Consider the following 56,570-nt stretch of genomic DNA (forward strand, 5'->3'; position numbering starts at 1 on the left):
CAGGGAACCGCCAAGAACTACGCCCTGGCAGGGCGGCAGGCCGCGGGCAAGACGGGCACCACGGAGGAGATGGACAACGCCTGGTTCGTGGGCTTCACCCCGCAGCTGTCCTCCGCCGTGTGGATGGGCCACTCCGAGGGCACCAAGCCGATGAACGGGCAGTACATCGGCGGGCGCTACTACGCCACCATGTACGGCTCCGACGCGCCCGCGCCGATGTGGAAGCAGTTCATGGACACCTCGCTGTCGGGGACGGGGGCGGAGCCCTTCACCCAGGTGAGCCTGGGCGCTGGACAGCCCGCGCAGCCCTCGGGCGGCAACGCCAAGAAGACGTCCGGCCAGCTCCCCGCCCCTGTGGGCGACGCCGCCGGCCAGGCGAGCGCCCAGGCGGCCCAGGCGGCGCCCGCGGATGAGTCCGGGGCGGCCGCACAGGTCGGCGCCGCCCTCCCCGCCGCGCCGGCCCCGGGCTCCGCGCCCACGGCGGCCGGCCGCAAGGAGTTCACGATCAGTCTGAGCCCCTCCGGCTCCGGAGGCGCCGTGGCGACCGGCCCCATCGGCGGCAACGGCTGATCACCGCGAGCACTCACGATCCCGGGCACCTCTGATATGACGACTGCTATGACCGCGTTCCCGCGCCCATCCTCCTCCCGTTCACGGCGCCTCGGCGCCGCTCGCGCGCTGGGCTCCCTCGCCGCTCTCGGCACCGGGGCCCTGGGCTACGCGCTCCTCGAGGCCCGCATGCCGGTGCTGCGGCGCTTCCCGGTGCCCGTCCTGGCCGACGGCGAGGAGCCGATCACGATCCTCCACCTGGCCGATCTGCACCTGACCGACCGCACCGAGGCGCGCGTCGCCTGGGTGCGGGGCCTGGCCGCCGAGCACCCCGACGTCGTCATCTCCACGGGCGACCACCTGTCCTTCGCCTCGGGCCTGGAGCCGCTGCAGCGGGCACTGGAGCCCTTCGTGGGACTGCCGGGGGCCTTCGTCCTGGGGGACCACGACTACTACTCCTCGGTGTTCAAGCTGCCGACCCGCTACTTGCGCCGCGACCCGCGCACGGCGGATGCCGAGGACGCTCGCGATCATCTCGTGGAGCTGCCCTGGCGGGAGGTCATCGAGCTGCAGGCCTCCGGCGGCTGGGCGGACCTGACGAACGCGCGGGGGACCCTCACGGTGCGCGGGCGGAGAGTGGACCTGGTCGGCGTCGATGATCCCCACGCCGAGCGCGACGCCTACCCCGCCCCGGACGACGGCTCCGACGGCGCGGCTTCAGCCGCCCTCCTCCCGCCGGTCCTCGACCGCTCGGGGCGGGCGCTGCGCCTGGGACTCGCCCACGCCCCCTACCGGAGGGTTCTGGACGCGATGGCGGGCGACGGCGTGGCCCTCGCCCTGGCCGGGCACACCCATGGCGGCCAGCTCTGCCTGCCCGGTTTCGGCGCCCTCGTGACGAACTGCGACCTGGACCGGCGGAGGGTGACGCAGCGCCTGTCCCAGTGGCCGGGGCGGATCGGGGATCCGAGCACGGCTGGAGACATGTACCTGCATGTCAGCGCCGGGCTGGGCACGAGCCCTTACACGCCTGTGCGCGTGGCCTGCCGACCGGAGGCGACGCTGCTCACCCTCGTCCCGGCGCGCTGAGGGCGCGCGGACGGCCGGAACGCGGCGGGGCGGAGGCAGCCAGGATCAGTTGGTCCCGGTCCCGGGGCGCGCGATCAGGCGCGCCAGCGGGCGAAGCCGCCCTCGGAGTTGATGACCTGACCGGTGATCCAGCGGGCGTCGTCGGCCAGCAGCCAGGTGATGAGTCGGGCGGCGTCATCGGGCGCCCCGAAGCGGCCGAAGGGGAACATACGGCCAACGGACTCCAGGGCCTCGGCGGTGAGGTACCCGGTGTCGACGGGACCGGGGTTGACGGTGTTGACGCGGATGCCGTGATCAGCGAGCTCATCGGCGATGGTCAGGGTGATGCCGGCGATGGCGGCCTTGGCCGCCCCGTAGGCGATCTCCCCGGGCAGGGGCCCCTGCGCCTGGCCGGAGGTGAGGAAGACGATGGCGCGGGTGGGGTCGCCGACCCGCTCATCGCCGGCTCCCCCGGCCCGCTCCCCAATGATGGCGCGGGCGAAGGCCTGGGCGAGGAGGATGGAGGCGCGGGCGTCGATGGCCCAGTGCCGGTCGAGGATGTCCTCGGCGACGTCGAGCAGGGCGGCGTCGGGCTCACTCATGGCCTGGTTGCACACCAGGGCGGTCAGCGGGTGACCGGCGTCGGCGGCGGCCTCGACCGCGGCGGCGACCACGCGGGCGGGCTGGCCGGAGGCGGAGAGGTCGGCGTCCACGGGGGTGAGGCGGGCGCCGTCGGCGAGGTGGGAGGCGATCGAGGCCATGACGGCGTCGATGTCGTCGGCACCCCAAGCCTGGGCGGCGTCGTGGGGCGAGTAGTGGTGCGCGACAACGCTGGCCCCCTGGGCGGCGGCGCGGCAGGCGATGGCGTGCCCGATGCCGGCGCGGCGGCTGACCCCGGTGATGAGGACCGTTCGGCCTGCGAGCGGGAGCGGGTCAGGGGCGAGGTCTGCGCTGGTCATGGGGCAAGTCAACCGCGCTGCGCGGGCACGGGCAAGGGGTGGGCGGCCCAGCGCCGCCCACCCCCGCACAACTCCCAGTGATGGACGGCACTGGGCGGGCGAGCGGCGGTGATTTCCCTCGACGCGGGCGGCCCGGCTATAGTTGCCGCTGCACACACACGGGGTGTGGCGCAGTTTGGTAGCGCGCTTCGTTCGGGACGAAGAGGTCGTGGGTTCAAATCCCGCCACCCCGACGACGAGGAGATCCGCGGGCCTGCTCGTGAGATCTCCGAGGAGGAAGGGGGGCAGGCCGTCAGGCCGAGCACCCCGACTTCATCATCGCTTCTCTTGACCTGGTCGTCGCTCCCTCTGACCTTGGCGGCGGTTCCGCGGCACTGCTCGTGAGGGGATGGTGAAGGAGAGGCCGGAGCCTTCATCGTTGGCGGCGAGCGGATGAGCCCCGCCGGGTGCGTTGCGAGCATCTCCAGACCGTTCAAAGCAGCGCCCGGCCATCCAGAGCAGCGCTCCCCGTGCTGCCCGCAACGGCCCACCGATGCCGCAGACGGCTAAGCGGTGCTGTCGACGGCGAAGCCTTCGGACCAGTGCTCCGATCCTCCGCCCTCATCGGACCTCATCGAAGTCGAGCTCGCCCCTGCCGCCCACGCGGCTCGCATCGCCTATGCCGCCGATACCGCAGTGGAGCGCATGCGCCGATCACTGGGGCCGGGTCTCAGCCGGCGTCGGTGTGCGCGCGGTCGGAGCCGAGCTGTCGGCCGCCGCCTTCGACTCGCACTTCGACAATCGCTGACCGTGAGCTCCAGGCGGCCCTGCCGACTGTCTGGGGATCCCCGACCCGCCGATGCGTCAATTCCGCTGCCATGCGCGCTCACCTCATCGATGCTCGCCGCCGCCGACCGCGTCATTCCAACGATCTGCGGAGGGCTTTGGAGCGCCATCGGCCTCCACGGCAGCAGGATTGACAGATTCGGCCCTCATCCCGCTGCGGAACGTCGCGCAGGGCTCCCCTCAACCAGCGTCGGCACCTTCCTGGGTCATCTGCGGCGAGTGCGCATCAACGCCGAGGCGCCCCACCGCGCAGAACCCTCGCCAAGGCGCTCCGATCACCCGATGCCATCCAGCTCGCGAGCGCTCTCATCCCGGATTCCCCGGCGACTCCGGTGATGGTGCTGACCCATGAACGCCGCATGTCCATCGCCACTGCGGCGCATGGGCTCACCGTTGTCGATCTCCTTGAGGATGACACCGGGACCCGATAGCCCTCATAACGCCGCACCGGCTAGTCTGGGCGGGCAAGTCCCTGGTACGCGAATCGCACGGCCCGGTAGGAAGTCCGGGCGGCGCGAGTCACCTTCGGCCCCGAGCCCACTGATGTGGAACTGCACGCCTCGCTCCTCGCCCACGGCACCGCGCTCATCGATCGCGCGGACAGCGCGCCCAGGATCCGACGGACGGGCTCCACCGAGGAGCGGCGGGTCAATCCGAAGCGGGCGATGCGCGGCGCGGCACCGGGAGAGCACGGCGGCCCAGGCGGCGATACAAGCGGACCTCGAGGCGCGAGCCGCGGCGTCCTCCTCGCAGCGCCGGGAGGATCGCGATACCGAGCGCGCGCGGAGCCGTGAGATCGCCCGGGCGAAGGCCAAGGCCCGTCACCACGGGCACTGAAAGGTCCCCGATTCCTCATCGGCTCCCCATCGACTATCCACCGCTCCCCGTGGAGTCCCCATGGTCCACGGGGAGCAGGAGATCCGTCCCCATCGCGGTGTTCTCCCGCTGCGGCTTACGGTTCCAGCAGCCGGTGAGAGCGGCGGCGGGTAGACGCAGTCACTACTCCTGGCCCGTCCGAATCCGCTCTCTCCCTGCGAGGACGATTCCAGGAGGCCCTGATATGCCGATTCTTCGACGCCGTACGCTCCTCACCCTGCCCATGCTCACCGCCGCAGGGGCGACCGCCCTGGCCGCGTGCTCTGGCAAGGACTCGCCGGACACCACCGGTCCCAGCGCTGATGCCTCGACCTCCCAGCAGCCCGGGACGCCGCCGCCGGCGGGCTGGCAGACCTTGGAGTCCTACACCGCCGGCCACCACATCAGTGTCGACATCGCACCCCTGGTCACCATGGATGACAAGACGACAATCCTCCCGCTGCGGATCACCCGCATGGCCGACGACACCGCCACCGACGACGGAGACGAGTACGACAGCGAGTGGAACTGGGGTCACCTCTGGTTGGCACCTGCTCTCCTGGACGATCGCCCCGTCGCGGGCATCCGGCTCATCGACACCGCCGGACGGCGAGTATGGAACTGCATCGACGGCACGATCCCCACCGAGGCGATATCCCTCGAGAAAGGGCGGTCTGGTATGGCCTACGCGGTCTTCGGGCCTGTTGACACCGATCGCGTCACCGCGTTCCTGCCCTTGACCGGCTTCCCCGAGATCGCCGTCATCAGCAAGGATCAAGCCGCCGGCATCCTCGGCTCGGACGTCGACCTCGACAAGGCCCACACCGAGGTTGACGTGGCCTCCTACGACTCCGAGCGGCAGGACGACGATCCCACCCTCGCCGAGCTCAGCGCCCCCGCCAGCATCGACACCTTCAGCCGCGCACTCGACGAGTCCAGCACCTCCCGCACCACCGACACCTCCATCACCACCACCTTGGCCAGTGATGTGACCTTCGAGTTCAGCAAGTACGACCTGACCGCCCAGGCCGACACCCAACTCCAGACGGTCGCAGCCCAGATCGCCTCCTACCCCGACGGCGGCGAGCTGTCCATCGTCGGACACACCGACGACCAGGCCGACGATGCCTTCAACCAAACCCTGTCCGAACAACGCGCCGCCGCCGTCCACAACCGCCTGGGCCAACTCACCGACCTGTCCGCCTGGAGCGTCACCGAACAGGGCAAGGGCGAGACCGAGCCCGCCGTCCAGGGCACCGACGACGCCGCCAGAGCCGCCAACCGCCGCGTCGTCATCACACTCACCCCCACCGGCGGAACCACCACGTCAACCATTGCGGCCTCCCCGTCGACCGCGCCCACCGCTGTCCCCGCCGGCGGCCTCCCCGACCCCCAGGGACCCGTCGGCTCAGGCGCGGGCAGCGCCCTCACCGTCCCCTCGGACGACGGCTCCGCGGCCCCCTCCATCACGGTGGACTCCATCACCCGCCGCGATGGGCTCCTCCTGGGCAGGCTCACCATCACCGGCAGCACCGGGGACAGTGTGGCGCGCGTCTGGTTCGAGGACGACACGGATGCCGGGGGCCTGTTCGCCAACTCCCGGGGCGAGGACGGGGATTCCTTCCCCTTCGCGGGCCTCGACGGTGTCACGCTCCTGGCCGGCGGACTGCGGTACATGCCCTGCGACTACATCCTGGGTGGCAAGGGCTACCACAGACCCCTCGCTGACACGCAGCTGCACTGGAGCCTCGAGGGAGGCGCCTCGACCGCCTTCGTCGTCTGGCCCGACGTCGGCCAGGACACGCTCATCGTCGATCACCAGGAAGGCCGATTCACCGGACTGGACCACCCCTGGCGGATCACGGACGTCCCCGTCACCGCTGGCTGAGCACGGCTCCCGGCCGTCTCGGGAGCGGGGCCAGGACGGCGCGCGCCACCGGGCCGGGCTAGCCTTGCCCTGGAAGGAGCCCGATGAGCACGACGAGCAGCACCCGCGCCGCGGCGCCGGAGGCCGCCCGGCCAACCGATGCCCGTGCTCGCCGGGAGATCGCCGGGCGGGCGATGGAGCGTGTGCTCGCCGCCGTCCTGCTCCTCGCCTTCATCGCATGGAGCCTGCTGGTGTCCGCCGGCAGGACCTCGCGCCTCGACTCCGCATTCACGCCCGCCCACCCGCTGCTCCCTCGCTCCGCAGGGGCCCAGATCGCGGAGGCCTACGCCCTCCTCACACATCCGGCCCTCATCGCCGGCGTGATCATCGGCGTCGCCCTGTGGTCCTTCAAGAAGCGGATGCGGCGCCTGGCCCTGGCGCTGCTCATCGCGGCCGCAGGCATCCCCGCCCAGCTGCTCATCATCAGGGCGATGGACGTGCCCCACCCGCGCTCGCATCTCTTGGACTCACTGTCCGTGGTCGGCAAGGCCTACCCCAACGCGCAGGTCGCGGCCGTCACCATCGCCGCCTCGATGCTGCTCGTCCTCACCCGCGCCCACCGGCGCCCCACCTCGGATCTGGCGGTGTGGTGGCTGGCGGGCATCGCCGCCATCATCGCCTCCTGCTACAGCCAGTGGGCGATGGGCCTGGCGAGCGCCTCCGACCAGATCGGGGGGATCCTGTGGGGGGCGGCGGTCACCAATATGAGCCTCGCCCTGGGCGGCGTCGACACGATCCTGTCGTCCTGGGCGCGCCTGGACCTGCCCGCGCGCAGTGTCGGCAAGCGGGCCGCCGTCATCTACAACCCCACGAAGTTCTTCGATCTGTCCCTCCTGCGCCGCCGCATCGAGGCCGAGGTCCTGAGCGCCGGCTGGCTGCCCACCCAGTGGCTGGAGACGACGCCTGACGATCCCGGCCGCTCCATGGCGCGCCAGGCGCTCGAGCACGGGGTCGATCTCGTGCTCGTGGCGGGCGGGGACGGGACGGTGCGGGCGGTGGCCGGGGAGCTGGCGGGCACCGGCATGCCGATGGCGCTCATCCCATCGGGCACCGGCAACCTGCTCGCCCGCAACCTCTCCATCCCCCTGGATACCGACGCCGCCCTGCGCCTGGCCCTGTCGGGCAGCCCCACCGCCATCGACCTCGTGCGCGCCACGTGGGATGACGGTGAGGAGATCTTCGCCGTCATGGCGGGCCTGGGCCTGGACGCCCAGATCATGGCGGACACGAAGGACGAGCTCAAGAAGGTCATCCGCGCCGGGGCCTACGCCGTCGCCGCCGTGCAGCACGCCAGCCCGCGCCCCTTCCGCGCCGCCGTCGCCCTGGACGGCGGCGTCCCCGAGGAGCACGACATGGTCATGGCGCTGCTGGGCAATGTCGGCACGATCACCGGCGGCATGACGATCTTCCCGCACGCCACCCCCACCGATGCCCAAGTGGACCTCCTGCTGGCCCGCCCGGACCGCGTCATCGACTGGGCGCGCATGGGCGCGATGATCCTCGCGGGCCGGGTCCCGTCGGGGCTCACGCTCGCGCAGGCGTCGCGCGTGTCCATCCGCACCGATGAGCCCGTGCCCTTCGAGCTCGACGGCGATACCGCCGGCACCACCCGCGCCCTCGATATCGAGGTCGTTCCCGGGGCGCTCGGCGTCATCGCCCCGGCTCGCCCCTGACCCGGAGGACCGGTCCGCCGCGGCTCCGGGCGCTGGATAGACTCGCGCCCATGACCTCTTCACCATCCCTGCACTCCGGCCTCACGGTCGCCCTGGGCCGCGCGGCCCGCGTCGCCGCCCGCCTGCGCGGTGGCGGCAGTGGCGGAACGGCCTTCCCCGGGCTCGTCATGGAGAAGGCCGATCCCGGTTTCCTCGCCCGCGCGCTCGGCCAGCTGCCCATGGGCGTCGTCGTCGTGACCGGGACCAACGGCAAGACGACGACGACGAAGATGGTCGTCCAACTCCTCACCGAGCAGGGGCTGAGGGTCGTCACCAACCGCACCGGCTCGAACTTCGTGCGCGGGGTGCTCGCCTCCCTCCTCCACGACGTCGACGCCGCCGGGCGCCTGCGCGCCGATGTGGCCGTGCTCGAGCTCGACGAGGCCCACGCCGTCCGCTTCGTCCAGCTCGTCAAGCCGCGAGCCTGCCTGCTGCTCAATGTCATGCGCGACCAGCTCGACCGCTTCGGGGAGATCGACTACACCGCCTCCCTGCTGCGCAAGGTCGCCCTGGCGACCACGGGCGCCGTCGTCACCAACGCCGACGATCCGCGCCTGGGCGCGCCCGCCTTCACCGAGGGCCTGGCCGCCCCCGTGTCCGCCTTCGGCGCCGGCCCCGAGCTGCGCTCCCTGTTCCTGTCCGACGACGAGCTGCGCACCGGCACCGCCGACGCCACCGCCGTCCGCCATGTGAGCCCCCGCGTGGTCCTGGAGTCGCTGCGCGGCCAGGACGCCACCGTCCGCGTGGATGGGGCGGCTCACGAGGTGCGCTTCGCGATCCCCGGCATCCACAACCAGCTCAACGCCTGCGCCGCCCTGGCCGTGGCCCTCGAGGCCCTGGGCGACCGCGCCGACGCCGCCCTGCCGGGCCTGCTGGACAGCCTCGGGCGGGTGAGGGCCGCCTTCGGGCGCGGCGAGGTCCTGCGCCTCGACGGCCGCGAGGTCCAGCTCTCGCTGGTGAAGAACCCGGCGGGCTTCCGCATGGGCCTGCTCACCGCCGCCACGGCGCCCGGCCCGGAGTCGGTCATGGTGGCGATCAACGATGAGTACGCAGATGGCAGGGACATGTCCTGGCTGTGGGATGTGGACTTCTCCGGCCTGCGGGGCGAGGGCGTGGCCGTGGTCACGGGCGTGCGCGCCTGGGACATGGCGCTGCGCCTGCGCTACGACGAGGTGGACGTGGGGACCGTGGAACCGGACCTGGGCCGGGCCCTGGACGCCCTGCGCGAGGACTCGCGGCGCACGGGCCGCCCCATGCGCGTCTTCACCACCTACACGGCGATGCTCGCACTGCGGGCCCGCCTGGGAGAGCTGACCGAGGTCGAGGAGGTCATGAAATGAGCGCCCAGCACTACGAGCACTCCGGCGAGGCGGGCAGCGCGAGCGCCGGCACCCTGCGGATCCTCCAGCTCTACCCCCGGGACATGAACATCTACGGGGACTGGGGCAACACCCTCGTGCTCACCCGCAGGGCCCAGTGGCGCGGCTACGACGTCGAGGTCCTCTCCTACGACCCCGGCGACGAGCTTCCCACCGGCATCCACCTCGTGGTGGGCGGCGGCGGCCAGGACTCCGGCCAGGAGCGCATCACCGCGGACCTCCAGGCGCGGGCCGCCGACCTGTGCGCGTGGGCGGCCGATGGAGTGCCCATGCTCGTCATCTGCGGCCTCTACCAGCTCTTCGGCCACCGCTTCCTGACCGGCCAGGGCAGCGAGATCCCCGGGATCTCCGTGTTCGACGCCGAGACCGTCGCCGGGAATGGGCGCCTGATCGGCAACATCACCACCACCAGTGAGATCTTCGGCGGCATCGTCGGCTACGAGAACCACTCCGGCCTGACCACCCTGGCGCCCGGCCAGGCGCCCTTCGGCCGGGTGCGCTCGGGTGATGGCAACAACGGCCGGGACGGCACCGAGGGGGCGCTGGCCCACCACGTCATCGGCACCTACCTCCACGGCTCCCTGCTGCCGAAGAACCCGGCCGTGGCCGACTGGCTCCTGGAGCGGGCCGCGCGGGCCGCGGGCCTGGAGTGGGTCGGCGACGCCGTGGCGCACCCCGGCCTCGACGGCGCCTGGGCGGACAGGGCCCGCGCAGTGGCGATGTCCCGCCCGCGCTGAGCCCGCGTCCCGGCGCGCAGGCGGCGCGGGGACCGACTCCGCCCGGGCCCATCTGCCGGGTTGCTTGATCGCCAGGATAGGCTAGCCTGATAACCTCTGATCATCGGCGGCCCGAGCGGGCGCCGATGAGGACACCACCCAGAGGTTCACTGTGAGCACTTCATCCTTGACTCGCCGCGCCGCGGGCGCCCGATCCGCCGAGACCGCTGAGACCCCGCTCAGTGACCTGCTCCCCGGGGCACGAGCCATCATCACCGCCGTCGGCGCCGATGCCGCGCGGCCGGCCCCCGGCCATGGCCGGCTGGCCCGTCGCCTCCAGGACCTCGGCCTCATCCCAGGCCGCGCCATCACCGCGCGCAGGCGGGCGCCACTGGGGGACCCGGCCATCTTCCAGGTGGCCGACTACGAGCTGTGCCTGCGCCGTCACGACGCCGCCCTCGTGACCGTCCGAGTCATCGACGACGCCCAGGACTCATCCGCGCAGGCGGCAGGGGCGGCCTCGTGAGCGCCGACCATTGCGGCGACTCCGCCTCCTGCCACTGCGGGGCCTCGAGCACCGCCGTCGCCGCCCAGGACCGCCGGGTCGCACTGGCCGGCGCGCCCAACGCCGGCAAGACGAGCATCTACAACGCCCTGACCGGCCTGCGCGCCAAGACCGGCAACTACCCGGGCGTCACCGTGGCCCGCTCGCAGGGTCGCTGCGTCATCGATGGCACGAGCCTGACCATCGAGGACCTGCCCGGCGCCTACTCCCTGGAGCCCATCAGCCCCGATGAGCAGGTCGTGCGCGATGTCCTCACCGGTGACCACCGGGAGGTGAGCACTCCGGACGCGCTCATCGTCGTCGTGGACGCCACGACGCTGCGCCGCGGCATGACCTTCGTGGCCGAGGCGCTCGCCCTGGGACTGCCCACCTGCCTGGCCGTCACCATGACCGACGAGCTCGCACGGCGCGAGGGCAGGCTCGACGTCGCCGCCCTCGGCGAGGCCCTGGGCATCCCGGCCGTGCGCGTCCTCGGGCACCGCGGCATGGGCATCCCCGAGCTGCGCGAGAGGCTGGCCGGGGTCGCCACCTGGCCGCGCACGCCGATCACCCCTCCGAGCGACCCCGGGGAGCTGGCCTCCTGGACCGACTCGATCCTGGCCGCGGCCGACTACGCCTCCCCCGCGTCGGACAGCACGACCGCCGCGATCGACCGCGTCCTGCTGCACCCGGTGGCCGGGACCATCGTGTTCCTGGCGGTCATGTACTTCTTCTTCCAGTCGATCTTCACCTGGGCCGCGCCGTTCCAGGACGCGATCGAGAGTGGCATCGGCTCCCTGGGCGAGCTCGTGCACGGCCGGTTTGACGAGTCCCACCCGCTCCTGGGCGGCCTGCTCGCCGACGGCCTCATCGGCGGGGTGGGGGCGGTCCTCGTCTTCCTGCCTCAGATCGTCATCATGTTCCTCATCATCGCGATCCTGGAGGGCGTGGGGTACATGTCCCGGGCCGCCTTCCTCATGGACCGGGTGATGGGCAAGGCCGGCCTGGAGGGCCGCGCCTTCGTGGCACTGCTGTCCTCCTTCGCCTGCGCGATCCCCGGCATCATGGCCACCCGCACCCTGCCCAGCGCGAAGGACCGCCTGGCCACGATGCTCGCCGCGCCCCTCATGACCTGCTCGGCCCGCCTGCCCGTCTACGTCATCATGATCTCGCTGCTGGTGGACTCCGAGGCCCGCATCGGGCCCTTCGGCGCGCGCGGCACGATCATGTTCGGCCTGTACCTGCTGGGCGCCCTCTCAGCGATGGCGGTGGCCTGGGTGGCCAAGCGCCTGACCGACCGCGACGGCGTCCTCCTGCCCTTCTACATGGAGATGCCGCCCTACCGCCTGCCCCGGCCGCGCACGGTGGCCCTCATGGTCTGGGACGCCTGCAAGGGATTCCTCAAGAAGGCCGGCACGATCATCACGCTGACCACCGTGGTGCTGTGGGTGCTGCTCAACGTGCCCATGCGCTCCGACGCCGACTTCGAGGCGGCCTGCGCGCGCGGCGCCGAGTGCTCCGCCATCGCCGCCGCGGTCGCCAACCCGGCCGCCTCCACCGTGCCGGGCGACGACGGCGAGCCCATCACCGATGCCGACGAGCTCGACGCGCTGCTGGAGGCGCAGAGGACCTCCTACACGATGGACCACTCCTGGGCCGCGAGCATCGGGAGGGCGGTGGAGCCGGTCTTCGAGCCCCTGGGCTTCGACTGGCGCATCAACGTGTCCGTTCTGTCCTCCCTGGCGGCGCGCGAGACCTTCGTGGCCACGCTCGGCCAGATCTCGGCCGCGGAGGACCCCGAGGCGCCCAGCGCCCACCTGGCCACGATGACCTACCAGGAGGACACCCTCACCAACAGGGCCGGCGATCCACTCTTCAACCCCGCGACCCTGGCGGCGATCCTCGTGTTCTTCGTCTACGCCCTGCAGTGCATGGCGACGGCCGGCGCGATGCGCCGGGAGACGGGGACCTGGAAGTGGCCGCTCGTCGCCTACGGCTACATGTTCGCCACCGCCTGGGTGATGGCGGCCCTGGCCCGCACGATCGTCGCGGCCCTCCTATGAGACCCGCGCGGCGGGAGCGGCCGGTGCCCACTCATCCGCTGACCACACCCGATCCGGCGACCCTGCGCTGGGTGATCCCCGACGGGCTGCTGCCCTTCGCCGGGGCGGTCGCCTCCGCGCCCCCCGCCCTCCAGGCCCTGCTCGACGACGGCACCCTGGCGGCCGTGCAGGTGGCGCCCGGGGCCGTGCTCACGCTGCTGGCCGATGGCCGCGCCTGGGCCGATGAGGGGGCCCGGGTGCGCACCGCGCTCGTCGAGGCCCTGGGCTCGCCCCGGGCCTGGCGGCCGGCGGGGCGGGCCAGCGCAGTCGGGCCGGACGAGGCCCTGAGAACCGCCGCCCGGGAGATCGCCGGGGGGCGGGTGGGCGCCTTCGCCCGCGGCCACGGAGGGTCGCTCGAGGTGCGCTCGGTGCGCGACGGCGTCGTCGAGGTTGCGATGGAGGGGGCCTGCCATGACTGCGCGGCGGCGGCCATCACCATGCACGCGCGCTTCGAGCACCTGCTGCGCCGGCGCTGCCCCTGGCTCGTGGAGGTGCGGGAGGCATCCTGAGCCCGCGCGGGCAGGGCGCGGGCTTGTGAGGCGGCCCGGCCATCGACATGCGCGAATGAGGGTGATAACCAGTACATTTGCCATTAACGCCTACCGTTCTCTACAGTGATTAGGTACGCCTTACCGCACCCCTGAGCTCCCCGGAGGACACATGCTTCTCACCCGTCGCAGCGCCCTCGTCTCCCTCGCAGCCATCTCCGCCGGCGCCCTGGCCGCCTGCGCCACCGATAAGAACAAGGACGGCGGCTCCGGCGCGGGGAAGACCCTGAGCATCGTGGCCACCACCGGCTACCTGGGCGACGCCGCCAGGAACATCGCCCCCGACGCCACCGTCACCGTGCTCGTCGGCCCCGGGGGCGACCCCCACACCCAGGAGCTGACCACCAAGGACACTCAAGCCATCGAGAGCGCCGACGTCGTCCTGTGGACCAGCCACGACATGGAGCACAAGATGCTGGATCAGCTCGACGGACTCGGCGCCAAGCAGGTGCCCGCCGCCGAGTCCATCCCCGAGGACATGCTGCTGCCCTGGGAGGAGGACGGCGTCGTCGAGGGCCACGACCCCCACGTGTGGAACTCCCCCGACAACTGGAAGCACGTGGTGACCGCCTGCGCGGGCAAGATCGCCGAGATCGACTCCGCCAACGCCGAGACCTACAAGGCCAACGCCGAGGCCTACAACAAGAAGATCGACGAGGCCAAGGAGGCCGCCAAGAAGCTCTTCGACGCCATCCCCCAGGAGAACCGCGTCCTGGTGACCGGCCACGACGCCTTCAACTACCTCGGCAAGACCTACGGCATCGAGATCCACGCCACCGACTTCGTCTCCTCCGAGTCCGAGCTGAGCGCCGCCGACATCGAGGACCTCGCCACCCTCATCGCCGAGAAGAAGATCAAGGTCATCTTCCAGGACAACCTGAAGAACCCCGAGGCCATCACCCACGTCAAGGAGGCGGTGGCCGCCAAGGGCGGCAGCGTGGAGGTCTCCGACAAGCCCCTGTACGCCGACTCCCTCGGCGAGGCCGCCCCGGTGGACACCTACCTGGGGGTCTTCGCCTACAACGCCGAGACCATCTCCGCCGCCCTGACCGGCAGGACCGCCTGAGCGCCCACCCGAGGCCGGGGGCCCGCTGCGACGGGCCCCGCTGACGAGGAACCCCCGTGACGCACGATCCGCACCCTCCCTGCGCCGTCGAGCACCTCTCGGTGGCCTACCATGCCCGCCCTGTGGTCAAGGACGTGAGCCTGACGATCCCCGCCGGCGCCGTCACCGCCGTCCTCGGCCCCAACGGCGCGGGGAAGTCCACCCTCCTCAAGGCCTCCATGGGTCTCATCCCCTCCCTGGCCGGCTCCGTGCGCTTCTTCGGCGAGGAGCTGTCCCAGTGCCGCAGCCGGGTGGCCTACATGCCCCAGACCGCGGAGGTCGACTGGGACTTCCCCACCACGGTGCGCGACGTCGTCACCATGGGCACCTACGCCAGGCTCGGCTGGTGGCGCCGCCCGGGGGCAGCCGAGCGGGCCACGGCGATGGAGGCCCTGGAGAGGGTCGGCATCCCCGAGCTCGCGGACCGCCAGATCTCCCAGCTCTCCGGCGGCCAGAAGCAGCGCGTCTTCATGGCCCGCACCCTGGCCCAGGAGCCCGACCTCTACCTGCTGGATGAGCCCTTCGCGGGGGTCGACGTCGCCTCCGAGCAGGCCATCATGGGGGTCCTCCGCTCACTGAGGGACGAGGGACGCACGATCGTCGTCGTCCATCACGACCTGTCCACGGTGAGGCGCTTCTGCACCCACGCGGTCCTGCTGTCCGACGGCCTGCTCGTGGCCGCGGGGCCACTCGATCAGGCCTTCACAGCGGCCACGCTGCACCGCGCCTACGGGTTGACCGACGAGGCCCTCATGGGCGGGGGGCGCGAGGAATGATCTCCGCGCTCGCCCTGACCGTGCTGCCGACGGCGCCCCTGGCCGAGGCCGGCGCGCTACTGCCCGGCGTCGTCGGCCCCGGCGCGCTGCTGGCCTCCTACACCTTCCGCATGATGCTGCTGGGCACCTCGATCGTGGGCCTGACCGCGGGAGTGCTCGGCGCATTCCTGTACCTGCACAAGCAGTCGCTCGTCTCCGACATCATCGGGCACGCCGCCACCCTGGGCGTGGCGGGCTCCTTCATCATCGCCACCGCCGTCCTGGGCATCGGGGGGCGCTCCATGCTCGTGCTGACCATCGGCTCGATCATCGCCTCCACCTGCGCCGTTCTCCTCGCGAACTGGATCGCGGCGCGCTCCCCCGTGGGCCTCGACGCCGCGATGACGATCTGCCTGGCGCTGTTCTACGGCGGCGGGATCGTGCTCATGCGGATCATCGTCCACTCCTCCCTGCCCGAGCGGGGCGGGATCACCTCCTACATGTTCGGCAACGCCGCCACCCTCACCCGGGCGGACCTGGTCACCATCGTGGCCTTCGGCGCGGCCTCGCTCATCGTGGTGGCGGTGTGCTGGAAGGAGCTGGCGCTGCTCACCTTCGACCCCATCGCCTGCCGGGCGATGGGCTTCTCCCCGCGGGTCCTCTCCCCGCTGCTGCTGGGCACCGCCACCGTCGCGATCGTCATCGGCATCAAGGCGGTCGGACTCATCCTCATGGTGGCCTTCGCGATCATGCCGGCCGCGGCCGCGCGCCAGTGGACGCACCACCTGTGGTCGATGGTGGGGCTGTCCGGGCTGATCGGCGGGGCCTCCGGGGCGATCGGATCGGCGCTGGCGGTCAATCTCGGCCGCGTGCCGACCGGGCCGGTGGTCGTCCTGGTCCTGTCGATCCTCCTCGTCGCCTCCTTGCTGGGCGCGCCTGAGCGCTCGATTCTGCGTCGCCGGGCCCGCCTGCGCGCGCAGCGCCGTGAGCTGCTGTCCCGGATCACCGCCGAGGCCCACCGGGCCGAAGGGGCCGGTACCGCCGCGGCGGTACCGGCTACTGCGGGGCCGACCGCGGGCGGCGCGACGATGCGCGAGGGGGCACACTGATGCCGTTCATCGTCTCCGTCGCCGTCCTGGCCGTCACCACGGCGCTCACCTGCGCGCTTCCCGGCACGCTCCTAGTGCTGCGCCGCCAGGCGATGCTCGTGGAGGCGATGTCCCATGCCGTGCTGCCCGGCATCGTCGTCGGCGCGATCATCTCCGGCTCCACGCGATCCCCGCTCATGGTGGCGGCGGCCTCCCTCATGGGACTGCTCGTGGTACTGGGCGCCGAGCGACTGCGCGCCTCCGGGCTGGTGACCGGGGACGCCGACCAGGGCCTGATCTTCCCCGCCCTCTTCGCCATCGGCGTGCTGCTGCTGTCCACCACTCTCTCCCAGGTGCACATCAGCGAGGACACCGTTCTCACCGGGGACCTCAACCTCATGGCCCTGACCCCCGAGCACATCCTCGTGGCCGATGGCGGCATCGACCTGGGACCGCGGATGATGTGGCGCCTGGCCGGCGTCTTCGCGATCACGGCGGCCTATATCGCCCTGTGCTACCCGACCCTCAAGATCTCCACCTTCGACCCCGTGTCGGCCCGAACCCTGGGCCTGCCGGTGCGGCGCACCGACCTGGGCCTGATGACGCTGGTGGCGCTGACCGTCGTCGTCGCCTTCGACGCCGCGGGCGCGATCCTCGTGGTGGCGCTCATGACGATCCCCCCGGCGACGGCCCTTCTCGTGGCGCGCTCCCTGTTCGGGGCGATCCTGGCGAGCCTGGGGATCGCGGCGGCCTCCGCGCTGCTCGGCTTCTGGGTGGCGCTGCGCTGGGACCTGGCGACGTCGTCGACCATGGCGGTGGTGGACGCGCTGGTCTTCCTGGCCGTGCTGGGGGCCACCGTGCCCGGGCGCGGCCGTGCCCGCGGCCTCGTGGCGGGGGGCGGGCGAGCAGGGCCCCGCCCACTCGTAGACTCGCCCCATGGCGACTCCGGAATTCATCCTGGCCCTGCGCGAGAAAATCGGCCACGACCAGCTGTGGCTGCCGGGGGTCAGTGTGGTCGTCATCGATGAGGACGGACGATTGCTGCTCGGGCGGCGCACCGACAACGACCAGTGGGCGGTGATCTCGGGGATTCCCGAGCCGGGCGAGCAGCCGGGCGCGGCGGCGGTCCGCGAGTGCCTGGAGGAGACCGGGGTGGCGATCGAGCTGCTGGGCCTGACGCATGTGGGAGCGGGCGCGCCGAAGACCTTCGCCAACGGCGACCGCTGCGTCTTCATGGACATCGACTTCGTGGCGCGGCCCGCCGCAGGGGCGGGGCCCGCGCGCGTGGCCGACGACGAATCGACGGAGGTCGGCTGGTTCGCGCCGGGAGAGCTGCCCGATCCCCTCATGGACTCGGCGCGGCGCCGCATCGCCGCCGCCCGGGCCTGGCTCACCAGTCCCGCCGCGCCGACCGCCCCCGCCGCCTTCGACTGACCCCTCCCCCTTCCGCCGAAACCGGTCGAAAACGTCACCGAGACCGGTCGAAGTGGCGATCGAGACCGGTCCACCCCGGCGGGGATCACGCGCCGCACTCCCTTCCCTATGACCGAGACCCACCCCCAACTCACCGCTTGACACCACAGCACAGGAGCGCCGGGCGATCAGCGCGGCGAAACCGGTTCAGGCTGGGGTCTGCTCCTCGCCCGGGTCGATGCCGATGCTCCGCAGCCCCGAGGCCTGCTCACTGGCGGGGTCCCAGGGGAGGGCGGCGGTGAGGATGAGGCGCAGCCCCTCCGGCGTCGCCACCTCGACCTCACGGGAGTTCCATGGGGTCGTGCGCGCCGGCTGCGCACATCCGGGCCTCAGACGCTCGCAAGCGCGCACGACGTCGTCGAGCTGGCCCAGAACGCACGCGATGCTCAGCGTTGCGCCACCTGGCCGGGCCCCAGCGTCCTCCTCATCAGGGACGAGGAGAACATCCTGGAAGGCCCAGCGACGCAGGTGCGCCAGCCGCCCGGGGATGGAGAACAAGGAGATGAAGCCCAGCCCCTGGGTCCAGAACCGCGTCGAGACCTCGAGGTCGCGCGCGGGCAGAGTGAGGAACATGGGCATCCCGTAGATCCCGCGGAAGGGCTCAGGCGCGAGGGCGTCAGGACCTGGTGTCGGGACCGGACTGATATCGAAGGCATTGAATGTGCTCATGCGCCCACCCTCGCCCCTCACGCAGCGCGAGGGTCAAGCGCCCCTGCCCGCGAGCGCGGACGCCGCGAGCCCGGTCGGGTGCAGGGGGCGTCCCGACCGCACGGCGTCGATCCACTCCCGCGTACTGGTGACGGCGGCCCAGTTGGACTGGAGCAGCACCATGAGCGACTCGTGGAGCGCCCGGGCGCTGACGTCTCCCGCGGAGTTCGCCAGGGGGATCGCGCCGGTGGCGTCGGACAGGACCTCGCTCCTCACCTCCCATTGCTCGGCCCCTACCGCGGTGGCCAGGACGCAGTTGTTCGTCATGTAGCCGACGAGGGTGATCGTGTCGCGGCCCTGATCGCGCAGCCACACCCCCAGGTCGGTGCCGACGAAGGCCGAGGAGCGCTCCTTGACCACGCGCTTCCAGTCCGGGCGCAGGCGCTCGGCGAGTTCGGGGGCGAGGTCGTACTCCGGGGTATCAGGGTTGAAGGCGGGGGCGCCGCTGCCGGAGGAGTGCTGGATGACGGCGATCGGCAGCCCGGCCTCCTCCGCGACCTCGACGGCCTGGAGGATCCGCGCCAGGCCCTTCTCCCAGGCGGGGTGCTCGATGCGCAGGGGGCCACCGGCGTACTGCTGCTGGGCGTCGATGATGACGAGGGCGCGTCGGGGCGAGGTCATGGGTGCTCCTGAATCGGTGCGGGGATGATGACGCGCCCAGCCTTCCCGACCTCGCACAGCACCACCAGTGGCCTGAATGTCGCTCTACGATGGATTCACGCCAATTCGTCCGAGTGGAGCCTCATGCGCATCGCGATCTACGCCTTCGACGGCGTCACCATGTTCCATCTGGCCGCGCCGCAGATGGTCTTCGATACCGTCACTCGCCTCGGTTTGGCCTCATGGGACTGCCTGCTCATCGCTGATCGGCCCGGCCAGGTGAGGACCGCTGAGGGCTGGAGCCTCGGCGGCCTGGCCGGCTGCGAGGAAGCCGCGAGCGCGGATGCGCTCGTCATGCCCTCGTGGTTCGACGACGGCCGGCCGAATCCGCCCGAGGTGACTCGCATGCTCGTTGAGGCGCGGGAGCGCGGCGCCATCATCCTGGGGCTGTGCCTCGGCGCGATCCCGGTGGCGGCCGCGGGCCTGCTCGACGGCAGGACGGCGGTGACGCATTGGCGGGCCCTTCCGGCGCTGCGCCGCGGGCTTCCAGCGGTCGACCTCGACGAGGCCGCTCTCTACATCGACCATGGGGACGTCCTCACTTCCGCGGGGACCGCCGCCTCCCTGGACGCCTGCCTCCACCTGGTACGCCGGCTGCTCGGCGCCCGCTCGGCCAACGCTGTGGCGCGCCAGCTCGTCATGGCGCCCCATCGCGACGGCGGCCAGGCGCAGTTCATCGAGCGACCGCTGCCTGCGGCCGGTGAGGACGGCGTCGGGCGGGCGATGGCCTGGGCACTGGACCACCTGTCGGAGGGGTTGAGCGTGGAGGGCCTGGCGGTGGCGGCCTGTATGAGCCCGCGCTCGCTGAGCCGCGCCTTCCGCGCCAGAACGGGATCGACACCGGCGGCTTGGGTGCGCGAGCAGCGGCTGCAAGAGGCGCAGAGGCTGCTGGAGTCCACCGACGCGTCGATCGATGAGGTGGCCCGGGCGAGCGGCCTGGGCTCACCGGTGACGATGCGCCAGCTCTTCGCACGGGCCCTGGGGACGACGCCGTCGGCCTACCGTCGCCGATTCCGGGGCTGAGCGGGCGCCTCCAGAGTCAAAATGGCACGATTTGAGGATTGCTCGGGCCGCTGCACCTTCCTGCGATGCGACCTCCCCATCGCACAGCCCTCTGACCTGCGGCTATGAATAACAGGACACAACGTCAGAAAAAGAAATCCTCAAACCTCGCCACTTTCCATGCGAGCCGACCTCTCAGCCCGCAGGATGCTCGATCACCAGCGGCGCCTCACCGGGGGCGCGCACGACGGCGCGGGGCGCAGGGAGCAGGTCGAGCTCGACGCGCAAGCGCTGGCCCTGCTCGCCGACGGCGTCGTAGCACAGGCGCTCGTTGGCCAGCTCCGCGGTCTCCGTGCGGGCGCGCACGAGCCAGGGGTGGCGGCGCCGCAGGCCGATGAGGTCCTGGTGCAGGCGGAGCATCGGCGCCCCCAATGGCGAGAGCCCATCCGGGGTGGCGGGCAGCGACGGGCGGATCTCGTCGTCGCCGCCGATCTCATCGCGCTTGACGCCGGTGAAGGCCTGCTCGTCCCCGTAGTAGACGGAGGGGACGCCGCCCACGGTCATGAGGATGACGACGGCGAGGGCCGCCTTGGACGGCCCCACGCGGCTGGCGATGCGGGTGACGTCGTGGTTGCCCACGAAGGTGGCGGGCAGGAAGGCGTCCATGAACTCGTTGTGGCGCTTGAGGCACCAGTCGAGCTCGAAGAAGTTGGCGTCGTTGAGCGAGCTCCAGATGGCCTTCCACAGTTCGTACTGGGTGAGGCTGTCCACACCGGAGGCCTCGACGATTCCCGCGTAGTCGCCGTGGATGACCTCGGCCATGAACCAGGCGCCGGGGTGGCGCTCGCGCACCGTGGGCAGGACGCGCGCCCAGAAGGCGGGCGGGACGGCGTAGGCGGCGTCGAGCCTCCAGGCGGTGGCACCGCGGTCGAGCCAGTGGGTCATGACGTCGCCCACGAGCCGGGCGGTCTCGAGGCTGTCGTGATTGAGGAGCGGAAGGGAGCCGTGCCCCTCGAAGACGTCGTAGGCGCCGTCCGCCCCGGCCGACGCGTGGAAGCGGAAGAGCTCGCGCTCCGCGCCGCCGGCCAGCGCCGCCTGGAACAGGGGGTGGTCGTAGCCGACGTGGTTGAAGACGCCGTCGAGCATGAGGGCCAGTCCTCTCTTCCGGCAGGCCTCGGCGAGGCGGTCGAAAGCGGCGGCGTCGCCCAGGCGCGGGTCGATGGCGAAGTGATCGATGGTGTCGTAGCCGTGGGTGGTCGAGTGGAAGATCGGTCCGAGGGACAGGCCGTTGGCGCCGAGTTCGACGGCGTAGTCGAGCCAGGGCTCCAGGCGATCGAGGCGGGCGGGGGCGCCCGGGGAGCCGGGCGCCGTCACCGCGCCCTCCTCCCCGGTGGCGGGCCGTATCGGCGCCCCGGTGGCCCCCAGTGGGTAGACCTGCCACCAGATCGCGTGATCCACCCATGCGGGGCCTCGGCTCGACGGGCTTGTTCCAGGCTGATCGGGAGTCATGCAGTGAGGGTACCCATCAACCGGGGCCGGGGATGAGGAACCGCGGAGCATCGCGAGCACGCCCGACGCCGCCGCGCCCTCGGAGCCCGTTCGCCGGGCCCCGGCGGACCGTGCGGTCAAGCGCGGGGAAGGGCCCTTGAGGGCCTCGGCGTGAGAACTGTCCCTGCTCGAGGGGGTGCGCCGAAGGATACGATCGGGCAACAATAGTGGGCATGCTCGCCACCGTTGCCCTGCCCGCCCTGCAGATCGTCCTGCTCCTCGTCGTCGGATTCCTCGCGTGGCGCGCCGTCCAAGTGGCGGCCCAGGCACGATCGGAGGCCCAGGCCGCCAGGTCGGAGGCCGCCGCCGCCCGCGCGGCATCGGCCGGCGGCGGCGGGGGCGTACCGCCGGAGGCGCTGTCCCGGATCGAGGAGCAGTTGCGCCGACTGGGCGCCACCCGGGCGGCGGATGCGGGCGAGCAGCATCACGCGGCCCCCAGCGAGCGCCTGATGAGCGAGAAGGCGGACGCCTACCGCGGCTTCCTTCGGGAGATCGCCTCTGAGAACACGCATATCGGCACCGGCCTGCCCGTGCAGACCTCCGACGCCGCCGAGGAGGCGCTGAGCCGCCTGCGCTCGGTGACCGTGCTCATGGGCTCGGAGGAGATCCTCCGCTCGCTGCGGAATTTCTCGATCATCCGCGGACAGCGGCCCCGTACGCGGTGGACCGAGCCGGCGATCATGGCCTACGCGCGCCTCCAGGTGTGCCTCGTGCAGGCGATCCGCCGCGACCTGGACACCGCTAGTGAGCCCCTGAGCCCGGAGGAGACCTGGGCCTCGATGAGCACGGGGACGGCCGATCCGGCCTTCCGCCTGGCCATGCTCACCCCGATCTCGGAGGTGCTGCACCATGCGGGCCAGGACCTGTCCCTCTACGACCTCCGCGAGGAGCCGACGGCGCAGGCGTGGCGCTCGGCGGCCAGTGCGCGGTCGGCGGCGAGTGCCTCATCGGCGCAGCGGGCGCAGACCGGCCCGATCGCCCCGATCGAGCAGCCCATCGCAGTCGAGCCCGCCGCCGCGCCGGCGTCCGAACCCGCGTCAGCGCCTGCGGCCGAGCGCGCCGCGGAGCCGGTCGCCACCGCGATCCATGCGGAGCCCATCGCCTACCAGCAGCGCATCAACCGTCCCGAGCCGGCCGATTACGGGACGTACGGGCGCCCGTCAGCCGGCAGCGCGCCATCCACCGCGGCGACTGCGGCGCCCACTGGCGCGTCGGGCACCGCGAGCCCCACCACCGCCGCCCGCGGATCGGCGTCCCCCCAGGGCGAGGCCGACGCGGCTCCCTCCCGCATGGCGGCCAGCGCCTCGTCGCGCAGCAGCACCGCCCAGATCCCGCCCACCGAGGCGACGATTCCCGACACCGTGTCCTCGCCGACACCGTCGGCGCCGGGAGCCTCCTCGCGGCGCCCCGTTCACGCCCCGGGGCGCGCGACGCACAGGTCGGCGGCCTCCTCCCCCACAGTGAGGCTGTCCGCCTCCTCCCCCTCGTCCATGACCGTGTCGGTGTCCTCGGCCGCGCCGGCGGCCTCCGCGCCCACCGCCTCCGCCCCGGCGGCCGGAGCCGATGAGCCCTCCACCCCGGCCCGGCGTGGCCCGGGCCGGCCCGGCACCCGCGGGCAGGCCGCCGCAAGGCGGGCAGGGGCGGCCGCTGGAGCGGGCTCCGCCTCCTCCTGGTCCCAGGCCGACGGCGCCCGCCCCCAGTGGGGCCTTCGTCAGTTCGCGCAGGAGAGTCAGGCGGGCCGGGGCAGGTCCGGCTCCTCCGGCTCCCAGGACCGCTCGGGCCGCCCTCGGCCCGGGCGGGTCACCGCTCCCCGGAAGTAGGACCCCGCGCTGGTCGCCCTGCGGCGAATCGCGAGAAGCAAGACGACGGCGCCCGCCACCCCATGGATGAGGTGGCGGGCGCCGTCGTCGAGGCGCTTGAGGCGGCCGGTCAGCCGGTGATGGTCGCCGAGACGATGATGGCGACGGCGATGGCGGTGCCGGCGAGGGCAACGCCGAGGCCGACGTTCTGGTCCTCGAGGAGCTCGCGGCGCAGGTCGAGTCCGAAGACCTTGTTGACGGCCCAGGTGAAGACCATGAGCAGAACAACGCCGAGAAGGGCGTAGACGACCGTGGCCAGGATGGACTCCCAGGTCAGGCCGACGCTCGACAGGTTGTGGCTTGCCAAGGGGATCGTGTTCATGCTTCCTCCGTGTTCTCGTGCTCCGCGATCTCGCGCTCGGGTCAGCCCGGCAGGCAGTCCGACGCGGTCGAGACTACCGGCCCGTGGCGTCACGCGCGTCGGGGAAGACTGGACCTTGACATCGAACCGGATTCCGGTGACGCCGCGCTGTCACTGCGCCGTCACTGCGCCGGGCGCATCCAATCGGGGGTGGCGCCGGGATCCCGGGGGAAGTGGGAGAGCTCATCAGCGCAGTCCTCGGCGCTCACGGGAGGGTCGAGATCGGGCTTGCGGTCGTAATCGACGTTGACGCTCAGCCGGTAGCCCGGGGCGGTCATGGTCAGGCGCGCCCAGGTCCATGTGCCGCCGCGGGGGTGGGACATGGCCACGCGCAGCTGCACGGCCTCTTGGACGATCTCGCCGGGAATGACATTGGCCTGCTGGGCCCCGTTGATGACGGCGGTGGTCCGGACGGATGCGCGCAGGCCGACGGTCTCGATCTCAATGCCGGCCTCGGTGGCGCCGGCCTGCTCCATGAAAGCGGCGAGGTTGCCCTGGAGGCTGCCGATGGCCTGCGACTGGGCCTCAAGGCCCCCGCCCATGGGCCCCATGCCGCCCATCATGTCCATGCCCATTATCGGTCTCCATTCGTGGGTGTCGTGAGTTCAGTGCCGGTACTCGCCTACGGTATCCGCAATCGCGCAGCGGCACCATCAGCAGTCGGGAATCCGGGGCATCTCCGGGCGGAACAGCAGTCCGAATTCGTCATGCCTCCGGCGAGAAGTAGGCGGCCTGCGCGATGCGCGGGCGCCTGCCGCGCTGGACCCAGTTACCCCGGCCGGGAGGCATGCGGGCCGGACGGGTGCCGCCCAGGAGGGTGCCCTCAAGGCGGTCGCCATCCATGAGGAATCCGGTTCCGCCGTTGTCCCGCAGCGCCAGGAGGACGGGATCGTACATGGCGTGCGAGGCACCGGCGGTGGGGCGGGCGAGAACGACGTTGAGCCGCAGGTCCCTGGCCGAGGGCAGGTGGGGGACGATGGGTGACAGGATGTTGCTCCCTCCGGAGGAGAGGATGTCGTAGTCATCGATGACGAGGACGATGCGCGGTCCGTCGGCCTCCTTGCCCTCGGCGATCAGGGAGGCGCGGCGGTCGAGTTCGGAGGCGATGGACGTGGAGAGGCCGCCGGCGGTGGTCGACGAGGTCGCGTGGCCCCCGAGGTAGGGCTCGGGGCAGGCGCGGGCGACGTCGCGCCGCACATCGTAGATGCCCAGCACGAGCTCCTCGGGCGTGGAGCGCGCCACGAGCCCCTCGACGACGCCGCGCAGAACAGTGGATTTCCCGCAGCGGGCATCTCCGAACACGAGCAGGTGGGGGTCCGTGCCGCCCAGGTCCAACTGCAACGGGGTCATCGTGTCCTGGAAGATCCCCAGGGGGACCTGGTCGGGGCACTCGACGTCATCGGGGAGGGTTTCGGGGTCGATGACGTCCGGGAGCTGGCGCACCGCCATGGGACGGGAGCCGGTCCAGGAGGCGTTCATCTCCTCGGCGAGCTCATCAAGAGCGGCGCCGATGCCCCGGTCCTCCTCGATGTGCTCGATGGGCAGGGCGAGGTGGCCGAAGAGCTTGTCGGGGCGCAGCACTCTGCCGGGGGCATCGGGGGCGAGGGTCTGGGAGAGCTTGCGCGCGATGAGGGAGTCGGCGGGGTCGTTGAGCCTCAGTTCGAGCCGGGTGCCGAAGAGCGGCTGCTGAGCCATCTTGAGATCATTGGAGCGGGCGAGGGTGGTCACGATGTGCACCCCCAGGCCTCCGCCGCGCCTGATCAGCTCGTCGATGCCGTCCTCCAGCTCGGGGAAGTCGGCGCGGATGAGCCCGATGCCATCGATGAGCAGGACGACGTCGGCACTGGCGAGACCGTCGATCCGCCCCGCTCGGTGCTCCGCGCGCATCATCTCCAGGGAGTCGATGCGGTTGGCCGCGATGATCCGCTCGCGCTGGTCGAGCATGGCGACGATCTCGTCGAGCACGCGTCGCATCCGCTCGCGATCGCCGCGGGTGGCGATGCCACCGACGTTGGGCAGGTGGCTCAGGCGGCTCAACCCACCGCCGGTGGCGTCGATCCCGTAGAAGGACAGGCGCGATGGGGGAAGCGCGAGTGCCGCCGACGTCGCCAGGGTCGTGAGGAAGGTGGTTCGGCCGCTCTGGGGGGCGCCCATGAGGGCGATGTGGCCGCCGCCGACTGTCAGGTCAAGATTCCAGATGTCCTGGCGCTGGTGGGCGGGGTCATCGACAAGGCCCATGGGCACCGTCAGGCCCGGGGGATCCCACAGCCCGGCGGGCGCGCGGGGCGGCAGTCCCGGCTTGCGGCTCAGCTCGCCGCCGTACATGCCGGTCAGGGAGAGTTGACGAGGAAGCGGCTCGAGCCAGACCGGGGTGTTGGCCGCTGCGGCTTGGGAGAGCTGGCTGACGATGGAGTCCACCACGGTGGTGCGGATGGTCCGGGTCTCCGGGAGTGGCTCCCCGCCCTCCGCGCCGGCCGCGCTCTCGTCGCTGCTCTCGAGCTCGTTGTACACCGGGAGCAGGAGCGGGCGACGATCGGTGATCTCCTCCGGTTCGGGGACGTCGTCGAGCTCATCGAGCGGGCCGGAGACGAATCCGGAGCGGAAGCGGGTGTAGATGGAGGTGTCCACCTTGAGGTAGCCGTAGCCGGGAGCGGAGGGGAGGTGGAAGGCGTCGCCGTTGCCGATCACGGTGGCGGACTCCGACTCGGTGAAGGTGCGCAGGCAAAGACGGTAGGACAGGTACGTGTCCAGGCCGCGGAGCTTTCCCGCCTCGATGCGCTGGCTGGCGAGCAGGAGGTGGACGCCGATCGACCGGCCGATGCGCCCGATCGTGAGGAGGAGGTCGATGAAGTCCGGGTTGGCGGTGAGGAGCTCGCCGAACTCGTCGATGATGATGAAGAGGTGCGGCATGGGCGCCATGTCCGGGTTCGACTCGCGCAGATGACGGTAGTGGCCGATGTCGGGGGAGTTGCCCGCGTCGCGCAGCTGCTCCTGGCGTCGGAGCACCTCGCCGGCGATCGACGAGCGGGCCCTCTCGGTCAGGCCGGCATCATCAGCCAGGTTGTCCATGAGTCCGACGACGTGCGGCATGGTGGCGAACGGGGCGAAGGCCGCCCCTCCCTTGTAGTCCACGAGGATCATCGAGAGGTCGTCCGGTGAGTGCGTGATGGCCAGCACCGCGACGAGCGTGCGCAGGAGCTCGGATTTCCCCGAGCCGGTGGCGCCGATGCACAGGCCGTGGGGGCCCACGCCCAGTTGCGCGGATTCTTTGATGTCGAGGAGCACGAGCTTGCCGTCGTCGTCGGAGCCGATGGGCACGCGCAGAAAGTCCCGCAGCGGGCGCTTGGCCCATGACGCGCGCGTGTCGACGTGCCGGGGGTCGGACACCCCGAGGAGGTCACTGAGGGACGTGGTGGCGGCCTCGGACTCGTGGCGGTGGGCCGCTGCGCCGAGCGAGTGGGGCGCCAGAGCGCGCGCGAGCCCCTCCATGAGGGCGGGGCCGACGACGTCGGGCTCGCAGAGGAAGGGCTGGGGCGTATCGGGAGCCGACGGCCCTGTGGGGGTGTTGGACTGCGGTTGGGCGCGCAGGTCCTCCACGAGGATGCCGTCGTCGGTGACGGTCAGGCGCCAGGAGGGCGAGGAGGGCTCGTTGAGGCGGTCCTCGACGAGATGGAGGGTGGTGATGCCGATATCGCCGGGGCCGAGTGATTGGTCGGGGATGGTCAGGGCCTGCGCCGGACCGTTGAGCTCGGAGACCACCAGGAGGCGAGGGGCGCGGTAGGCGGTGCGGATCCATGATCCGCGCGATCCCACTTCCTTCGCCGCGGCGGCGATGTCCGGCCGCAGCAGGCGCTCGAGCTCCTGGTGGTTCGGGGCGACGCGGCGCAGGGCTATCGGTCCGTCGAAGGATCCCGCCACGCGCAGGTGCGGCAGTCGCGCGGCGCAGTCCCAGGCTCTGGCCCGCTCCGGCTCGTGGGCGAGGGCGATCCGCAGGTCCTCGGGAGCGTGGAGGACGGCGGCCTGGGCGAGCAGGACGCGGGCGATGGCCGCGGTCGAGTCCCTCGGGCCGATGATGGAGACGTCACCTGCGCAGTCGAGGTCGAGCGCTGCCGGGAGGCTGTGCTGCACGCTGTGGCGGCGCAGCACGGCCTGGGCCTCGGTCATGAGCAGCGGATCGATCTGGGGCGGCATCCCACCGCCGGGAATGCGCACCATGGGGATGGGGAGGTCGGCGATGCCCAGGCGCAGGTGGAGGAAGTCGCCGTCCGACAGGCGCCGCTCCCAGCGCCGTTCCGGGGCGCGCGCCATGATCGCCAGCGCTGAGGGATCGGGTTGGGTCTGGAAGAGGTCCTCCCGGTACTGGGTCGATCGCGCGGCGGCCTCGCTGTCGGTGGAGGCGAGCTCGTCGAGGTACTGATCCCGGCGCTCCCGGCGCTGCCGCCCCTGCCCGGAGCGCCGGGAGATCATCATCGCCCCCATTCCGAACATGGTGACGACCATGACCACAGCGCCGAGCATCGCGAAGATCGGATTGCCCCGCATGACGGTCATCATGAGCATGGATGAGCCCGCGCCGGCGAGGGGCAGGAGCATTTGGAAGGGGAAGGGCTGGCCCGCCCCGGTATCGGTCAACTGGGGCGGGATCGGCAGGAGGGCCCCTTCCGGTGGCTCGACGGGGGCGACGACGCGCCCGGGCCTGTGGACGACTTCGATCATGGCGATACCCTCCCGAAGGCCGGCAGGAGCCAGTCGCGGTCACTGAGGCCGTTCCCGCTTGCGAGCGCTCGGCGTGAGCGCCGCGATAGGGCGGCGATGCATCCGCTGATCGATGTGGCGGCGACATCGGCGATGACGCGGGAGGTGAGTGGGTCGAGGAGGCCGGGCGCCGGGACTGAATCCCCGTTCCCGGCGAGGGAGTGGTCGAAGGGCACGAGACTCTCCCCCGTCCCGGGCTCGGGCACGAGGGGGTAGCCGGGCCTGGTGGCGACGACGACGTGCAGGAGCGCACCGCGCTTGCCCCGGGCATCGGCGAGGAGACGGGCGGCCAACTCACGCCCTCTCTCCATATCGGTGCGCTGGGCGGGGGAGACGAGGATGGTGCTGTGGTGGCGGCCGTGGAGGTCGAGAAGCGCGGGGCCGAGGGCTTCGGCGGTGCCGGTCTCGGTGACGGCCGTGTCGAAGAAGCGCAGGTAGTCATGCTGGGCGCGGGTCCAGGAGCGCATGAGCGCGTCAGGGTCATGCGCCTCCTCGGACAGGCGCAGGCAGGACAGGAGGCCGTCGGGACCACTCCCGAGCGCCTCGATGGTCTGGGCGACTGTCCTCGGGGCGCGCGCCGCGGGCATGTCCGCGATATCGGTGGAGTACGGGAGGAGATCGGCGGCGGAGCGGGGGCCGGTTGAGGCGCTGATGAGCAGGCCGGGGCGGCGCCTTTCCCGCGCTATCAGTGAGGACAGCAGAAGTGCGACGGTCGTCGCACCGGCGCGTGGGGCCGTGGGCGCGACGAGGATGCGGCCCGTGAGCGGCAATGGCCTGCGAATGGCCCGCGATGTCTCGATCGCGCGCGAGCGGTGGCTCGCTCCCCCGCCGATGAGCGTTCCCCATCGTCGCAGCGTCCCGAGCGGTCCTCCTGCCGTGCGCCGCGCCCGCGCCGTCATGCGAGCACCGCCAGTAGATGCGAGTAGAGGCCGGATAGCCCGCACAGCAGGGGGAAGGTGGCAACCGTCGCCAGCGTCTCGAGTCTGTCACCGATCCGCCGCAGGCGGATGCGGTCGCGCGCCGCCGGATTCAGCAGGCTGGTGGTCGTGATGATGATGACTGCCGCGCCGATCGCCCATGGTCTGGAGACCTCGGGGATGCGTGCGGACAGGACGAGCACGGGGACAAGCGCGGCGAGCCACAGCGCGGCGACCTCGGTGCTCAGTGGGAAGGCGCGAGAGCGCAGGACCACCGCCAGGCTCAGGCACAGGGTCAGGGCGGTCGCCCATGGGTCGGAGTGCGCCGCGAGAGCGGAAGCGGAGGCGCCCAGGCCGATCGCGGTGACGAGGACCGCGCTGAGGAGGTGGTCGTGGGCGTGCCTGATGCTCCGGTGGAGGCGATGGCGGTCGGTCAGGCGCCCGGCCATGGCATCGTCGTCGAGACGGGATATCCCCGAGGAGGTCAGCGCCGACCATGGCAGGACTCCCAGGACGACGAGGCAGATCAGCCCCATGGCGCCGTGGGCGATCCCGCTGGGCGCGGCGACCCTCTCGAGGGCGACCCATATTCCGACGAGCCCGAGCCCGAGGAGCATCCCCGAGGCCCAGCCGATACGGCGCTGGCCCAGGCAGTGCGCGCCCGAGCACGCGAGGAGGAGGATGATCGAGGGGATGGCGGCGCCGGCAGTATGCGCCGCCCAGGCCCCCGGCAGGAGGAGGCCGCAGGCGAGGAGTCCTCCCAGGGTTCCGGCGACGGCGCGGTATCTGCCCGACGCGGCCGCGATGATCGACTCGGCGGCCACGGCCAGGGCTCCCGGCAAGAGGGCGACCCATGCCGAGGAGGTACTGGCGCTGACGGTCGTGGAGGCCCACGGCCAGATCGCCGATGCGAGGGCGATCGCGGCGACGGAGCCGACCAGGCGCATGCGGTCCCGCTCGGACCACCGATCCGGGTGGGTGTCGGTGGCCTCGGCCAACCCGTTCGAGATGTCAGCGACCTGCATGGGCGCGGGGGCCTGGTCGTCGGCGACGACTCTGATCATCTCACCGTCGAAGACTGATTGCCCGGCGAGGTCGAGCTCGGGGTCGACCAGCGCGCCGTCGGGTCTGACGAGGCTGACGGAGGGGATCTGGTTCCCGACGGTCAGCCCGAGCAGGTCCATGAGCATGGGCATGTGGATGCCCACCGGCTCATCCGATGGCAGAACCACCTCGGCACGGGAGCGCTCGGTGACGAGGGTCAGTCGGGTGTAGGGCATCACTGGGCGCTCACCTGCTCCGGGGAGTCTGGATGTGAAAGGTCGCCGGGTGCCGTGTTCAGGGTGACAGGGACCTGCACGGGCTCCGGGGTCGCGTACGGGGTCGCCTCGCTCGTGGGAGTGCCGCGCGTCCCGGATGGGTTGCGGATCGAGTCGAGGTGGGTGGAGAGGTATCCGTAGCCGACGCAGCCGGCGCTGATGAGCGCAGCGACCACCAGCGAACCGATCATCGCGGGGACCGTGCGCCGGACCGTCGTTGAGGAGCGCCCGCGCAGCAGGGCGATCCGCAGTCGGGTGTGGTGGACCTTCGCGGATTCCAGGATGGCGGAGTCGTTGTCACGCGGCATGCCGTCCCCCTCCTGCGAGTGCCTCGCGCGTGGCTCGGATCATGCGGGGACCCTCTCCAGCTCGGCGGACAGCCTCACCGCGCCCAGCTCGATGGTGCAGGGAAGGGGAACGCGGTATCGCGTGGAGGGGGCGCATTGCTGGATGACGCCGTCGAGGCCGATGATCCGGGTGCCGCCGGCCGAGCCGAGGTCGGCGAGGTAGAGGGAGCCGTCGAGGAGCTCGAGGTGCGCGTGATTATCGGATAGGGCGGCCCCCATGCCTGGGATGTCCACGGTGCCGTGAGGGGCGAGCGCTGGGATCTGCCGCGTTGCGCCGCCGATGATCGTGGGCGAGGACAGGAGCCATGTCCACCCATGGGCGGAGCGCAGGCGGAGCGCGTACCGCGGCGGTGGGACGGGCGCGGCCGAGGAGCGACTGGGCTGCGGGGGCACTGCGGGTGGCAGGCTCGGGGGGAGCGTCGCGGGTGTTGCCCACGACGGCGCGGAGGCACTGCTGGACGGCGGCCGGAAGGACGGCACACCGGAGCCGGGGCCGAACGCTGCCGCGCTGGGCGCCGAGGAGGGCGGAGGCGGGACATCGGATGGGCGCGATGGTCTTGGTGAGGACGTGGGCCGCGCTGCTGCCCGGGGCGCGGCCTGAGCGGCGGAGGACTGGGGTTGGGGAAGTCTGAAGGGGGACGGGGCCGTCTCACGCCGGGGCCCGGCGGAACGGGGATGCCCCTGACGGGGCGCGGATTCGGTCTCCGGGGACGGCTCCGGCGCGCGGCTCAGCTGATCCCGACTCGGGGATCGACGAGGGCGACTGGGGGAGAGCTCCGCAATCGTCGGCTGCTCGCCGAGGGGGCCGCGGGACGGATCGGGGCCGCGGCGCGTGTTGACGGTGATCGCCCCGGCGGCGCGCCCCAGCGCGGCCTGCGCGATGAGACCGCGTGGTGTTCCCGTGGGGAGGCCGGCCTTCTCGTCTACCGTGCGGAGCCCGAGGATGGCCCCTCCCGCCCATCGCCCGTGCCGGCCGTGGCACTCGAGGAGGTGGAGGACGGCGAGGGGGGATATGAGGATGAGCACGAGTCGGAGCCAGGCGGGTCCCGGTAGGACGAGACCGGCGGCCAGTGGGGCGGCGATGAGGACCGCATCGATGATGTCGGCGGCGAGCACGGCGATGAGGCGGGCGGGGACCCATGGCCGAGTGCCCGAGGCGGCATGGGGGTCTGCCTCGGGGTGGGGAGTCATGGGGATCCTTCCTGGCGCGGTGGGTCGACGTTGGGCTGCTGTCACTGTAGCGATGGGGACGGGGATGTGGCATGTCCGTTATCCCACGTCGGGGTGTGACGGCCCTGGGACGGCGGCGCGCGCCGACGGGGTCTCGTGGCTGGTGGGAGGGTCTGCTAGGGTGCGATCACTGCCGCGTGTTGCGGTTTCGTGATCTGGTCGGTGGGCGCGCTGCCCGTCGGCCGTGAGCGCTTCGAGTCCTGGAGGATGGAGGTCTTTGGTATGAAGTTCGATATGGCCGAGTCGGCGCTGGCGGAGTTGACGAAGAAGACGTCGACGTCTCATGACGACCTGGGCAGCCTGGTCAAGAAATTAGTGGCGGCGGCTGAGCCGCTGGAAGGGCGGTTCAATGGGGCAGCACGGGCGGCTTTCGACTCGTTCAAGGGGCGAACGGACCAGGTGGCCGCCGATCTGAACGGGGCGTTGGCATCGGTGCTGAGTGGCATCAAGGGGATGGATTCGGCGTTCACGAAGGGCGTGGCCGATATGGTCGAGTCAACGAGGCAGGCCGAGTCGGGAGCGAATTTTGATGGGGCGGCGTTCGGGCCGAAGGCCTGATCCGCCTGTCGAGTATTGGAGGAGTTTGAGATGGCGAACAATGTTGAGCAGCGGTCTTTTGATATGGGAGCGTCCAGTGAGGCGCAGTCGAATTTTGAGTCGGTGGCGTCCCGACTGGAGTCGTTGATCGATCAGCGTGACGCCGATGTGAGGGCAGCGATGGCGCAGTACCAGGCCGATGGGGTGTCGGAGGAGTATCACGCGAAGGAGCAGAATTGGAGGACGGCGGCGTCCGAGGTGAAGTCGATCATCACGACGCTGCGCTCATCGATGCAGTCGAATGACGACACTGCGTCCGCGGCGTTGAAGGCGGCAGCCGCCGCAGTCCAGGAGATCGGCGGCTGACATTTCACCGTCCCGCAGAACCGGACATCGAGCAGTTGTGGGGGTCGCACGCATGACGCGCGGCCCCTATAACTGCGTCACATCGCGGCGCCATCCCTTACATCAGGAGTCGGCGCGACGAATGGGCTTCTCGCCGTCCTGCTGGCCGTCTTCGGCTTTCTTTGCGGCTCGGCGGGCGCGGTCGCGCTCGCGGCGGCGGGCCAGGGCGGCCTGGTGCTCATCCCACTGGGCCGCCCCGGCGGCCATCCAGTCGGGGATGAACTGCGGATCACGCGGATGACGCTCCAACTCCACATGACACGAGTGCGGCGCCGGGCGCCTGGGACCATCACCGTCATCGAGAACCGGCTCACTCATCCAGTCCAACTCACTGCGCAGCACCCACTCACCGGCCACCATCCAGAAATGACCGCACGTCCACGCCCCACGACCAGGCAACGCCTGCCAATCACGCAGACGCCCAAGCCCAGGCCCGATACCGAGCGGAAGCCTGATACGTTTTTTATCTCCGCCGACCGTGAGCCAGTCCCTAGCTCTAACGATGCGTCCTATCCCGAACATTTCAGAGTCGAAACGCTCGAACCCCGGCACTTGCTGAACCCACTCACGAATAGCAGCCTCAAGACTCTCAAAATCATCACACCTCACCATGAGCGCACCACCTCTTCTCTCCACAGAACCTTATCGCGAACCATCATCAGGAACCGCCTCGTTAGGAAAGACACTTCTGTCGGGCAAATTCTCAGCATTAGTCCAGGAGACATCGAATTCTTCTGGTACTCGTGAGGCTGGGTCGAGGCCTTTGAGGGTGCCGGTGGGCGAGGCGATGTCGGGGTCGGCGTACCTGACCTCGATGCGTATGTCCCTGTACTCATGCGGGTTCTTCCTCACATCCTGCTCGAAGGCGTAGAACGTGTCCGTGTTCTTGACCGGCAGGTTGACGTCCTTGTGCATCGGCACCACGTTGATCGCCTCGGGCGGGCCCCCGAAGTCATGACCGGCCAGGTGACCGCCCTGTGCCCGTCGTTTTCATCGACATTATAGGAATGGTTGTGGGCGTCTCGACCGGAGTCTGCCGTCGCCTGGTTGCCGCCGTGCGGCGGGGTTGCGGACGCGCCCGGGGGTAGTGGGCGCGTCCCGGGGGCGCGTTGGCGACCCCACCGCGCGTCCGCACCCCCCGGGGTGCGTCCGCAATGCCCCCGATCCAGCGCCGCTGGAGGCGCGCGGGGTCACACAGGCGACGCCTGCCCGGCGGTCGCGTCCCCTTCCCGCTCAGCCGGCGCGGCCTGCTGGGCCTCCTCGGTCTCCTTGGCTGCTTTCTCGGCTCTCTTGGCGGCCCGGCGGGCGCGGTCGCGCTCCCTGCGGCGGGCCAGGTCGGCCTGGTGCTTGTCCCACTGGGCCGCCCCGGCGGCCATCCACTCCGGGATGAACTCCGGATCACGCGGATGACGCTCCAACTCCACATGACACGAGTGCGGCGCCGGGCGCTTGGGGCCATCCGGCTTATCGAAGATCGGCTCCCTCATCCAGTCCAACTCACTGCGCAGCACCCACTCACCGGCCACCATCCAGAAATGACCGCACGTCCACGCCCCACGACCAGGCAACGCCTGCCAATCACGAAGCCGCTCAAACCCATAACCAATGTCAGAAGGGGACCAGATCGACTTCTTCTCTCCGTCGACCGTGAGCCAGTCCTTGACATTAATTACGCGCCCTATCGCAAGCATGTCACAATCGAAGCGCTCAAATCCTCGAACACCTTGAGTCCAATTGCGCACAGCAACCTCAAGGCCCTCAAAATTATCGTATCGCACATCAGCCGCCATATCACTTCTCCCAAATCATTATGTCAATTTATTTATCAGAGGCTGCTTCGTTCGGGAAGACGTTTCTATCGAAAACACCTTCGGAATTCTTCCATTTGACACGGAATTTTTCTGGTACTCGTGAGGCTGGGTCGAGGCCTTTGAGGGTGCCGGTGGGTGAGGCGATGTCGGGGTCGGCGTACCTGACCTCGATGCGTATGTCCCTGTACTCATGCGGGTTCTTCCTCACATCCTGCTCGAAGGCGTAGAACGTGTCCGTGTTCTTGACCGGCAGGTTGACGTCCCTGTGCATCGGCACCACATTGATCGCCTCGGGCGGGCCCCCGAAGTCATGACCGGCCAGATGCCCACCATGGAAGTCCTCCCCACCCAGGTTCCCGATCTGCGACTGCATGCTCTCCGAGCGCCTGCGCCACTGCGCCACCTCGAACCCATCAGCCTCCACCAGCACGGTGCGCCCCGCCCCATCGGTCGTGTAATGGAACGTCCCGTCCACCGTGTACGTCACATTCGGCAACGGATCATTCAGATCAGCGTTCATCGGATTGGCCCGCTCGCCCCACACATGGTACCGCTCCACAGCCGACGACAGCTCCGCATGCCTGATCTGCCCGGAGGCGTCCGTGTAGTAGTCGCCCCGGCCCTCCACGTGGTAGACCGCGTTGGGCTCCAACTCCACACCACGCCCGAACGGCGTCCGGGCCCCGGGCATTAGCGCATCGCCGTCCGAAACGCTCTTCTCCACGCGCTCGACCCCGTCGGGCAGCTCGGGCCGATGAGCCTGGTTGAACCCATCAGCATCACCGGCAGCCCGCCGCTGCTCCAGATGCTGCTTGATCGCCTCCGGACTGCCCGGCTCGGGACCCCCATCACCACCATGAGCACCATCATGATGCGAGCCCTCGGCGTCGCCCTTGTGGCCGGCGTCCGCATCAGCACCATCATGATGCGAACCGTCCGCCCCATCATGGGCGTCAGCGCCGTCGTGATGCGAGGAGCCCTCGACATCACCCTTATGGGACCCGTCGCGATGCGAGCCATCCGCCCCATCGCGGGCATCGGCGCCCTCACGATGACCGGCATCGGCGTCGCCCTTGTGGCCGGAGTCCGCATCGGCCTGCCCATCATGATGGGCGCCGCCGTCACGCTCATGGGCACCAGCGGCCCCATCACGGCCAGCGCCCTCCGCCCCGGCATCGGCGTCACCCTTGCGACCGGCATCAGCATCAGCCCCACGATGACCAGCCTCCGCATCGGCTCCACGATGACCGGCATCGGCCTGCCCATCATGATGGGAGTCGCTCCCATCACCCTTGTGGGACCCGTCGTGATGCGAGCCATCCGCCCCATCGCGGGCACTTCCCGCCTCGCCCTTGTGGCCAGCATCAGCCTCGCCACGGGCACCATCGGCCCCATCGTGGGCACTTCCCGCCTCGCCGTTGTGGCCGGCATCAGCATCAGCACCATCGTGATGCGAGGAGCCGTCGACGTCACCACCGTTGTGGCCGGCATCGGCCTGCCCATCATGGTGGGAGTCGCTCCCGTCACTCTTATGGGACCCGTCGTGATGCGAGCCATCCGCCCCATCGCGGGCACTCCCCGCATCACTGCTGCGGCCGGCATCAGCAGCATTCGAACCGGCACCGTCCTGACCACGGACACCAGCACCATCCGCAGAACCGGAACCACCATCACCGACGCCCCCACCGGGCGAGCCCTCAGCGGCATGCGGACCCTGCGCCGAAGGAGCATCAGCCGCGCCCGCCGAAGACCCCAGACCCGTCCCCGACTCCGGAATATCGACGTTCTCACCCTTCGGCGCACCTGCGCCCACCTCGGGCACATCCATGCTGGGCGCATCAACCATCCCACCATCAGGGACATCCACATCCACACGCGGCACATCGATCCCGGACGCCGTGTCAGCGCCAGTCCACTTCCCGATGACATCATTGAGATCGAAATCCAGGTTCAGCGCCGTCTTGACCTTCCCGGCAACATAGCCGGTTGGGACCTCGATCAGCTTCCCGACCCCAGCACCCACAGGATCCAAGAACGTCAGAACACGATCAACCGTGACCGCGACCTCCCCGGCACGAGCCAACCTCGAACCCGACGCCCCGAGCTTCCCAGCCTTACTCGCCCCAGCAGCAGCACCAACAAACAAAGTCCCAATGTTGAAGACAGTACCTCCTGCTGCGCGCGCCGGGTCGTCACCCCACTGATCCGCGCAGACAAAGCCCTTCACAGCCCCACTCCACGAGCCCCAGGCCGTGCTCAAACTAGTTCCGAAACCATGCCAGCCATAATCGCCATTCTCGTCCTCGGATAGGCCGATAAGACCCCCGATGCCCTTCCAGGTGTTCGAAGCCGTCTCCCCGGTCCAGCTCCATCCATCCTGACTGTTGTAGTCGATGCCGATCAGATTGCCCAGGCTGCGCAGCGTGCCCCCCAGCCCCTCACACACCACGCCATCCCACAGGAATCGTTTTACTTGTACCCCGGCAGCCTTGGGGCAGTCGTCCTTGCGCTCGACCGGCGAGCCCCAGGGCAGGCCCTCCGTCCCGGCGGGGATCTCGCTGTAACCGTAACCGAGCTGGTCGTCCTCGCTAGTAGGGTCCGTATGGTAGGCCTCAAGGCCGTCCAGTGCGCGGATCGTGTTCGCGCACTCCACTTCAGCGGCCCACAGATCCGTCTGGATCTTGTTCGCCCGAGTGATCAGATCATTGTTCTCGTTGACCTTGTCCTGGTCATGATCCCACTTGTCATCGCCCTCGATCTTCGCCTTGAACGCGACTCCATCGGCGTGAAGGGCCTGAGCCCGGGTCTTGATCCCTGAAACGGTGGAGGCGAAGGTGGTCAGCGCTCCGGCCAGGGATTCCAGGTCCGTGGCGAGATCGTCCGAGTTGTTCTTCACCGGATCCATTGCGGCGTACAGGGTCTCCTGCTCCGGGGCGGAGTAGCAGCCGGAGATCCCGGACCACGTGGTCTGGATCGTCTGTCCCGCGGTGCGCAGGTTGCCTGCCTTCGTCTTCATCGTGGACGCGGCGGTCTCCACTGATGCGATATCGAAGGACAGGCAGGGGATCTTGGTCTCGTCGAAAGGGGTCTGTGCCATGGGGTTCTACTCGCAGAGTTCAGGGTTCCGCCGGAGCAGAGCGCTCGGTCGGGGTCGGACATAAGAGTGGGTTGTGCCGCTGAGGCGGCTCAGGGCTCCGGGCAGGAGCTCAGGCGGTGCCCGCCGCCGAGCGCTGGTACTCCAGGGCGCCCGATTCATCCTGGTTCACATAAGCGGTGACAGCGCTCACCGTTCCGTTGAGCGCTGCGGATACCCGTGTGCCCAGGCCCTCGAACTGGCTCTTGCGGTTCTCGAAGAACGTTCCGATCGCCGAGGCCACCAGGGGCGCGTTGCCGCTGTCGGACAGAGGGGAGGGCTGGGTGCAGGGTGTGACTGCGGCCTCCGCTTGGGTGCCGACATCTGTCAGGGCGGTGGTGAGGTCCCCCTCGGCAGTCGTCTTCACCGACTCGATGATCGAGGAGACCGATGCTGGATTGATGTCCCATGAGCTCATCTCAGGCATCCTCTCGCTCGTCGCGCACCGGCGGCACGCTCCCCCATCCAACAGTGGGCGCTATCCCGCATATCTCGCCGTCCTCTCAGTATCCGCACGGCTCCACGGCCCTCGTAGGCCTTGCCGACCATAGTGCTCGCGCCGGCACCGCCGCCCCGTTTGATCAGGGAGGGGCGCACCCGCGCACGCATGGGCCCTATCATTGCGTGTCACGGGGAGGTCACGTCAACCGGACTCGCCCGGCGGACTGGCGGCGCCACCAGCGAGTCATCATCGCTAGCATGGCGAGCGCACGCGTGATTCCTGAAGCGCGGGCCTCCGGCGCGCCCGCATCACGACTCGTGCCACGCACCCATTGAGCGAGGAGCGAAGGAGCATCCATGGCTGTCCGCACCGCCCACCACTACTACGACGCCCAGAGCGGGGACACCGGTGCCGTCACGTTCCTCGACAGCGCGATCGTCGGCTTCGACGAGGGCCTGAGCGATTTCCTCAGCGCGGTCCGACAGACCAGCGGCAGGGTGCCCGTGCTCATCCTGGGCGACTCGGCGCGCGTCACTCCCGCCTTCGACCGCCTCACTGAGATGGCTGGTGCCCTGCCACTCATCAGGGATGATAGAGGCTATCGGCTCATGCGGGGCGGCCTCTGGGCGCCCCGCGTCGCGGACTTCCTCACCCGAGGCTCCACGAGCATCTCGTCCCTCTCCCCTCGGCACCTCATTCGCCAGAATCTCATTGACGTGATCTACGTCTCAGCATCGCTTTATCACCCGGCGAAGGCCTCCGCGATTGTGGGCCGGAGTGTGGAGCTCATCGCCGAAGCCTTCGCCCCGGCTGGTGAGGTCGGCATCTCCTGGGGCCGCTACGAGCCCGCCGGCGCCTCCTGGGATCGCGCCGAGATCACCGCGCTCGCCCGCAGGAAGATGCCTGCCATCGATCTCACCATCGCCCTCCACGGCGAGGGATTCACCGCCACTGGGACGATGAGCATCAACCGGACCCGCCTGGGCATCGAGGAGTACGTGGAGCTCGCCGTCGCCGTCCCGGGCAGGGACTCCTCCGAGCATGAGCCCCGGGCCCTCGCCCTGCTGCGTACCCTCTCCCAGGAGACCCGGCCCCAATTCGTCCTCGTCACCCGCACCAAGGGGTTCCCGGACGCCTCTCTGCCGACCTCCGCACGCGTTCCCGCCTCCCCGGTCGCCGTCCTCATCGGCCGGGCGGGGCTCAAACAACTCGGCGTCACCCCGTCCGTCGTCGCCGAGCAGCACGGCGGCTCCGTGGAGGGAGTGGGTAGGCGTCTCAACCTCGTCGTGCCTCTCACCACTGCGGCGCCAGGCGATTGGGCGCCGCTCATCCGCCTCATCGAGACGCTTGATCAGGAGGGAACTACGACGGTCGCCCGCGTGCTCGGGCACTCCGGCCAGGCCGATGACGCCCCACCCGGCGGCCCCGCATCCCGGAGAACCAACCCCGCGGCAGGCGCGTAACCGCGTCGCCCCCCGAACCGACTCACCGAGCAGGAGCCGAACGTGCCCAGGATCGCCACGATCATCACCCCGGACGTCCCAGACGTCACCCTCATCCTCGGCGTCGCCATGGCGCGGCTCGAGCACGCGACGATCCGCCGAGAGAAGGACGGCAGCGCCGTCATGCTCTTCGACGACGCCGACGCGCTCACGCCGGCTCTCCACGTGCCGCACCCCTTCATCGTCTTCGACCCGCGCGAGGTCCTGCGGCTGCACGACGTCGATCTACCGCCGGAGTGGCGGCCAGTCATCCTCACCGTGTGCACAGTGGGCACCGGAGAGCTCTTCGACCCTTACTTGGCGGTCGTCCAGGATGCCGCCATCATGAGTGGAGGAATCGTCTCCCTCAACGGCCGCCAGATGCCCCCGCCCAAGGATTGGCCGTGGCATCGCGGAGCCGATGGGCGCTGGGAGCCCGACCCGGGCCTGCCCAGGGCTAGGCGATAGGACGGCCGGTCAGCGAGAGGTAGAGGTCGGTGGTCATGAGGCTGGCCGCCGGCATGAGCAGGAGCGGGCCGATGATCGTGACGCCGAGGACCCAGGCGAGGCACCACAGGACGACGCATAGGGCGGCCACGCCTCCCGCGTCCTGCATGGTGCGGAAGGAGACCCCCAGCGAGGACCGCACCCCGCCCCGCCCCTCCATGCACGCCACGGGCGCCGCCTGGAAGAAGAACAGGGCGATGAACAGTAGTACGACGAAGCCGACAACGAAGACGACGATATACCCGGGGACGAGAAGAATCGTGAGCAGCGCGGTCCGCACAGGCTGGAGAGGAAGGATGCGCTTCGTCCACCTCGGGTCCCCGGGGAGGGCGGCCCGCAGCGCCGCCCAGTCGCACACTGTAATCGTCAGGGCGATGATGACGAATGTGGAGAAGATGCTGACGAGATCGGCGGTGCCACCGGCCAGGGCGGCGTTGGCGAGCCACTGAGCGCTGACCACCGCCACCCCGCCGATCAGTGGGATCGCCGCCATCAGCGGATGGCGTGAGAACGTCCTCCATGCCCAGCGCCAGAGCGCGCCGGCCCGCGGCGGGCAGGGCCGAGTCGCTGTGCCGAGGCCCGGACAGCCCGTCATGCTCGCTCCGATGATGCCTTCTCCTCCGCAAGAGTCGTGTCAGGGACGGGCCAACGTTACCCGCCTCTCGGGACTCCGTGCCACTGAGAGCCGGGGATGCTCCTCCTGCGATTTGCCCCACGAGGTCGCGACGGCGCGTATGGTGCACCACGCCATTCCTGTGGAATGGCGTGGTGCATGATTGGGACTTTGTTTGTTGGTGCTGCTGCTGGGGCGAGTAAGGCTGGGAAGCTCGGGGCGTCGGGTTCGAGGTTGGCTCGTGCCGGGGCGGTCGCGGTCACGGTTGATCGTGTTCTGACGTTCTTGGATCCTGTGGGTGCTGGGGTCGGGAAGCTGATCGAGGTCCCAACCGGCTATGTTGCCGGGAAGGTCAAGACGGCGCTGAACCTGGATTTCGATCTCAATGATGTGATCGGCAGGTGGACCGGTGCGGATACGGCGTCCGGGATCGATGTGCCGCGTGTGGATGTGGATGTCCCTGATGGTGGGATGGTTGATGCGCCCAGCATGGATGTGCCCGAGGTGGGCGCAGGCGCGCCGAAGGGTGAGAACGTCGATATTCCGGAGCCGGGGACGGGTCTGGGGTCTTCGGCGGGCGCGGCTGACGCGCCCTCGGTGCAGGGTCCGCATGCCGCTGAGGGCTCGCCCGGTGGGGGCGCCGGTGATGGTGGTTCCGGTTCTGCGGATGGCGCTGGTGTTCGTGGTCAGGACGGTGCCGGTTCGGATGCCGCTGATGCCGGTCGCAAGGGCGAGGCGGGAAGTGCCCACGATGGGGCCGCTGGCCCGCATCACGATGGGCAGGCCGATGCTGGTCATCGTGGGGCTGATGCTGATGCCGGTCGCAAGGGTGACACCGACGCTGAGGCGGAGGGCGCTGGCCGTGATGGGGCCGCTGGTGCCCATGAGCGTGACGGCGGCGCCCATCATGATGGGCAGGCCGACGCCGGCCACAACGGTGAGGCGGGAAGTGCCCATGATGGGGCTGATGGCTCGCATCACGACGGGTCCCACAAGGGTGATGGGAGCGACTCCCATCATGATGGGCAGGCCGACGCCGGTCATCGTGGAGCCGATGCGGACGCCGGCCACAAGGGCGACGCCGACGGCTCCTCGCATCACGATGGTGCTGACGCTGGTCATCGTGGGGCTGATGCTGATGCCGGCCACAAGGGCGAGGCGGGAAGTGCCCATGATGGGGCGGACGGCTCGCATCACGACGGTGCTGACGCTGGTCATAAGGGTGATGTCGAGGGTTCGCATCACGACGGCGCTGACGCCCATGATGGGGCGGACGGTTCGCATCATGATGGTGCTGATGCGGACGCCGGTCACAAGGGTGACGCCGAGGGCTCCTCGCATCACGACGGCGCTGACGCCCATGATGGGGCGGACGGTTCGCATCATGATGGTGCTGATGCGGACGCCGGCCACAAGGGCGACGCCGAGGGCTCGCATCATGATGGTGCTCATGGTGGTGATGGGGGTCCCGAGCCGGGCAGTCCGGAGGCGATCAAGCAGCATCTGGAGCAGCGGCGGGCTGCCGGTGATGCTGATGGGTTCAACCAGGCTCATCGGCCCGAGCTGCCCGAGGGCGTTGAGCGCGTGGAGAAGAGCGTTTCGGACGGCGATGCGCTAATGCCCGGGGCCCGGACGCCGTTCGGGCGTGGTGTGGAGTTGGAGCCCAACGCGGTCTACCACGTGGAGGGCCGGGGCGACTACTACACGGACGCCTCCGGGCAGATCAGGCATGCGGAGGTATCGTCGGCTGTGGAGCGGTACCATGTGTGGGGCGAGCGGGCCAATCCGATGAACGCGGACTTGAATGATCCGTTGCCGAATGTGACGTACACGGTGGACGGGACGTTCCATTACACGACCGATGGGGCGGGGCGCACCGTGCTGGTGGAGGCTGATGGGTTCGAGGTGGCGCAGTGGCGCAGGCGCTCGGAGAGCATGCAGTCGCAGATCGGGAACCTGGGTGGGGAGGACTTCCATGGCGGGCACCTGGCCGGTTATGACTTCGGGGGTCCGCCCGAGGCGATCAATGTGGTGCCGATGCACAGGGACGTCAACCTGCCGGTCAAGGATGTCGACACGTTCTACGCCTTCGAGCAGAAGGTCCGTGATGATCCCGGCAACTACAGAGACATACGCATCGAGGTCAGGTACGCCGACCCCGACATCGCCTCGCCCACCGGCACCCTCAAAGGCCTCGACCCAGCCTCACGAGTACCAGAAAAATTCGATGTCTTCTGGACCGATAGACAGGGTCTAGGCAGGGGGAAGCCATACGAAAATCGGGCCATCGATGACACTGGCTCAAGATAGGAAAGGTGACTGAAATGGGATCATCTATTGCCGGGCAAGGAACTGGCGACCTCGAATCTTCTATTCGAGAATGGGTTCAGACGATTCCTGGATTCGAGCGCTTCGATCATGAAACAGCCAGGATCGGACGTGGGGGCAGTATTATAAATTGGCTGGTGGTGGACGGTGAGAAGAAATCGGTTCATCCGCCTTCAGATATTATTTTCAAATTAACGGACCTTCGTGCCGCCCAGGCGTTGCCTGGTCGTGGGGCGTGGACGTGCGGTCATTTCTGGATGGTGGCCGGTGAGTGGGTGCTGCGCAGTGAGTTGGACTGGATGAGTGAGCCGGTCTTCGATGACGGTGGTGGTCCTGAGCGTCCGGGGCCGCATGCTTGTCATGTGGAGTTGGAGCTCTATCCGCGTGATCCGGAGTTCATCCCGGAGTGGATGGCCGCCGGGGCGGCCCAGTGGGACAAGCACCAGGCCGACCTGGCCCGCCGCAGGGAGCGCGACCGCGCCCGCCGGGCCGCCAAGAGAGCCGAGAAAGCAGCCAAAGAAGCCCAGCAAGCCGAGCCGCTGGCCGAGCAGGTAGAGGACGACGGCTCGACACCGTCGCGGTGAGCCCCGTGGAGTACGGTGCTCCGTACGTGTGGTTGGTGGGGCCGGACCCGATGGCGGGCCGGCCCCACCTGTCGCTGTGAGGGAGTCGCCAATGCGCGTAACCGTCCCAGGGGCCGCAGGCCGACTTCGGGAAGTTCGCGCCGCCTTTGAGGAATTAAAGGTTGTTGCCGTTGTGTCTAGTGGATGGGGAGTGCTGGATGAGTGATGATGTTGAGAAGGCGGTGGCTGAGGAGCTGGCCGGGTGGATGCGGGCGGAGTCGTTCGAGCGGGTGGTGCTGGAGGTCAACGCCCTAGCGTTGATGTGTGATACCCGGGCGAGGTGCTGGCGGGCGGGCGAGGACGGCGATGGTCGCGAGGAGATCGCCCCCAGCGACCTGTGCTTCGCGGTCCTGAGTATGCATAAGACCCGTGTTCTGCCGGATCGGGGGCGGTGGACGTGGGGTCGGTTGTGGATGGATGCCTCAGACTGGGTGCTGCACTCGGAGTTCGATTGGATGCGCGAGCCGCATTTCGACCCGCCCTTCGAGTACATCCCGGCGGACTGTGCGGTGGAGGTGGACCTGTATCCTCGTTCGGCGGAGTGGATCCCCGAGTGGTTGGCCGATGGGATCGCCCGCCAGGAGAAGCACCTGGCCGCCCTGGCCCGCCGCCGGGAGCGCGACCGCGCCCGCCGAGCCGCCAAGAAAGCGGCCAAGGAAACCCAGCAGGCCGATCAGGCCCAGCAAGCCGAGCCGCCGGCCGACCAGGCGGGAGATGCGACCGCCGGGCAGGCACCGTCAGCGCCGTGACCCCTTAAGCGGCTCTTCCGAGTTGCGGTCGGGATGGTGCGGCGCGTAGCGCGGGCCCGCCCACACGGAGCCGGTGGGGCCGGCCCCGATGACGGGCCGACCCCACCAGTCGCCGAGGAGAGGGCCGGCGAGCCCGCCCCGGACAATCCGGCACCGCTCACCCCACGAGGTCGCGGCGGCGCAGGGCGGCGGCCGCCACGACGAGGAACACGCAGGCCGCCACGAGGCAGACGCCCGGGCCGATCCAGGACTGCGACGGCCCGAGCACAACACCCCACGCCTCCCCGGCCCCGCCCGCGCGCCCCGCGCTCGCCGTCGGGAGCGACGGCAGGTGCGTGAAAGGCGAGAGATCGAGCAGCCACTGCGGGGCCCTGAGGGCCTGCCCCAGCACGGTCACGCACGTGGCGAGGAGAAGCACTCCCCAGCCCACCATCCGGCCCGCCCGGGGAGCGAGGGCCTGCGCCGCCAGTGCGAGCGCGCCGAGCAGCAGCGCCGCGGGGATCGTGGACCCGCATCCCGCCACAATGCCCGTCGCAAGCGCCCACGGCCGGTCCGCCGCCTCACTCCCCCGGACGATGAGGGGGATCACCGCGGAGGCCACCAATCCGACAGCGATCGCCACCGCCAAGGCGCCCACCCCCGCCGCCACGACCGTCGCGCGGCCCATGAGCCAGCGCCCCCGGGCGACCGGCTGGGCGAGGATGACGGCCGCGCGCCCTGAGCCCTCCTCCCCCGCTGCGGCACTCGCCAGGGCGACCGCGCAGGCCGCCACGACGAGCCCGCCGTAGGTGACGATGAGCGCCAGATAAGTCTGAACCGTCAGCTCCCCGCCGACGAAGGCCCGAAGCGCCGGATTGTCCTCGAACATAGCGGCCAGGCTCGACTCGACCTGCGAGGCGAACACCCCGTAGACGACGGCGAAGACCAGCCCGCCCACGAGCCACCAGCCGCGCGTCGCCGCGGACGTGCGCAGCGCCAGGCCGACGGCGCCACGAGGCCCCGGCCGCCGCGCTCCCCGGGAGGCGGGCAGCCTCACGAGCCCCTCCCCCAGCTCGCGGCGCGCGTGGAGGGCGCAGCCCGCGGCGCACAGCGCGACGGCGCCGGCGACGAGCAGGAGGAGCGGCGCCCAGCGCAGCCCCGCCCAGGGACGCGCCTGCTGGACGAGGCCGATCGGCGTCGTCCAGGACAACCAATCGGCCCCCGCACTGGAATCCCCGAGCCCGCGCAGCTGGTACCAGACGACGACGAGGAGGACCCCCGACCCGCGGGCAGCCCTCGCTGAACCCGCGAGCGCGCCCAGCACCAGCCCGCCGCCGGCGCCCGCGGCGGTGCTCGCGGCCAGGCCGAGCCCGGCGCCGAGCGCGTCGCGGGGCGCCAGGCCCACGGCGATCGTGATCGCGCAGAAGACCACCGCCATGAGGACGCCGGTCACCGCGACCGAGACCAGGGCCGCGCGCGCCGCCTGGGAGCGGCCCACGGGCGCGGCGCGCAGGAGCTCGCCGGGGCCGGTCTCCTCATCGCCCCGAGTGCGGGCGATGGACATGAGAAGCCCGGCGAGGACGGCGACGAGGGCGAGGTAGCCGAGCACCTCGGTGGCGAGAATGGCGCCGAGGGAGGGATCGGCGGCGTCGAGGCCGTAGCCGGGGCCCGTGAACATGGCGGCCATCGGGCTTGAGAAGGCCGTGACGAAAGCCCGGCGCTCCTCGGGCGTGTCATAGATCCCGGTCAGCGCGATGGCCGAGTAGACGGTGAGCAGCGCGACGCCGAGGGTCCAGCCGATCGCGGGGCGGCGGTCGCGACGCAGGGTGAGGCGGGTGAGCGGCGGGATCACTCGTTCCATCGCTCAGCCCTCCTCGCCGTCGGCGGAGGGGCTGGCGTCGTCGGCCGAGTAGTGGTGGAGGAAGATCTCCTCCAGGCTCGGTGGGGCGGCGGTGATCGACCGCAGTCCGAGCGCGGCCAGGCGCTCCATGACAGCGCCCACTCGCTCGGCGTCGACGGCCATGCCGACCTGCCAGGCGTCGTCGGCCCTGGAGGTCGAGAGGTCGTGCACCCCGGGCTCCCCGCTCAGATCGGGTTCTCGCTCGACGACGGCGCTGATGCGTGAGCGGGCGAGGGCTCGGATGCGCTCCAGGCTCCCGGACTCGACGGCGCGGCCCGCGCGGATGATGGTCACGGAGTCGGCCAGGCTCTCCACCTCGGACAGGATGTGGCTGGAGAGCAGGACGGCGCTGCCCCGCTCGGCAGCCTCGGCGACGCACTGGCGGAAGACCTCCTCCATGAGGGGGTCGAGGCCGGAGGTGGGCTCATCGAGGATGAGAAGGTCGACGTCGGCCTCCAGGGCGGCGATGAGGGCGACCTTCTGGCGGTTGCCCTTGGAGTAGGCGCGGACCTTCTTGCCCGGATCGAGGTCGAAGCGCTCGATGAGCTCGGCGCGGCGCTTCCCGCCGGGCCTGCGGGAGCGCAGGGAGGCCAGCGCGTCGAGGGTCTGCCCGCCGGTGAGGCCCGGCCAGAGGGCGACGTCGCCGGGCACGTAGGCCAGGCGCTCGTGCTCGGCGACGGCGCCCCACGGGTCGGCGCCGAAGAGGCGGGCGGTGCCGCCATCGGCGCGGAGCATTCCGAGCAGGACGCGCAGCGTGGTGGACTTGCCGGCTCCGTTGGGGCCGAGGAAGCCCAGGATCTGGCCGGGCGCGACGCTCAGGTCGAGCCCATCGAGGGCGCGGGTGGCGCGCGGGCCGCGCCCGAAGGTCTTGGTCAGTCCGATGGTCTCGATGACGGGCACTGCGGTGCGGTCGGTGGCGGATGAGGGGCTCATGCGTCCTCCTGGGGTGATGAGCTGGGACGGTTGGCGGAGTCGAGATAGGCGGCGAACATGCTTGGGTCGGTGAAGAGCGGCCGGCTGTAGATGGCGACGGAGACGGGGGTGTAGCGCGTGTAGTAGTCACGGATGGAGCCCTGGATGTCCGTCGGGTCGGCCGCCTCGTAACGCAGGTAGAGCAGGAGGGCCCCGGCCTCGGCGTAGACGAGGTAGCGGGCGCGGGCGGTGTCATCCGGGCTCGGCGCGATGGCGCCGGAGGCGACGCCGTCGGACAGGAGGGAGGCGGTCTCGGCGACGAAGGAGTCCATGAGGGCGCGCGCCAACTCACCGCCGTCGGACAGAGACCGCAGGGCGTAGGCGCAGGCGGGCAGGTACTCCTCGACCTGGGTGAGCTGACTGAGGAGGTCGGCGGGGCCGCCCATGATGACGGAATCCCGCTTGGCCTCGTCCATCTGGCGCAGGACCTCTGCGTCGCAGGCCCGGCGCAGGCCCTCCTTGGAGCCGAAGTGGTGGGTGATGAGCCCGGCAGTGACTCCGGCGTCCGCCGCGATGGCGCGCAGGCCCACGCTGAAGCCATCGGCGGCGAAGCGAGCCATGGCGGCGGCGCGAATCCGGGCCACCGCGGTGAGGTCCTCCTGGTGGGAGGGGGTCGTGCGATCCAATGTTGAACGCATGACCAATATATTATACGCTCGTTCAGCCCTCTTCAAGAGGTCCCTCCGGCGCTATCCGCCCGACCCCGGTCGGCCGGGGGACCCCGCCCGTACCCACGAGAAGGAGGATGCGCCCGGCCCGGCCCCGCTCGATCAGGGGCGGATCAGGGTGACCCCCGATACCTCGGGACGCGGCGGCGGGGCAGGCTTGAGCCATGAGCACGAACGACTTCTCCCCCGCATCCACGACTTCCGCCCCCTCCTCCGCCTCCGGCGCCGGAGCTGCGTATGGGCCTGGCCCCGGAACCTATTCCGCGTCCTACGGCCCCGGCGACCAGTACTCCGGGACCCACTCCACTGGCTTCGGCGGCGCCACTTACGCGCCGGGCTCCTTCTCGGCGCGCACCGAGTCCTGGCGATCCTCACTGCCCCACCGCTCGCGCAACCGGCTCCTGGCCGGTGTCTGCGGCGGGATCGCAGAGGAGATGGGCGTGAACCCCGCCCTCGTGCGACTGGCCACGCTCGCCCTGGCCGTCCTGCCCGGCCCCATGTGGCTGGCCTACGCCATCGCCTGGATCCTCATGCCCGCCGCCGACTGAGCGCGGCCGAGCGAGCGGCCCCACCGGGGCCCGATTCGCGCCCTCACCCCGGCCTTACCGTCTTACCCCCGCTTTACCGTCTCGGCCCGCAAATACCGCCTCGGCCCGGCCTTGCGCCCTCATCCTCGCAGTTTGAGGGCGCAAGGCCGGGCCGAGGCGGTTCCTGCGGGGTCAGGCGGTTCCTGCGGGGTCAGACGGTTCCTGCGGGGTCAGGCGGTATCCGCGGGCCGAGGCGGTTCCTGCGGGGTCAGACGGTATCCGCGGGGTCGGACCCCTCCCACTCCTCCTATGCCGCGAGCGCGGCCTCGTAGACAGCGCGGTCCTTCGCGGAGAAGGCGCAGATGACGATCCGCAGCTCCGACTCCGGGTGCGCCGCGAGCCAGGCCCTGATCGTCTCGAGGACGAGCGGGGCCGCCTCCTCCTTGGGGTATCCGAAGGCGCCGGTGGACACCGAGCACAGGCCCACCGAGTCCAGCCCCGCCTCCTGCGCGGTGTCGAGGATCGCCCGGTAGCAGCTCGCGAGGCGGGTGCGATGGCGCGGCTCCACCACCCCGCCGTCGATGACGGGCCCCACCGTGTGGATGACGTGCTCGGCTGGCAGGTGGTAGCCGCCGGTGAGGACCGCGCGCCCCACGGGCTCGAGCCCCTCCCCCCTCTCGGCGCGCCCCGCCATGTACTCGGCGCACTCGGCGCGCAGGCCCGGCCCGGCAACAGCATGGATGATGTTGTCGATGCAGGCGTGGCCGGGCGCGCGGCAGCCGAGCATCTGCTCGTTGGCGGCGTTGACGATGGCGCCGGCGCGCAGGGTGGTGAGATCCCCCTCCCACAGGGCCGCATGCTCGCCCAGCGCCCCCGCCACGCCGTGGGTGACGGCCAGGACGGGAAGCGCGAGGGCGTCGGGATCGCCGGCCGCGGCGGCGCGCTCACGGGACTCGACGGCGAGCATGTCGTCGAGCTCGTCGCGCATGTCCTCGTCGTCGATGGGGCGGGGCGGGCGGATGGTGAGCAGTCCGTCGAGCAGGCGCCGGCGCTCGGCGAAGGGGAGCTCGTCGAGGGCCGCGGGCGGCGGGAAGGAGGCGACGTCGCCATGGCTGACGGCGTCGGTGGCGAAGTACTGGGTGAGGATCGCGATGCGCCCCTCGGCGGCGGTGCGCGGCCGGATCGACCCGGGGCCGGGCGATGCGGGCGGCGCGGGGGGCGTGAAGGGCGTGGAGGGCACAGGCGGCGTCGGCATGGCGCCAGGGTACGGCGCGGGGCCGGATGGGTCAGTCCCATCCGGCCCCGCGGCCGCGCAGTGGCAGATCAGGCGGTGTAGTTCTGGGCGGAGAGGAACCAGCCCTGCTGCTCGAGCTGCTGGGTGTAGTCCTCCAGGATGCCGCTGGAGATGGCGTCCTCGGCGTCGACCTCGTCGTGGACGGCGCGCAGGGTCTTCACGACGGCATCGATGGCCGAGACGATGTAGTCCACGGCCTCGTTGGTGATGACCTGGGAGACGGGGGCCTCGGGGACGGTCGTCCTGGCGGCGATCGTCCCGGGGCGGCCGTCGGGCACGACGTTGATGGCGCGCATGCGCTCGGCCAGCGCGTCGGAGCCCGAACGGGCGATGTCGACCACCTCGTCGATGTTGAGGTGGAGGTCGCGGAAGTTGGGGCCGACGACGTTCCAGTGGATCTGCTTGGCCACCAGGCTGAGGGCGGTGATGTCCACCAGGGAGGACTGGAGGTGACCACTCAGGGTCTCGGAGGCGGTGAAGGACATGCGGACGGGGGCGGAGGTGACGGTCTTCGTGCTCATGGGCGTTACCTTACTCTCGATCGGTTCTAAAAAGAAGTTCGTATGGGGCTGGGGTCAGGCCCGCCCGCCGTCGGCGGCGTCCTCCCCGGCCCGCCCCTTCGCCTGCTCCTTGGCGATCTCGGCCTTGAGGGCGTCCATGTCGAGATCGCGGATCTGCGTGATGAGGGCGTCGAGCGCCTTGGCGGGCAGCGCGCCGGCCTCGCGGTAGACGAGGACGTCGTCGCGGAAGGCCATGAGGGTCGGGATGGAGGAGATGCCCAGGGCGCCGGCGAGCTCGGGCTCCTCCTCGGTGTTGACCTTGGCGAAGGCGATGTCCGGGTTGGCCTCGGCGGCCTTCTCGAAGACGGGGGCGAAGCGCATGCAGGGGCCGCACCAGGAGGCCCAGAAGTCGACGATGGTGATGCCCTCGCCTCGCACGGTCGAGTTGAACTCCTTGCCGGTGATGGTGGTCAGAGCCATGGGTTTGCCTTTCGGATCGACGGCGGCTGATCGGGACAACAGATACCCCCGGGTGTATATTCCGGGGCTCGCGCTCAGTCCCGGGGCTGGAGGTCGGCCCAGGCCTGCGGGTCGAGGCGGCGGCCCGTGTAGAAGGGCGTGTCGACGCGCACGTGGAGGCGGGCCTCCGTGTAGCGCTGGTGGTGGATGACCCCCTCGAGGCGGTCGAGGGTGTCGGCCTCGAAGCCGAGGATCCACTCGTAGTCGCTCATGCCGAAGGCGGCGAGCGTCGAGCCCTTGACGTCGGGGTACTTGGAGAAGCCGTTGCGCCCGTGGGCGGCCATGATGCGGCTGCGCTCCTCGTCGGGGAGGAGGTACCAGTCGTAGGACCGCACGAAGGGGTAGACCATGCACCAGTCGCGCGGGGCCGTGCCCGCGAAGCAGGCGGGGACGTGACGGCGGTTGAACTCGGCGGGGGTGTGCAGGCCCATGCAGGACCAGACCGGCTCCAGGTGGCGGCCGAGGGCCGAGGCGCGCAGCCGGTGGTAGGCGTCCTGGAGGCGCTCGGGGTCGTCGTCGAGCCACCAGATGAGCAGGTCGGCGTCGGAGCGGAATCCGGCGACGTCGTACCAGCCCCGGGTGGTCACGCCCGTGGCCTCGACGAATCCCGCCGACTCGGCCACGATCCGGGCGCGCGCGCCATCGCCGGCGGGCAGGGGCGAGGCGAGGCGCAGGACGGCCCACAGGGCGTAGTGATTGCGGTCGTTGATGGCGTCGAAGTCCACGTCGACGGCGTCGCGCGGGTCGCGGTGGGGACGGCGCTCCTCGTCCTCGAAGCGGTGGATGGCGGGGGCGGTGTTATCAGGCGTGCTGGTCATGAGTCCTCCTCGGAGTGGCGGGTGCTGCGATGGTGGTGATGGTCGTGGGCGTGATCGCCGGGGCGGCAGCAGGAGTCGGGGCAGACGGTGTGGAAAGGACCGGCGCCCGTCGTGCTGGTCGGGACGACGCTCTCGCCCCGGGCGACGGCGGCCCTCTCGGTCAGCAGGTCGGCCAGCGAGGCGACCAGGGCCGGGTGCGTGCCCGCGGTGGCGGCCCGCGCATAGGGCAGGGCCAGCGCCTCAGCGGTCTCGCGGGCCTCGGTGTCCAGGTCGAAGACGACCTCCATGTGGTCGGCGATGAAGCCGATGGGGGCCACGACGACCCCGCCGGGGGGCTCGGGCGCCGCGGCCAGGGCCGTGATGCGGTCATTGATGTCGGGCTCGAGCCAGCGGGCCTGCGGCGGGCCGGAGCGCGAGCAGTACGCCAGGTCGAGCTCGGGCGGCGACTCCAGGCCCAGGCGCTGGGCGACGATGGGCAGCAGGACGCGCGCCAGCCCCAGGTGCTGCTCGACATAGCTGATCTCCGTGGACAGGTCCGCCGCGACGCCCGGCTCGCGGACGGAGGGCGAACTGGGCGCCGAGAGCGGGGCGCCGGGCGCTGAGCCGCGCTCCATGGACACCGGGATCGAGTGGGTGACGAGGATGAGGTGGACGGCGTCAGCGGGGACCCCCTGGGCGGCGAGCTCGTCATAGGCTGCGACGATGGCGTCGGCGTTGGCCTGGAGCATGCCCGGGGTGTTGTAGAAGGGCCGGGTCTTGTCGACCGCCAGCTCAATCGGCCCGCCCCCGGCGCCCCCCACGCGCGCGGCGGCGTCCGCCTCGGGGCCCTGGCCGGTGGCGCCGTCGGAGCCGGCGGCGAGGAGGGCGAGAGCGCCCGCGAGGTCCTCGCGGTACTGGCGGCACCCGGAGTAGGAGCCGTAGGCGGCGGTTGTCAGGGCGAGGACGCGTCGGGCCCCGGCGTCGGCGAGCCCGCGCAGGGCCTCGGAGACGAAGGGGTGCCAGTTGCGGTTGCCGATGGCCACCGGCAGTCGCGAGCCCCGCGCGGCGAGCTCGGCGCGCAGGGCTTCCAGGAGCTCGGCATTGCGGGCGTTGATCGGCGAGACGCCCTCGAAGCGCTGGTAGTGGACGGAGACCTCGGCGAGGCGCGAGTCGGGCACGCCCCGGCCGGCGGTGGCGTTGCGCATGAAGGGCAGGACGTCGTCGGGCCCCTCGGGGCCGCCGTAGGACAGGAGGAGGACGGCGTCGTAGGGGGACAGGGGGTCGATCATCGCGCGCCTCCCGCACGGGGCGCTGGCGCGCCCAGGGAGTCGATGGGGCCCAGGACCATGGGGAGGGCGGTGAGGTAGTCCTGCGCGCGACCGGACTCGCCGGCGGCCCGGGCCGCCTCGCTGGGAGCGTGCATGAGGGCGGCGGCCAGGCGCTCCAGGGCGCGGACGGCGTCATCGAGGTCCACCCTGCCATCGACGGGGCGCAGGCGGGCCGCCTCGCGGGCCACCACGTCCTCGGCGCCGCTGCGCAGCGCGCGGATGACGGGGTCCATGCGGCGACCGCCCATGAGGCGCTCGAGGGCGGCCGCCTCCTCGGCGACGATCGCTTCGGCCGCCTCCACCTGGGCGGTCTGGGCGGCGGGCACGGCCTGACGGATGCGGGGCAGATCGATGAGGAGCGCGCCGGGGGTGGCGGCGACGCCGGGGTCGACGTCGCGGCTGAGCGCGAGATCGAGGATGACGAGGGGGTGGACGGCCTCCCGCGAGGACCGCTCACGGGCCGCTCGACGGAACAGGGCGTCGTCGACGAGCTCACGGGTGATGACGGGGCTGCCCAGGCCGCGGCAGGTGATGACGAGGTCGGCGTCCGCGAGGCGGTCGGGGAGCTCGTGGGGGCCGACGACGGACAGGCCGCGCTTGCGCGCGAAGGCGGTGGCGCGGTCGGTCCCGGCGGCGCTGAAGCCGGAGCGGGAGGTGCGGTCGGAGTGGGAGTGGACGGCGATGTCGCGCACGCCCCTGTCGCGCAGCGCGGCGACGGTGGCGCCCGCGTAGGCCCCGGTCCCGACGACGACGACGCGCGCCCCCTCCAGTACCGGCATGTGCTGGGCGGCCAGGCCGAGACCGACGGCGACGAGGCTGCGGCCCGCTCCGGCCAGCGCCGTCTCCCGGGCGACACGGCGGGAGGCGGCCGAGGCCCGCTCGACGAGCCGGCACAGCTCGGCGGAGGCGGTCCCCTCCGTCGTCGCGCGGGCGAGGGCGCGGCGCAGCTGCCCGGCGATCTCGCGCTCGCCGACGACCATCGAGCGCAGGCCCGCCGCCGTGGCGATGAGCTCGCGATAGGCCTCGGAGCCCTGGACCGCGGTGAGCACGGCGGTCCCCTCGGGCATGCCCGCGCGCCGCTCCAGCAGGGCGCTCACAGCGCTTGCGGCGCTTGCGGTGGGCGACGGCGAGTCCCCGGGCCGGGCCGAGGCGCCCGATCCCCCATCCGGATCATCGACCGGCGTATCGAGGAGGACCGCGAGGCGGTTGCAGGTGGCCAGGACGAGCACGCCCCGCAGGCCCGGGACGGCGGCGAGGATGTCGGGGCCGAGGCGCCGAGGATTGACCCCCAGGCGCGCGACGACGTCGAGGCCCTGGGAGAGATGGTCGGCTGAGAGGAGATGGATCGTCACAGTGCTTGAATTGAAGCACCGGTCCCGCGCGCGCCAGTAACGCATCCGGATTATCGGCTCAATAACGAGCCGAAATCGTCATGTCGGCACGTCAGGAACCGTTCGCGACATCGCGTCATCTCTTATCTCCCGCGATATCACGCCAGCAATCCACCGCTCCCGGAAGGAGGCGCGACCAGCGTCATGGACCATGGCGAGGCAGCCCTCACCCGGGCGACCCACCATTCGCGCACCGCGTCACATCCCATCGGAGGCCCCCATTTCCACAACATTTACCTGTTTTAATTCCGCTATGCGCGATGGCGCCGACACCCTCCCCCCGCTTCTCGCGGCACTGGGCGGCGCGCGCCCCAGCCGCCCCCCCGTGTGGTTCATGCGCCAGGCCGGGCGCTCTCTGCCCGAGTACCGCGCGCTGCGCGGGCGCGGGGCGCGGGGCGCGGGCATGACGGGGATGCTCGGGGCCTGCCTCGATCCCGCCACGGCCGCCGAGGCGACCCTCCAACCCGTGCGGCGCCACGGCGTCGACGCCGCGGTCCTCTTCTCCGACATCATGGTCCCCCTCGCCCTGGCCGGGGTCGGGGTGCGCATCGAACCGGGGATCGGGCCCATCGTCGACCACCCGATCCGCACGCCCGCCGACGTCGCCGAACTCACCGCCCACGCCCTGGGGGAGGCCCCTGCCGGCCCCAGTGGCCTGGCGGCCATCGAGGAGGCCGTGCGCGCCGTCGTCGCCGAGCTCGGATCCCCGGGCGCCCCCGGCGCGACGGGCGGAATGCCGCAGCGCGCGCTGGCGGGCCTGGCGCACTCGCGCGGCACCTGGGGGTGGACGCCGCTCATCGGCTTCGGCGGGGCCCCCTTCACCCTGGCCGCCTACCTCGTGGAGGGACGGCCGAGCCGAGACCACCTGGCCGCGCGCACGCTCATGCACTCCGACCCCGCCGCCTGGGACGCACTGCTGGACTGGTGCGCGCGGATCACGGGCGAGTTCATCGCCCTGCAGATCCGCGCCGGGGCCAGCGCCGCCCAGCTCTTCGACTCCTGGGCCGGGGCCCTCAGCCCCGAGGACTACCGCGAGCGCGTGGCCCCCCACTCGGCGCGCGCGCTGGAGATCGCGGGCCGGGCCGTCTCCCCCGCAACGGGAGGCCGCGCCCCGCTCATCCACTTCGGCACGGGCACCGCCCGCATCCTGGCGGACATGCGCGCCGCAGGGGCCGACGCCGTCGGCGTGGACGACCGCACGGATCTGGCCTGGGCGATCAGCGAGCTCGGGGGCGAGGGGGCGTGCCCGGTGCAGGGCAACCTCGACCCGGCGCTGCTCGCCGCGCCATGGGCGGTGCTCGGGCCCGCCGTGGACGCCTGCCTGGAGGCGGGGCGCGCAGCGCCCGGGCATGTGCTCAACCTCGGCCACGGCGTCCCCCCGACGACCGACCCGAACGTGCTCACCCGCGTCGTGGCCCGCGCCCACGGCGACGGGGACTGGGAGGGCGCGGCCCTGGCCGGCTGGGACGGCTGGCCGGGGCCCTCGGCGCCGGGAGGGAGTGACGCGCCGTGAGCGCGGCAGGGGGGCGCAGGGGGCGCACGGCCCCGCCCTGCCCGCCGCCGGCGGAGGTGGACGCGCTCGTCGTCGGCGGGGGCGTGGCGGGGCTGACCGCGGCCTGGGAGCTCACCCGCGCGGGGCTGCGCCCACTGCTCGTGGAGGCCCGCGGCTACACCGGGGGCCTCATCGCGGGCGGCGAGATCGGCGGGGTCGAGATGGATCTCGGCGCCGAGAGCGTGGTCCTGCGGGGCGGGGCCGTC

At 70.9% G+C, this 56,570-nt stretch carries 51 protein-coding genes, 1 tRNA gene and 3 pseudogenes (1 of these 55 running past the window's edge); 28 read left to right on the forward strand and 27 right to left on the reverse strand.

The features are described from left to right. Together B1H55_RS05405 and B1H55_RS05410 are read left to right on the forward strand one after the other, a co-directional pair. Nucleotides 1-570, forward strand: a pseudogene (locus tag B1H55_RS05405) (transglycosylase domain-containing protein); the annotation flags it as partial. A 48-nt stretch (nt 571-618) separates the two neighbouring features. Then, nucleotides 619-1,635: a metallophosphoesterase gene (locus B1H55_RS05410; RefSeq protein ID WP_073454120.1), complete on the forward strand. Its 1,017-nt coding sequence runs from the start codon at nt 619-621 to the stop codon at nt 1,633-1,635. A 74-nt stretch (nt 1,636-1,709) separates the two neighbouring features. On the opposite strand, the gene B1H55_RS05415 is transcribed toward B1H55_RS05410, so the two are convergent. After that, nucleotides 1,710-2,573, reverse strand: coding sequence for an SDR family oxidoreductase (locus tag B1H55_RS05415; protein WP_077240630.1), 864 nt, complete (start codon nt 2,571-2,573; stop codon nt 1,710-1,712). A gap of 159 nt (nt 2,574-2,732) precedes the next feature. Here B1H55_RS05415 and B1H55_RS05420 point away from each other — a divergent pair. From B1H55_RS05420 to B1H55_RS05480, 14 genes and pseudogenes are all read left to right on the forward strand, one after another. Further along, nucleotides 2,733-2,806: transfer RNA gene (locus B1H55_RS05420), tRNA-Pro, on the forward strand. Between the two features lie 1,107 nt (nt 2,807-3,913). Continuing rightward, nucleotides 3,914-4,235, forward strand: a pseudogene (locus B1H55_RS12255) (DUF2992 family protein); the annotation flags it as partial. A gap of 223 nt (nt 4,236-4,458) precedes the next feature. Further along, entirely contained in the window at nt 4,459-6,141 is a 1,683-nt protein-coding gene (locus tag B1H55_RS13005; RefSeq protein WP_073454116.1) for an OmpA family protein, read from the forward strand. An 83-nt stretch (nt 6,142-6,224) separates the two neighbouring features. After that, entirely contained in the window at nt 6,225-7,853 is a 1,629-nt protein-coding gene (locus B1H55_RS05430) for a diacylglycerol/lipid kinase family protein (RefSeq protein ID WP_077240631.1), read from the forward strand. A gap of 50 nt (nt 7,854-7,903) precedes the next feature. Further along, nucleotides 7,904-9,232, forward strand: a complete 1,329-nt coding sequence (locus B1H55_RS05435) for a Mur ligase family protein (RefSeq protein WP_077240632.1) — start codon at nt 7,904-7,906, stop codon at nt 9,230-9,232. Beyond that, nucleotides 9,229-10,008, forward strand: coding sequence for a type 1 glutamine amidotransferase (locus B1H55_RS05440; protein WP_077240633.1), 780 nt, complete (start codon nt 9,229-9,231; stop codon nt 10,006-10,008). Before B1H55_RS05435 ends, B1H55_RS05440 begins: the two co-directional genes overlap by 4 nt. A gap of 151 nt (nt 10,009-10,159) precedes the next feature. Then, nucleotides 10,160-10,513, forward strand: a complete 354-nt coding sequence (locus B1H55_RS05445; RefSeq protein WP_077240634.1) for a FeoA family protein — start codon at nt 10,160-10,162, stop codon at nt 10,511-10,513. Continuing rightward, complete coding sequence (gene feoB / locus B1H55_RS05450) at nt 10,510-12,594, forward strand: ferrous iron transporter B (protein WP_077240635.1); 2,085 nt, start codon at nt 10,510-10,512, stop codon at nt 12,592-12,594. Before B1H55_RS05445 ends, feoB begins: the two co-directional genes overlap by 4 nt. Nucleotides 12,595-12,617: 23 nt before the next feature. Beyond that, nucleotides 12,618-13,142: a NifU family protein gene (locus B1H55_RS05455; RefSeq protein ID WP_370427867.1), complete on the forward strand. Its 525-nt coding sequence runs from the start codon at nt 12,618-12,620 to the stop codon at nt 13,140-13,142. 151 nt (nt 13,143-13,293) lie between these two features. Then, entirely contained in the window at nt 13,294-14,247 is a 954-nt protein-coding gene (locus B1H55_RS05460; RefSeq protein ID WP_073454103.1) for a metal ABC transporter substrate-binding protein, read from the forward strand. A gap of 56 nt (nt 14,248-14,303) precedes the next feature. Next, nucleotides 14,304-15,062, forward strand: coding sequence for a metal ABC transporter ATP-binding protein (locus B1H55_RS05465; protein WP_077240636.1), 759 nt, complete (start codon nt 14,304-14,306; stop codon nt 15,060-15,062). Further along, nucleotides 15,059-16,150, forward strand: coding sequence for a metal ABC transporter permease (locus B1H55_RS05470; RefSeq protein WP_231952710.1), 1,092 nt, complete (start codon nt 15,059-15,061; stop codon nt 16,148-16,150). Before B1H55_RS05465 ends, B1H55_RS05470 begins: the two co-directional genes overlap by 4 nt. Further along, entirely contained in the window at nt 16,150-17,157 is a 1,008-nt protein-coding gene (locus B1H55_RS05475; RefSeq protein WP_077240637.1) for a metal ABC transporter permease, read from the forward strand. The genes B1H55_RS05470 and B1H55_RS05475 overlap by 1 nt, the downstream gene beginning before the upstream one ends. Next, the gene (locus B1H55_RS05480; protein ID WP_077240638.1) at nt 17,066-17,563 is read left to right on the forward strand and encodes an NUDIX hydrolase; all 498 of its coding nucleotides are present in this window, start codon (nt 17,066-17,068) and stop codon (nt 17,561-17,563) included. The genes B1H55_RS05475 and B1H55_RS05480 overlap by 92 nt, the downstream gene beginning before the upstream one ends. A 186-nt stretch (nt 17,564-17,749) precedes the next feature. On the opposite strand, the gene B1H55_RS05485 is transcribed toward B1H55_RS05480, so the two are convergent. Both B1H55_RS05485 and B1H55_RS05490 read right to left on the reverse strand, forming a co-directional pair. Continuing rightward, a complete protein-coding gene (locus B1H55_RS05485) occupies nt 17,750-18,271 on the reverse strand; it encodes a VOC family protein (RefSeq protein ID WP_073454095.1) in 522 nt (173 codons plus the stop codon). 33 nt (nt 18,272-18,304) lie between these two features. Next, complete coding sequence (locus B1H55_RS05490; RefSeq protein WP_077240639.1) at nt 18,305-18,931, reverse strand: isochorismatase family protein; 627 nt, start codon at nt 18,929-18,931, stop codon at nt 18,305-18,307. Nucleotides 18,932-19,054: 123 nt separating this feature from the next. On the opposite strand from B1H55_RS05490, the gene B1H55_RS05495 reads away from it, so the two are divergent. After that, nucleotides 19,055-19,993, forward strand: coding sequence for a GlxA family transcriptional regulator (locus B1H55_RS05495; protein WP_073454090.1), 939 nt, complete (start codon nt 19,055-19,057; stop codon nt 19,991-19,993). 174 nt (nt 19,994-20,167) lie between these two features. On the opposite strand, the gene B1H55_RS05500 is transcribed toward B1H55_RS05495, so the two are convergent. Next, nucleotides 20,168-21,481 (reverse strand): alpha-amylase family protein, encoded by a 1,314-nt coding sequence (locus B1H55_RS05500; protein ID WP_073454089.1) that lies wholly within the window; start codon nt 21,479-21,481, stop codon nt 20,168-20,170. 212 nt (nt 21,482-21,693) lie between these two features. On the opposite strand from B1H55_RS05500, the gene B1H55_RS12515 reads away from it, so the two are divergent. Then, entirely contained in the window at nt 21,694-23,340 is a 1,647-nt protein-coding gene (locus B1H55_RS12515) for a hypothetical protein (protein WP_073454087.1), read from the forward strand. A 109-nt stretch (nt 23,341-23,449) separates the two neighbouring features. Here B1H55_RS12515 and B1H55_RS05510 read toward each other — a convergent pair whose 3' ends face one another. The 7 genes from B1H55_RS05510 to B1H55_RS12270 form a co-directional block, all read right to left on the reverse strand. Then, nucleotides 23,450-23,701 (reverse strand): DUF350 domain-containing protein, encoded by a 252-nt coding sequence (locus B1H55_RS05510; RefSeq protein WP_073454084.1) that lies wholly within the window; start codon nt 23,699-23,701, stop codon nt 23,450-23,452. Between the two features lie 161 nt (nt 23,702-23,862). Further along, a complete protein-coding gene (locus B1H55_RS05515) occupies nt 23,863-24,309 on the reverse strand; it encodes a hypothetical protein (RefSeq protein WP_077240957.1) in 447 nt (148 codons plus the stop codon). 136 nt (nt 24,310-24,445) lie between these two features. Beyond that, on the reverse strand, nt 24,446-28,456 hold the full coding sequence (gene eccCa / locus B1H55_RS05520) for a type VII secretion protein EccCa (RefSeq protein ID WP_077240640.1): 4,011 nt from the start codon (nt 28,454-28,456) through the stop codon (nt 24,446-24,448). After that, nucleotides 28,453-29,265, reverse strand: a complete 813-nt coding sequence (locus B1H55_RS05525; protein WP_077240641.1) for a hypothetical protein — start codon at nt 29,263-29,265, stop codon at nt 28,453-28,455. The genes eccCa and B1H55_RS05525 overlap by 4 nt, the downstream gene beginning before the upstream one ends. A 125-nt stretch (nt 29,266-29,390) precedes the next feature. Beyond that, nucleotides 29,391-30,692 (reverse strand): EsaB/YukD family protein, encoded by a 1,302-nt coding sequence (locus B1H55_RS05530; protein WP_080461626.1) that lies wholly within the window; start codon nt 30,690-30,692, stop codon nt 29,391-29,393. After that, complete coding sequence (locus B1H55_RS05535) at nt 30,692-31,039, reverse strand: hypothetical protein (protein ID WP_077240657.1); 348 nt, start codon at nt 31,037-31,039, stop codon at nt 30,692-30,694. Before B1H55_RS05535 ends, B1H55_RS05530 begins: the two co-directional genes overlap by 1 nt. 39 nt (nt 31,040-31,078) lie before the next feature. Further along, a complete protein-coding gene (locus B1H55_RS12270) occupies nt 31,079-32,269 on the reverse strand; it encodes an FHA domain-containing protein (protein WP_143222412.1) in 1,191 nt (396 codons plus the stop codon). 261 nt (nt 32,270-32,530) lie between these two features. On the opposite strand from B1H55_RS12270, the gene B1H55_RS05550 reads away from it, so the two are divergent. Next, nucleotides 32,531-32,866: a WXG100 family type VII secretion target gene (locus B1H55_RS05550; protein WP_077240958.1), complete on the forward strand. Its 336-nt coding sequence runs from the start codon at nt 32,531-32,533 to the stop codon at nt 32,864-32,866. Nucleotides 32,867-32,896: 30 nt separating this feature from the next. Next, on the forward strand, nt 32,897-33,211 hold the full coding sequence (locus tag B1H55_RS05555) for a pore-forming ESAT-6 family protein (protein ID WP_077240660.1): 315 nt from the start codon (nt 32,897-32,899) through the stop codon (nt 33,209-33,211). 102 nt (nt 33,212-33,313) lie between these two features. Here the strand turns inward: B1H55_RS05555 and B1H55_RS05560 are convergent, their stop codons facing one another. The 5 genes and pseudogenes from B1H55_RS05560 to B1H55_RS05595 form a co-directional block, all read right to left on the reverse strand. After that, entirely contained in the window at nt 33,314-33,610 is a 297-nt protein-coding gene (locus B1H55_RS05560) for a hypothetical protein (protein ID WP_077240661.1), read from the reverse strand. 282 nt (nt 33,611-33,892) lie between these two features. Beyond that, nucleotides 33,893-34,219 (reverse strand): annotated as a pseudogene (locus tag B1H55_RS05565) (DNA/RNA non-specific endonuclease); the annotation flags it as partial. Nucleotides 34,220-34,440: 221 nt separating this feature from the next. Beyond that, nucleotides 34,441-35,040 carry a hypothetical protein gene (locus B1H55_RS12655; RefSeq protein ID WP_174977479.1) on the reverse strand — a complete coding sequence of 200 codons (600 nt, stop codon included), beginning with the start codon at nt 35,038-35,040 and terminating at the stop codon, nt 34,441-34,443. A 28-nt stretch (nt 35,041-35,068) separates the two neighbouring features. Beyond that, complete coding sequence (locus B1H55_RS12275) at nt 35,069-38,158, reverse strand: DNA/RNA non-specific endonuclease (protein ID WP_096519376.1); 3,090 nt, start codon at nt 38,156-38,158, stop codon at nt 35,069-35,071. A gap of 109 nt (nt 38,159-38,267) precedes the next feature. Continuing rightward, nucleotides 38,268-38,612: a DUF6507 family protein gene (locus B1H55_RS05595; protein ID WP_077240667.1), complete on the reverse strand. Its 345-nt coding sequence runs from the start codon at nt 38,610-38,612 to the stop codon at nt 38,268-38,270. A 380-nt stretch (nt 38,613-38,992) separates the two neighbouring features. Here B1H55_RS05595 and B1H55_RS05600 point away from each other — a divergent pair, with 380 nt between their 5' ends. Further along, complete coding sequence (locus B1H55_RS05600) at nt 38,993-40,099, forward strand: DUF6177 family protein (RefSeq protein ID WP_077240668.1); 1,107 nt, start codon at nt 38,993-38,995, stop codon at nt 40,097-40,099. Nucleotides 40,100-40,141: 42 nt separating this feature from the next. Then, a complete protein-coding gene (locus tag B1H55_RS05605; protein ID WP_077240669.1) occupies nt 40,142-40,585 on the forward strand; it encodes a hypothetical protein in 444 nt (147 codons plus the stop codon). On the opposite strand, the gene B1H55_RS05610 is transcribed toward B1H55_RS05605, so the two are convergent. Next, nucleotides 40,575-41,117: a hypothetical protein gene (locus B1H55_RS05610; protein WP_077240670.1), complete on the reverse strand. Its 543-nt coding sequence runs from the start codon at nt 41,115-41,117 to the stop codon at nt 40,575-40,577. The two genes, B1H55_RS05605 and B1H55_RS05610, sit on opposite strands and share 11 nt — an antisense overlap. 141 nt (nt 41,118-41,258) lie before the next feature. After that, nucleotides 41,259-42,689 carry a hypothetical protein gene (locus tag B1H55_RS05615; RefSeq protein ID WP_143221388.1) on the reverse strand — a complete coding sequence of 477 codons (1,431 nt, stop codon included), beginning with the start codon at nt 42,687-42,689 and terminating at the stop codon, nt 41,259-41,261. A gap of 132 nt (nt 42,690-42,821) precedes the next feature. On the opposite strand from B1H55_RS05615, the gene B1H55_RS05620 reads away from it, so the two are divergent. The 3 genes from B1H55_RS05620 (at nt 42,822) to B1H55_RS12660 (ending at nt 44,937) form a co-directional block, all read left to right on the forward strand. Then, entirely contained in the window at nt 42,822-43,547 is a 726-nt protein-coding gene (locus B1H55_RS05620; protein ID WP_077240672.1) for a DNA/RNA non-specific endonuclease, read from the forward strand. A 5-nt stretch (nt 43,548-43,552) separates the two neighbouring features. After that, complete coding sequence (locus B1H55_RS05625; RefSeq protein WP_371836541.1) at nt 43,553-44,149, forward strand: hypothetical protein; 597 nt, start codon at nt 43,553-43,555, stop codon at nt 44,147-44,149. Between the two features lie 197 nt (nt 44,150-44,346). Next, nucleotides 44,347-44,937 (forward strand): hypothetical protein, encoded by a 591-nt coding sequence (locus B1H55_RS12660; RefSeq protein WP_205635512.1) that lies wholly within the window; start codon nt 44,347-44,349, stop codon nt 44,935-44,937. Nucleotides 44,938-45,094: 157 nt separating this feature from the next. Here the strand turns inward: B1H55_RS12660 and B1H55_RS12285 are convergent, their stop codons facing one another. Genes B1H55_RS12285 through B1H55_RS05645 form a run of 3 tightly spaced genes read right to left on the reverse strand, consistent with a single transcriptional unit; the run spans nt 45,095 to nt 48,426 of the window. Continuing rightward, nucleotides 45,095-46,777, reverse strand: coding sequence for a hypothetical protein (locus B1H55_RS12285; protein WP_231952691.1), 1,683 nt, complete (start codon nt 46,775-46,777; stop codon nt 45,095-45,097). 3 nt (nt 46,778-46,780) lie between these two features. After that, nucleotides 46,781-47,749: an ABC transporter ATP-binding protein gene (locus B1H55_RS05640; RefSeq protein ID WP_077240675.1), complete on the reverse strand. Its 969-nt coding sequence runs from the start codon at nt 47,747-47,749 to the stop codon at nt 46,781-46,783. Then, the gene (locus tag B1H55_RS05645) at nt 47,746-48,426 is read right to left on the reverse strand and encodes a TetR family transcriptional regulator (protein ID WP_231952689.1); all 681 of its coding nucleotides are present in this window, start codon (nt 48,424-48,426) and stop codon (nt 47,746-47,748) included. The genes B1H55_RS05640 and B1H55_RS05645 overlap by 4 nt, the downstream gene beginning before the upstream one ends. 194 nt (nt 48,427-48,620) lie before the next feature. Here B1H55_RS05645 and B1H55_RS05650 point away from each other — a divergent pair, with 194 nt between their 5' ends. Further along, entirely contained in the window at nt 48,621-49,004 is a 384-nt protein-coding gene (locus B1H55_RS05650) for a PspC domain-containing protein (protein ID WP_077240676.1), read from the forward strand. A gap of 286 nt (nt 49,005-49,290) precedes the next feature. On the opposite strand, the gene B1H55_RS05655 is transcribed toward B1H55_RS05650, so the two are convergent. From B1H55_RS05655 to B1H55_RS05680, 6 genes are all read right to left on the reverse strand, one after another. After that, nucleotides 49,291-50,238 (reverse strand): macro domain-containing protein, encoded by a 948-nt coding sequence (locus B1H55_RS05655; protein WP_077240677.1) that lies wholly within the window; start codon nt 50,236-50,238, stop codon nt 49,291-49,293. 68 nt (nt 50,239-50,306) lie between these two features. Then, nucleotides 50,307-50,798: a Dps family protein gene (locus B1H55_RS05660; RefSeq protein ID WP_073453526.1), complete on the reverse strand. Its 492-nt coding sequence runs from the start codon at nt 50,796-50,798 to the stop codon at nt 50,307-50,309. 54 nt (nt 50,799-50,852) lie between these two features. Further along, nucleotides 50,853-51,257 (reverse strand): thioredoxin, encoded by a 405-nt coding sequence (gene trxA / locus B1H55_RS05665; RefSeq protein WP_077240678.1) that lies wholly within the window; start codon nt 51,255-51,257, stop codon nt 50,853-50,855. A gap of 74 nt (nt 51,258-51,331) precedes the next feature. After that, nucleotides 51,332-52,114, reverse strand: coding sequence for a hydrogen peroxide-dependent heme synthase (hemQ, locus tag B1H55_RS05670; protein WP_073453530.1), 783 nt, complete (start codon nt 52,112-52,114; stop codon nt 51,332-51,334). Continuing rightward, nucleotides 52,111-53,382 (reverse strand): ferrochelatase, encoded by a 1,272-nt coding sequence (locus B1H55_RS05675; RefSeq protein WP_077240679.1) that lies wholly within the window; start codon nt 53,380-53,382, stop codon nt 52,111-52,113. Before B1H55_RS05675 ends, hemQ begins: the two co-directional genes overlap by 4 nt. Continuing rightward, nucleotides 53,379-54,773, reverse strand: a complete 1,395-nt coding sequence (locus B1H55_RS05680; protein ID WP_167370553.1) for a glutamyl-tRNA reductase — start codon at nt 54,771-54,773, stop codon at nt 53,379-53,381. The genes B1H55_RS05675 and B1H55_RS05680 overlap by 4 nt, the downstream gene beginning before the upstream one ends. Before the next feature lie 292 nt (nt 54,774-55,065). On the opposite strand from B1H55_RS05680, the gene B1H55_RS05685 reads away from it, so the two are divergent. Next, nucleotides 55,066-56,325, forward strand: a complete 1,260-nt coding sequence (locus B1H55_RS05685; RefSeq protein WP_080461631.1) for a uroporphyrinogen decarboxylase — start codon at nt 55,066-55,068, stop codon at nt 56,323-56,325. Further along, nucleotides 56,322-56,570 carry the 5' end (the start) of a protoporphyrinogen/coproporphyrinogen oxidase gene (locus tag B1H55_RS05690; RefSeq protein WP_077240681.1) on the forward strand. Its footprint extends 1,365 nt past the window's final position, so the window shows 249 of its 1,614 coding nt (coding positions 1-249); the start codon lies at nt 56,322-56,324; its stop codon lies off the right edge, out of view. Before B1H55_RS05685 ends, B1H55_RS05690 begins: the two co-directional genes overlap by 4 nt.

It is taken from the genome of Actinomyces denticolens (assembly GCF_002072185.1).
GTDB lineage: Bacteria > Actinomycetota > Actinomycetes > Actinomycetales > Actinomycetaceae > Actinomyces > Actinomyces denticolens.

Coding starts and splice junctions, on each gene's coding strand:
- B1H55_RS12275 (WP_096519376.1), bottom strand. CDS start 38,158: ATGGCACAGACCCCTTTCGACGAGACCAAGATCCCCTGCCTGTCCTTC.
- B1H55_RS05660 (WP_073453526.1), bottom strand. CDS start 50,798: ATGAGCACGAAGACCGTCACCTCCGCCCCCGTCCGCATGTCCTTCACC.
- B1H55_RS05485 (WP_073454095.1), bottom strand. CDS start 18,271: ATGAGCACATTCAATGCCTTCGATATCAGTCCGGTCCCGACACCAGGT.
- B1H55_RS05515 (WP_077240957.1), bottom strand. CDS start 24,309: ATGGACATGATGGGCGGCATGGGGCCCATGGGCGGGGGCCTTGAGGCC.
- B1H55_RS05685 (WP_080461631.1), top strand. CDS start 55,066: ATGCGCGATGGCGCCGACACCCTCCCCCCGCTTCTCGCGGCACTGGGC.
- B1H55_RS05470 (WP_231952710.1), top strand. CDS start 15,059: ATGATCTCCGCGCTCGCCCTGACCGTGCTGCCGACGGCGCCCCTGGCC.
- B1H55_RS05410 (WP_073454120.1), top strand. CDS start 619: ATGACCGCGTTCCCGCGCCCATCCTCCTCCCGTTCACGGCGCCTCGGC.
- hemQ (WP_073453530.1), bottom strand. CDS start 52,114: ATGACCAGCACGCCTGATAACACCGCCCCCGCCATCCACCGCTTCGAG.
- B1H55_RS05440 (WP_077240633.1), top strand. CDS start 9,229: ATGAGCGCCCAGCACTACGAGCACTCCGGCGAGGCGGGCAGCGCGAGC.
- B1H55_RS05500 (WP_073454089.1), bottom strand. CDS start 21,481: ATGACTCCCGATCAGCCTGGAACAAGCCCGTCGAGCCGAGGCCCCGCA.
- B1H55_RS05610 (WP_077240670.1), bottom strand. CDS start 41,117: ATGGCGGCGATCCCACTGATCGGCGGGGTGGCGGTGGTCAGCGCTCAG.
- B1H55_RS05615 (WP_143221388.1), bottom strand. CDS start 42,689: ATGAGCACCATCATGATGCGAGCCCTCGGCGTCGCCCTTGTGGCCGGC.
- B1H55_RS05655 (WP_077240677.1), bottom strand. CDS start 50,238: ATGCCGACGCCGCCTGTGCCCTCCACGCCCTTCACGCCCCCCGCGCCG.
- eccCa (WP_077240640.1), bottom strand. CDS start 28,456: ATGATCGAAGTCGTCCACAGGCCCGGGCGCGTCGTCGCCCCCGTCGAG.
- B1H55_RS05510 (WP_073454084.1), bottom strand. CDS start 23,701: ATGAACACGATCCCCTTGGCAAGCCACAACCTGTCGAGCGTCGGCCTG.
- B1H55_RS05675 (WP_077240679.1), bottom strand. CDS start 53,382: ATGATCGACCCCCTGTCCCCCTACGACGCCGTCCTCCTCCTGTCCTAC.
- B1H55_RS05415 (WP_077240630.1), bottom strand. CDS start 2,573: ATGACCAGCGCAGACCTCGCCCCTGACCCGCTCCCGCTCGCAGGCCGA.
- B1H55_RS05550 (WP_077240958.1), top strand. CDS start 32,531: ATGAAGTTCGATATGGCCGAGTCGGCGCTGGCGGAGTTGACGAAGAAG.
- B1H55_RS05555 (WP_077240660.1), top strand. CDS start 32,897: ATGGCGAACAATGTTGAGCAGCGGTCTTTTGATATGGGAGCGTCCAGT.
- B1H55_RS12285 (WP_231952691.1), bottom strand. CDS start 46,777: ATGGAACGAGTGATCCCGCCGCTCACCCGCCTCACCCTGCGTCGCGAC.
- B1H55_RS05650 (WP_077240676.1), top strand. CDS start 48,621: ATGAGCACGAACGACTTCTCCCCCGCATCCACGACTTCCGCCCCCTCC.
- B1H55_RS13005 (WP_073454116.1), top strand. CDS start 4,459: ATGCCGATTCTTCGACGCCGTACGCTCCTCACCCTGCCCATGCTCACC.
- B1H55_RS05560 (WP_077240661.1), bottom strand. CDS start 33,610: ATGGTGGCCGGTGAGTGGGTGCTGCGCAGTGAGTTGGACTGGATGAGT.
- B1H55_RS12515 (WP_073454087.1), top strand. CDS start 21,694: ATGCTCGCCACCGTTGCCCTGCCCGCCCTGCAGATCGTCCTGCTCCTC.
- B1H55_RS12655 (WP_174977479.1), bottom strand. CDS start 35,040: ATGGCGGCTGATGTGCGATACGATAATTTTGAGGGCCTTGAGGTTGCT.
- B1H55_RS05435 (WP_077240632.1), top strand. CDS start 7,904: ATGACCTCTTCACCATCCCTGCACTCCGGCCTCACGGTCGCCCTGGGC.
- B1H55_RS05645 (WP_231952689.1), bottom strand. CDS start 48,426: ATGCGTTCAACATTGGATCGCACGACCCCCTCCCACCAGGAGGACCTC.
- B1H55_RS05480 (WP_077240638.1), top strand. CDS start 17,066: ATGGCGACTCCGGAATTCATCCTGGCCCTGCGCGAGAAAATCGGCCAC.
- B1H55_RS12660 (WP_205635512.1), top strand. CDS start 44,347: ATGAGTGATGATGTTGAGAAGGCGGTGGCTGAGGAGCTGGCCGGGTGG.
- B1H55_RS05495 (WP_073454090.1), top strand. CDS start 19,055: ATGCGCATCGCGATCTACGCCTTCGACGGCGTCACCATGTTCCATCTG.
- B1H55_RS05490 (WP_077240639.1), bottom strand. CDS start 18,931: ATGACCTCGCCCCGACGCGCCCTCGTCATCATCGACGCCCAGCAGCAG.
- B1H55_RS12270 (WP_143222412.1), bottom strand. CDS start 32,269: ATGACTCCCCACCCCGAGGCAGACCCCCATGCCGCCTCGGGCACTCGG.
- trxA (WP_077240678.1), bottom strand. CDS start 51,257: ATGGCTCTGACCACCATCACCGGCAAGGAGTTCAACTCGACCGTGCGA.
- B1H55_RS05600 (WP_077240668.1), top strand. CDS start 38,993: ATGGCTGTCCGCACCGCCCACCACTACTACGACGCCCAGAGCGGGGAC.
- B1H55_RS05430 (WP_077240631.1), top strand. CDS start 6,225: ATGAGCACGACGAGCAGCACCCGCGCCGCGGCGCCGGAGGCCGCCCGG.
- B1H55_RS05640 (WP_077240675.1), bottom strand. CDS start 47,749: ATGAGCCCCTCATCCGCCACCGACCGCACCGCAGTGCCCGTCATCGAG.
- B1H55_RS05535 (WP_077240657.1), bottom strand. CDS start 31,039: ATGCCGCGTGACAACGACTCCGCCATCCTGGAATCCGCGAAGGTCCAC.
- B1H55_RS05595 (WP_077240667.1), bottom strand. CDS start 38,612: ATGAGCTCATGGGACATCAATCCAGCATCGGTCTCCTCGATCATCGAG.
- B1H55_RS05460 (WP_073454103.1), top strand. CDS start 13,294: ATGCTTCTCACCCGTCGCAGCGCCCTCGTCTCCCTCGCAGCCATCTCC.
- B1H55_RS05475 (WP_077240637.1), top strand. CDS start 16,150: ATGCCGTTCATCGTCTCCGTCGCCGTCCTGGCCGTCACCACGGCGCTC.
- B1H55_RS05530 (WP_080461626.1), bottom strand. CDS start 30,692: ATGCCCTACACCCGACTGACCCTCGTCACCGAGCGCTCCCGTGCCGAG.